The sequence below is a fragment of the Mycobacterium sp. 852002-51152_SCH6134967 genome, assembly GCF_001667105.1.
GTDB classification, from domain to species: domain Bacteria; phylum Actinomycetota; class Actinomycetes; order Mycobacteriales; family Mycobacteriaceae; genus Mycobacterium; species Mycobacterium neumannii_A.
On the sequence record NZ_LZIK01000011.1, the window covers coordinates 1 to 57,671 of the forward strand.

The 57,671-nt window shown below is 66.8% G+C and carries 56 protein-coding genes (1 of these 56 running past the window's edge); 24 read left to right on the forward strand and 32 right to left on the reverse strand.

The genetic code is table 11. From position 1 onward, the window contains the following. Positions 1-204: 204 nt before the first annotated feature. Positions 205-1,239, reverse strand: a complete 1,035-nt coding sequence (locus A5790_RS01835; protein WP_156656283.1) for an NADP-dependent oxidoreductase — start codon at positions 1,237-1,239, stop codon at positions 205-207. 69 nt (positions 1,240-1,308) lie between these two features. On the opposite strand from A5790_RS01835, the gene A5790_RS01840 reads away from it, so the two are divergent. Together A5790_RS01840 and A5790_RS01845 are read left to right on the forward strand one after the other, a co-directional pair. Next, the gene (locus A5790_RS01840) at positions 1,309-2,283 is read left to right on the forward strand and encodes a TIGR03885 family FMN-dependent LLM class oxidoreductase (RefSeq protein ID WP_066841012.1); all 975 of its coding nucleotides are present in this window, start codon (positions 1,309-1,311) and stop codon (positions 2,281-2,283) included. Continuing rightward, positions 2,280-3,956 carry an alpha-amylase family protein gene (locus A5790_RS01845; RefSeq protein WP_066841014.1) on the forward strand — a complete coding sequence of 559 codons (1,677 nt, stop codon included), beginning with the start codon at positions 2,280-2,282 and terminating at the stop codon, positions 3,954-3,956. The genes A5790_RS01840 and A5790_RS01845 overlap by 4 nt, the downstream gene beginning before the upstream one ends. Here the strand turns inward: A5790_RS01845 and A5790_RS01850 are convergent. Next, a complete protein-coding gene (locus tag A5790_RS01850) occupies positions 3,924-5,225 on the reverse strand; it encodes an MFS transporter (RefSeq protein WP_066841016.1) in 1,302 nt (433 codons plus the stop codon). The two genes, A5790_RS01845 and A5790_RS01850, sit on opposite strands and share 33 nt — an antisense overlap. 208 nt (positions 5,226-5,433) lie before the next feature. Further along, a complete protein-coding gene (locus tag A5790_RS01855; RefSeq protein WP_066841017.1) occupies positions 5,434-6,096 on the reverse strand; it encodes a M15 family metallopeptidase in 663 nt (220 codons plus the stop codon). 95 nt (positions 6,097-6,191) lie between these two features. On the opposite strand from A5790_RS01855, the gene A5790_RS01860 reads away from it, so the two are divergent. After that, positions 6,192-7,436 carry a cytochrome P450 gene (locus A5790_RS01860; protein ID WP_066841019.1) on the forward strand — a complete coding sequence of 415 codons (1,245 nt, stop codon included), beginning with the start codon at positions 6,192-6,194 and terminating at the stop codon, positions 7,434-7,436. Here the strand turns inward: A5790_RS01860 and A5790_RS01865 are convergent. Next, on the reverse strand, positions 7,393-8,856 hold the full coding sequence (locus A5790_RS01865; RefSeq protein ID WP_066841021.1) for a wax ester/triacylglycerol synthase family O-acyltransferase: 1,464 nt from the start codon (positions 8,854-8,856) through the stop codon (positions 7,393-7,395). The two genes, A5790_RS01860 and A5790_RS01865, sit on opposite strands and share 44 nt — an antisense overlap. 4 nt (positions 8,857-8,860) lie before the next feature. Next, on the reverse strand, positions 8,861-9,733 hold the full coding sequence (locus A5790_RS01870; protein WP_231987574.1) for an alpha/beta fold hydrolase: 873 nt from the start codon (positions 9,731-9,733) through the stop codon (positions 8,861-8,863). Positions 9,734-9,866: 133 nt separating this feature from the next. Between A5790_RS01870 and A5790_RS01875 the strand changes: the two genes are divergently transcribed. The 6 genes from A5790_RS01875 to A5790_RS01900 all read left to right on the forward strand — a co-directional run bounded on the left by A5790_RS01875 (position 9,867) and on the right by A5790_RS01900 (position 16,545). Then, entirely contained in the window at positions 9,867-10,988 is a 1,122-nt protein-coding gene (locus tag A5790_RS01875; protein WP_066841024.1) for an XdhC family protein, read from the forward strand. A 74-nt stretch (positions 10,989-11,062) separates the two neighbouring features. After that, positions 11,063-13,426 (forward strand): xanthine dehydrogenase family protein molybdopterin-binding subunit, encoded by a 2,364-nt coding sequence (locus A5790_RS01880; protein WP_066841026.1) that lies wholly within the window; start codon positions 11,063-11,065, stop codon positions 13,424-13,426. A gap of 13 nt (positions 13,427-13,439) precedes the next feature. After that, positions 13,440-14,147, forward strand: coding sequence for an SRPBCC family protein (locus tag A5790_RS01885; RefSeq protein ID WP_066841028.1), 708 nt, complete (start codon positions 13,440-13,442; stop codon positions 14,145-14,147). Then, a complete protein-coding gene (locus A5790_RS01890) occupies positions 14,144-15,019 on the forward strand; it encodes a xanthine dehydrogenase family protein subunit M (protein WP_066841030.1) in 876 nt (291 codons plus the stop codon). The genes A5790_RS01885 and A5790_RS01890 overlap by 4 nt, the downstream gene beginning before the upstream one ends. Then, positions 15,012-15,482, forward strand: coding sequence for a (2Fe-2S)-binding protein (locus A5790_RS01895; RefSeq protein ID WP_066841032.1), 471 nt, complete (start codon positions 15,012-15,014; stop codon positions 15,480-15,482). Before A5790_RS01890 ends, A5790_RS01895 begins: the two co-directional genes overlap by 8 nt. A 76-nt stretch (positions 15,483-15,558) precedes the next feature. Next, positions 15,559-16,545, forward strand: coding sequence for an NAD(P)-dependent oxidoreductase (locus tag A5790_RS01900; RefSeq protein ID WP_066841034.1), 987 nt, complete (start codon positions 15,559-15,561; stop codon positions 16,543-16,545). A gap of 46 nt (positions 16,546-16,591) precedes the next feature. On the opposite strand, the gene ctaD is transcribed toward A5790_RS01900, so the two are convergent. The 7 genes from ctaD to A5790_RS01935 form a co-directional block, all read right to left on the reverse strand. Beyond that, on the reverse strand, positions 16,592-18,280 hold the full coding sequence (gene ctaD / locus A5790_RS01905) for a cytochrome c oxidase subunit I (protein WP_066841241.1): 1,689 nt from the start codon (positions 18,278-18,280) through the stop codon (positions 16,592-16,594). Positions 18,281-18,456: 176 nt separating this feature from the next. Beyond that, positions 18,457-18,942 carry a GreA/GreB family elongation factor gene (locus A5790_RS01910; protein ID WP_066841036.1) on the reverse strand — a complete coding sequence of 162 codons (486 nt, stop codon included), beginning with the start codon at positions 18,940-18,942 and terminating at the stop codon, positions 18,457-18,459. A 20-nt stretch (positions 18,943-18,962) separates the two neighbouring features. Next, complete coding sequence (locus A5790_RS01915; RefSeq protein WP_066841243.1) at positions 18,963-19,451, reverse strand: GreA/GreB family elongation factor; 489 nt, start codon at positions 19,449-19,451, stop codon at positions 18,963-18,965. Positions 19,452-19,577: 126 nt separating this feature from the next. Beyond that, complete coding sequence (locus tag A5790_RS01920; protein ID WP_064419368.1) at positions 19,578-20,843, reverse strand: FAD-binding oxidoreductase; 1,266 nt, start codon at positions 20,841-20,843, stop codon at positions 19,578-19,580. Positions 20,844-20,993: 150 nt separating this feature from the next. Next, positions 20,994-22,520 carry a CdaR family transcriptional regulator gene (locus tag A5790_RS01925; protein ID WP_064419367.1) on the reverse strand — a complete coding sequence of 509 codons (1,527 nt, stop codon included), beginning with the start codon at positions 22,518-22,520 and terminating at the stop codon, positions 20,994-20,996. A 44-nt stretch (positions 22,521-22,564) separates the two neighbouring features. Continuing rightward, on the reverse strand, positions 22,565-23,401 hold the full coding sequence (locus A5790_RS01930) for an SDR family oxidoreductase (protein ID WP_064419366.1): 837 nt from the start codon (positions 23,399-23,401) through the stop codon (positions 22,565-22,567). 43 nt (positions 23,402-23,444) lie between these two features. Further along, entirely contained in the window at positions 23,445-24,377 is a 933-nt protein-coding gene (locus A5790_RS01935; RefSeq protein WP_066841038.1) for an enoyl-CoA hydratase, read from the reverse strand. Between the two features lie 331 nt (positions 24,378-24,708). Here A5790_RS01935 and A5790_RS01940 point away from each other — a divergent pair, with 331 nt between their 5' ends. From A5790_RS01940 to A5790_RS01950, 4 genes are all read left to right on the forward strand, one after another. Further along, entirely contained in the window at positions 24,709-24,987 is a 279-nt protein-coding gene (locus tag A5790_RS01940) for a hypothetical protein (protein ID WP_231984641.1), read from the forward strand. A gap of 98 nt (positions 24,988-25,085) precedes the next feature. Continuing rightward, a complete protein-coding gene (locus A5790_RS01945) occupies positions 25,086-25,442 on the forward strand; it encodes a hypothetical protein (RefSeq protein ID WP_064419363.1) in 357 nt (118 codons plus the stop codon). Positions 25,443-25,493: 51 nt separating this feature from the next. Beyond that, a complete protein-coding gene (locus A5790_RS25660; protein ID WP_090279904.1) occupies positions 25,494-25,658 on the forward strand; it encodes a hypothetical protein in 165 nt (54 codons plus the stop codon). Further along, positions 25,659-27,122 (forward strand): trehalose-6-phosphate synthase, encoded by a 1,464-nt coding sequence (locus tag A5790_RS01950; protein ID WP_066841041.1) that lies wholly within the window; start codon positions 25,659-25,661, stop codon positions 27,120-27,122. Between the two features lie 20 nt (positions 27,123-27,142). Here the strand turns inward: A5790_RS01950 and A5790_RS01955 are convergent, their stop codons facing one another. The 12 genes from A5790_RS01955 to A5790_RS02010 form a co-directional block, all read right to left on the reverse strand. Continuing rightward, positions 27,143-27,661: a hypothetical protein gene (locus A5790_RS01955; protein ID WP_064419361.1), complete on the reverse strand. Its 519-nt coding sequence runs from the start codon at positions 27,659-27,661 to the stop codon at positions 27,143-27,145. Next, on the reverse strand, positions 27,661-28,353 hold the full coding sequence (locus tag A5790_RS01960) for a hypothetical protein (protein ID WP_064419360.1): 693 nt from the start codon (positions 28,351-28,353) through the stop codon (positions 27,661-27,663). The genes A5790_RS01955 and A5790_RS01960 overlap by 1 nt, the downstream gene beginning before the upstream one ends. A 34-nt stretch (positions 28,354-28,387) precedes the next feature. Next, positions 28,388-30,133 (reverse strand): virulence factor Mce family protein, encoded by a 1,746-nt coding sequence (locus A5790_RS01965; protein ID WP_064419359.1) that lies wholly within the window; start codon positions 30,131-30,133, stop codon positions 28,388-28,390. Further along, positions 30,134-31,294 carry an MCE family protein gene (locus tag A5790_RS01970; protein WP_064419358.1) on the reverse strand — a complete coding sequence of 387 codons (1,161 nt, stop codon included), beginning with the start codon at positions 31,292-31,294 and terminating at the stop codon, positions 30,134-30,136. Next, positions 31,291-32,733, reverse strand: a complete 1,443-nt coding sequence (locus tag A5790_RS01975) for an MCE family protein (RefSeq protein ID WP_064419357.1) — start codon at positions 32,731-32,733, stop codon at positions 31,291-31,293. The genes A5790_RS01970 and A5790_RS01975 overlap by 4 nt, the downstream gene beginning before the upstream one ends. Then, on the reverse strand, positions 32,730-33,791 hold the full coding sequence (locus A5790_RS01980) for an MCE family protein (protein ID WP_066841043.1): 1,062 nt from the start codon (positions 33,789-33,791) through the stop codon (positions 32,730-32,732). The genes A5790_RS01975 and A5790_RS01980 overlap by 4 nt, the downstream gene beginning before the upstream one ends. Next, on the reverse strand, positions 33,781-34,818 hold the full coding sequence (locus A5790_RS01985; protein WP_064419410.1) for an MCE family protein: 1,038 nt from the start codon (positions 34,816-34,818) through the stop codon (positions 33,781-33,783). Before A5790_RS01985 ends, A5790_RS01980 begins: the two co-directional genes overlap by 11 nt. Before the next feature lie 55 nt (positions 34,819-34,873). Continuing rightward, a complete protein-coding gene (locus tag A5790_RS01990) occupies positions 34,874-36,076 on the reverse strand; it encodes an MCE family protein (RefSeq protein ID WP_064419355.1) in 1,203 nt (400 codons plus the stop codon). A 9-nt stretch (positions 36,077-36,085) separates the two neighbouring features. Beyond that, positions 36,086-36,928, reverse strand: a complete 843-nt coding sequence (locus A5790_RS01995) for an ABC transporter permease (RefSeq protein WP_066841046.1) — start codon at positions 36,926-36,928, stop codon at positions 36,086-36,088. Positions 36,929-36,977: 49 nt separating this feature from the next. Continuing rightward, positions 36,978-37,742 carry an ABC transporter permease gene (locus A5790_RS02000; protein ID WP_066841048.1) on the reverse strand — a complete coding sequence of 255 codons (765 nt, stop codon included), beginning with the start codon at positions 37,740-37,742 and terminating at the stop codon, positions 36,978-36,980. 269 nt (positions 37,743-38,011) lie between these two features. After that, positions 38,012-38,920 carry a 3-oxoacyl-ACP reductase gene (locus A5790_RS02005; protein WP_066841051.1) on the reverse strand — a complete coding sequence of 303 codons (909 nt, stop codon included), beginning with the start codon at positions 38,918-38,920 and terminating at the stop codon, positions 38,012-38,014. 45 nt (positions 38,921-38,965) lie between these two features. Continuing rightward, complete coding sequence (locus tag A5790_RS02010) at positions 38,966-39,157, reverse strand: ferredoxin (protein ID WP_064347982.1); 192 nt, start codon at positions 39,155-39,157, stop codon at positions 38,966-38,968. A 145-nt stretch (positions 39,158-39,302) separates the two neighbouring features. On the opposite strand from A5790_RS02010, the gene A5790_RS02015 reads away from it, so the two are divergent. From A5790_RS02015 to A5790_RS26090, 4 genes are all read left to right on the forward strand, one after another. Beyond that, positions 39,303-40,484 carry an acyl-CoA dehydrogenase family protein gene (locus tag A5790_RS02015; RefSeq protein ID WP_066841053.1) on the forward strand — a complete coding sequence of 394 codons (1,182 nt, stop codon included), beginning with the start codon at positions 39,303-39,305 and terminating at the stop codon, positions 40,482-40,484. A gap of 8 nt (positions 40,485-40,492) precedes the next feature. Beyond that, positions 40,493-41,590 (forward strand): acyl-CoA dehydrogenase family protein, encoded by a 1,098-nt coding sequence (locus A5790_RS02020; protein ID WP_066841055.1) that lies wholly within the window; start codon positions 40,493-40,495, stop codon positions 41,588-41,590. Between the two features lies 1 nt (position 41,591). Beyond that, the gene (gene fadD17 / locus A5790_RS02025; RefSeq protein ID WP_066841057.1) at positions 41,592-43,094 is read left to right on the forward strand and encodes a long-chain-fatty-acid--CoA ligase FadD17; all 1,503 of its coding nucleotides are present in this window, start codon (positions 41,592-41,594) and stop codon (positions 43,092-43,094) included. A gap of 294 nt (positions 43,095-43,388) precedes the next feature. After that, positions 43,389-43,529 carry an LpqN/LpqT family lipoprotein gene (locus A5790_RS26090; protein ID WP_231987575.1) on the forward strand — a complete coding sequence of 47 codons (141 nt, stop codon included), beginning with the start codon at positions 43,389-43,391 and terminating at the stop codon, positions 43,527-43,529. 4 nt (positions 43,530-43,533) lie between these two features. On the opposite strand, the gene A5790_RS02030 is transcribed toward A5790_RS26090, so the two are convergent. From A5790_RS02030 to A5790_RS02040, 3 genes are read right to left on the reverse strand one after another with little or no spacing between them, the layout of a single operon-like run. After that, positions 43,534-44,238 carry an alpha/beta fold hydrolase gene (locus tag A5790_RS02030; protein ID WP_066841059.1) on the reverse strand — a complete coding sequence of 235 codons (705 nt, stop codon included), beginning with the start codon at positions 44,236-44,238 and terminating at the stop codon, positions 43,534-43,536. Between the two features lie 51 nt (positions 44,239-44,289). Beyond that, on the reverse strand, positions 44,290-45,411 hold the full coding sequence (locus tag A5790_RS02035) for a nitronate monooxygenase family protein (RefSeq protein ID WP_066841061.1): 1,122 nt from the start codon (positions 45,409-45,411) through the stop codon (positions 44,290-44,292). 5 nt (positions 45,412-45,416) lie between these two features. Further along, complete coding sequence (locus A5790_RS02040) at positions 45,417-47,078, reverse strand: acyl-CoA synthetase (protein ID WP_066841063.1); 1,662 nt, start codon at positions 47,076-47,078, stop codon at positions 45,417-45,419. Between the two features lie 69 nt (positions 47,079-47,147). Here A5790_RS02040 and A5790_RS02045 point away from each other — a divergent pair, with 69 nt between their 5' ends. Continuing rightward, a complete protein-coding gene (locus tag A5790_RS02045) occupies positions 47,148-47,948 on the forward strand; it encodes a crotonase/enoyl-CoA hydratase family protein (RefSeq protein WP_066841065.1) in 801 nt (266 codons plus the stop codon). Positions 47,949-48,082: 134 nt separating this feature from the next. Here A5790_RS02045 and A5790_RS02050 read toward each other — a convergent pair whose 3' ends face one another. Genes A5790_RS02050 through A5790_RS02060 form a run of 3 tightly spaced genes read right to left on the reverse strand, consistent with a single transcriptional unit; the run spans position 48,083 to position 51,103 of the window. Beyond that, a complete protein-coding gene (locus A5790_RS02050) occupies positions 48,083-49,291 on the reverse strand; it encodes a cytochrome P450 (RefSeq protein ID WP_066841067.1) in 1,209 nt (402 codons plus the stop codon). Beyond that, positions 49,288-50,007, reverse strand: a complete 720-nt coding sequence (locus A5790_RS02055; RefSeq protein WP_066841070.1) for an acetoacetate decarboxylase family protein — start codon at positions 50,005-50,007, stop codon at positions 49,288-49,290. The genes A5790_RS02050 and A5790_RS02055 overlap by 4 nt, the downstream gene beginning before the upstream one ends. A gap of 55 nt (positions 50,008-50,062) precedes the next feature. Continuing rightward, on the reverse strand, positions 50,063-51,103 hold the full coding sequence (locus A5790_RS02060) for an LLM class F420-dependent oxidoreductase (RefSeq protein WP_064425076.1): 1,041 nt from the start codon (positions 51,101-51,103) through the stop codon (positions 50,063-50,065). A 58-nt stretch (positions 51,104-51,161) separates the two neighbouring features. On the opposite strand from A5790_RS02060, the gene A5790_RS02065 reads away from it, so the two are divergent. From A5790_RS02065 to A5790_RS02085, 5 genes are read left to right on the forward strand one after another with little or no spacing between them, the layout of a single operon-like run. After that, positions 51,162-52,166 (forward strand): Zn-ribbon domain-containing OB-fold protein, encoded by a 1,005-nt coding sequence (locus A5790_RS02065; protein ID WP_064419344.1) that lies wholly within the window; start codon positions 51,162-51,164, stop codon positions 52,164-52,166. 15 nt (positions 52,167-52,181) lie between these two features. Next, the gene (locus A5790_RS02070) at positions 52,182-53,249 is read left to right on the forward strand and encodes a thiolase domain-containing protein (protein ID WP_064399191.1); all 1,068 of its coding nucleotides are present in this window, start codon (positions 52,182-52,184) and stop codon (positions 53,247-53,249) included. After that, on the forward strand, positions 53,246-54,421 hold the full coding sequence (locus A5790_RS02075; protein WP_064399192.1) for a thiolase domain-containing protein: 1,176 nt from the start codon (positions 53,246-53,248) through the stop codon (positions 54,419-54,421). Before A5790_RS02070 ends, A5790_RS02075 begins: the two co-directional genes overlap by 4 nt. 11 nt (positions 54,422-54,432) lie before the next feature. Then, the gene (locus tag A5790_RS02080; protein WP_064399363.1) at positions 54,433-55,311 is read left to right on the forward strand and encodes a TIGR03619 family F420-dependent LLM class oxidoreductase; all 879 of its coding nucleotides are present in this window, start codon (positions 54,433-54,435) and stop codon (positions 55,309-55,311) included. Next, the gene (locus A5790_RS02085; RefSeq protein ID WP_064425075.1) at positions 55,308-55,724 is read left to right on the forward strand and encodes a nuclear transport factor 2 family protein; all 417 of its coding nucleotides are present in this window, start codon (positions 55,308-55,310) and stop codon (positions 55,722-55,724) included. The genes A5790_RS02080 and A5790_RS02085 overlap by 4 nt, the downstream gene beginning before the upstream one ends. Here A5790_RS02085 and A5790_RS02090 read toward each other — a convergent pair. Further along, entirely contained in the window at positions 55,721-56,713 is a 993-nt protein-coding gene (locus tag A5790_RS02090) for an MOSC domain-containing protein (protein ID WP_197506047.1), read from the reverse strand. The genes A5790_RS02085 and A5790_RS02090 overlap by 4 nt on opposite strands. 142 nt (positions 56,714-56,855) lie before the next feature. Here A5790_RS02090 and A5790_RS02095 point away from each other — a divergent pair, with 142 nt between their 5' ends. Then, a complete protein-coding gene (locus tag A5790_RS02095; RefSeq protein WP_066841072.1) occupies positions 56,856-57,479 on the forward strand; it encodes a hypothetical protein in 624 nt (207 codons plus the stop codon). Here A5790_RS02095 and A5790_RS02100 read toward each other — a convergent pair whose 3' ends face one another. Continuing rightward, positions 57,480-57,671: the end of a gamma carbonic anhydrase family protein gene (locus A5790_RS02100; protein WP_066841074.1), read on the reverse strand. The gene runs 339 nt beyond the window's last position; only the last 192 of its 531 coding nucleotides appear in the window; its start codon lies off the right edge, out of view; the stop codon is at positions 57,480-57,482. It lies immediately after the preceding gene.

Genomic DNA, 57,671 nt, shown 5'->3' on the forward strand with positions numbered 1-57,671 from the left:
GGGGGCGGAGGCGGGGGAGGTTGGGCCGCCGCAAGGGGAATCGATCCACCGAGCAGCGCCGCGAACGGCACCACCAGACTCAGCATCCGAGCGATTCGTCGAGCGCCCATGCCACCACCCCTCAGTGTGTCTCCACCAATTGCGGTGTCTCCACCAATTGCGACGTTCGTCATACCCGCTTTGATTCGCGACCAACCAACCGTTTCACGAGGCAAGTTTCCCGCTTCCCGGCTCGCTGATCTTGACCAACATCTTGCCGATGTTGGCACCGGTGAACAAGCCGTTCATGGCGTCGACGCAGGATTCGATGCCCTCGAAGATCGTCTGGCGGTGCACCAGTCGTCCCTCGTCCGCCCAGCGGCGCAGGGGCCCGAAAGCCTCGTCGAACCGCGCCCATTCGTCGAGCGCGTTGAATCCCTGCATCAGCGCGGTCTTCGACAACAGGTTGACGTAGTTGGCCGGGCCGGGATGTTCACCGGTCAGGTAGCTCGAGATGACACCGCACAACACCACCCGCGCCTTGTGCGCCAGGCGGCCGAGCACCGCGTCGAGGATCGGCCCGCCGACATTGTCGAAGTACACGTCGACGCCCTTGGGGCAGTGCTCCTTCAGCGCCGCGGGCAGGTTGGCCTCGCGGTAGTCGATGCACGCGTCGAACCCGAAATCCTCCACGACCGCGCGGCACTTGTCCGGTCCGCCGGCGATGCCGACCACCCGGGCCCCGGCGATCTTGGCGATCTGGCCCGCAACCGAACCGGTGGCACCCGCGGCCGCCGACACCACCACGGTCTCACCCGGCTGTGGCTTGCCGATCCCGACCATTCCGAAATAAGCCGTCGCGCCGGTCGGGCCGTACACCGACATCACCGCGAGTTGGTCGACGTCGGGACCGGGCACCGGCGTGGTGAAGATGTCGTCGCGGCTGATCACGTATTCCTGAAAACCCGTCAGCGTCGTCACCACATCGCCGACGGCGTACGCATCACATCGGGACGCCACGACCTCACCGATTCCTGCCGCGCGGATGACCTCCCCGAGCTGCACAGGGGGCAGATAGCCGGGCTGGTCGTTCAGCCAGGTGCGGGCGGCGGCGTCGATGCCGACGTAGGTCGTGCGCACCAACGCCTCACCGTCGGCTGGCTCGGGCGCAGGCGCGGTGATCAACTCGGTGTCGGCGGGCTGGACCAGCCCGACGGGCCTGCGGCGCAACACGATCTGGCGGTTCATCAGCTCGGCCACGAAGGCGAACCTACCGTCCATCGGCTGACGTTCACGTAAGAGCGGCGAAGAACGGGTACGCGGTGACCCATGACGGTCATCGGTTTCCACTGCTCGCACGAGCAGATCAGTCCGGCGCAATTGCTGTGCGACGTCCAGCGCGCCGAACAGGCGGGTTTCACCGCAGCCATGTCATCGGACCACTTCAGCCCGTGGAGTGAGCGACAAGGTGAGTCCGGTTTCGCGTGGGCCTTCCTCGGCGCGGCACTGGCCACGACGCAGCTGCCGTTCGGAGTGGTCAACGCGCCGGGGCAGCGGTACCACCCCGCGATCGTCGCCCAGGCCATCGCGACGCTCGCGCAGATGTTCCCGGGCCGGATCTGGGCGGCGCTCGGCTCGGGTGAGGCCTCAAACGAGCGGATCACCGGCGGCGAATGGCCGCGCAAAGAGGTGCGCGACCAGCGCCTCGTCGAGTGCGTCGACGTGATCAGACGGTTGCTGGGCGGTGACGAGGTCAGCCACCAAGGGCTGGTCCAGGTCAATCGCGCGCGGCTGTGGACCCGACCCGACAAGATCCCCGATCTCGTCGGCCCAGCCGTCACGCCGGAAACCGCCGCCCGACATGCCTCCTGGGCCGACGGGCTCGTCACCGTGAACCAGTCGAGGGAAGCGCTGGAGAAGGTCCTTCGGGCCTACCGCGACGCCGGCGGCCGCGGGCCCGCGCGGTTGCAGATTCACCTCAGCTGGGCCCCGTCGGAGGACGAGGCGCTCGCGATCGCCCACGACCAGTGGCGCAGCAACGTGTTCGATCCCCCGGTCTGCTGGGACACCGAGACGGTCGAGGCGTTCGACGTCATGGGCGAGAAGGTCACCCCCGAGCAGATGCACCAATCGGTCCGTATCTCAAGCGATCTGGGCAAGCATGTCGAGTGGCTGCAGCAGGATCTTGAGCAGGGCTGGGACGAGTTGTACCTGCACTTCGTCGGACAACAGCAGACCGCCTTCATCGACGCGTTCGGCGAACACGTGCTGCCCCGGCTCAATCCGACGGCGGTCTCCGCGTGAGGAAGATCGAGACCGGCGACCTGTGGTGGAAGAACGCCGTCTTCTACTGCGCCGACGTCGAGACCTTCTACGACTGGGACGGCGACGGCTGCGGCGACATCCGCGGCATGACCGAGCGCATCGAGTACCTCGCCGACCTGGGGGTGACGTGTCTGTGGCTCATGCCCTTCTACCCCACCGGCCGGGTGGACGACGGCTACGACATCGTCGACTTCTTCGGTGTCGACCCGCGACTGGGAACGCACGGTGACTTCGTCGAACTCGTACGCACCGCCAAGTCCTGCGGGATCCGGGTGATCGTTGACTGCGTCATGAACCACACCTCGGACCGCCACCCGTGGTTCAAGTCCGCCTGCCGCAGCACCGACGACCCGTATCGCGACTACTACGTGTGGAGCGCGACGAGACCCAAGTCGAGCAAGAAGGACGTCGTGTTCCCCGACAAGGAGGACAGCCTCTGGGAGCGCGACCCGAAGACCGACGAGTGGTACCTGCACCACTTCCTCAAACACCAGCCGGACCTGAACATCGCCAATCCGGTTGTGCAGGAGGAGATCTCGCGGGTGCTCGGCTTCTGGCTTGAGCTGGGGGTATCCGGTTTCCGGGTCGACGCCGTCCCGTTCCTCTTCGCCCGCGACGGCGCACCCGGCGATCCCGGAGTCTTCGACCCGTACGAGTACCTCGGCGACGTGCGCAACTTCGTCACCCGACGGGTCGGCGACGCGGTGCTGCTCGGCGAGGTGAACGTCGGCTATCCGGACCAGAAGTCGTTCTTCGGCGGCCCCGACGGAGACGGGCTCAACATGCAGTTCGACTTCATCGGCATGCAGAACGTCTACCTGTCCATGGCGCGCGGCGACGCCCGACCCATCGCCGAGGCACTGATGCAACGACCGCCGCTCGACATCACGAGCCAGTGGGCCAACTTCGTGCGCAATCACGATGAGCTGACCCTCGACAAACTGAGCGACGACGAGCGCCAGGAGATTTTCGACGCCTTCGGGCCCGACCCGGACATGCAGCTCTACGGCCGCGGCCTGCGCAGGCGGCTACCGGCCATGCTCGGCGGCGATGAGCGGCGGATGCGGATGGTCTACTCGCTGATGTTCTCGATGCCCGGCACCCCGGTCCTGTTCTACGGAGAGGAGATCGGCATGGCCGAGAACCTCGACGTCGAGGGACGCTTCGCGGTGCGCACTCCGATGCAGTGGACCAGCGGTGTCAACGGTGGCTTCTCCAAGGCGGCCAAGCGCAAGCTGCCCCGGCCCCAGCCCGACGGCATGTTCGGTCCCGATCGGGTCAACGCCGCCGACCAGCGCCACGACCACCAGTCGTTCTGGTGGTTCATGCGCAATCTGATCTACACGTACCGGTCGCAGCCGGAGATCGGATGGTCAACGCCCGAGATCCTGGACCAACCGAATCCCGCCGTGCTGGCCCACGTCTGCCGCGAGAAGTCGGGATGGGCGATGGTCGCGCTGCACAATTTCGGCGCCGAAGGCTGCCTCGTGCCGATCCGACTCGACGACGCGCCGGGCTGCAAGCTCGTCGACCTGCTCGACGATCTCACCGAACACGAGCTCGACGACAAGGGCCGCATCGAGATCGGCCTGGAACCCTACGGCTACCGGTGGCTGCGGCTAGTGCGCCCCGACGACCCGCCGATCATCTGAGTCGACGATCTCGCGGACGAACCTCCGACTCGCCAGGAGGTAACAGACGATCGCGGCCACTTGGAACGCCGGCACGATCAGCAGCGCCCGCCCCAGCGACATCGCACCGAGGTCGTCGGAGAGCGCGTCGCTGATGACGCCGGTGAGGAACGGGCCCGCCGACCCGACGATGGCGCCGAAGAACAGGAAGATCGCCGAAGCCGTCGCGCGCTGTTCGGCTCGGGCCAGTCGTTGGATGGCCGCGATGGACGGCGCCATGTACGCCGTGCCAACGACGTAGCTCAGCGAGATGAACCATATGCACAGCGTCCGGTCGCCCGCCGTGAACGCCAACGCCGAGAACGGGAGCATCGCAGCGGTCATCGCGGCCACCAGCCACAGCAGCCACCGCGGATCGGAGGCCGACAACCGGTCGGCGACCCGGCCGACGACCAGAAGGCCGAGGATGCCCGTGAGCCCGCTGGCGATGCCGTAGTGCACCCCGACCTCGCCCAACTCCATACCGCGGGTGCGGACCAGATACGCGGGAGCGAACGCCGTCAACGAGTAACCAGCCACCGAGATGCACGACGCTCCCACGACGACGCCCACGAAACTGCCTTTGCGCAGCAGATCCCAGGCCTTGGCGGGGACATCGATGTCGTCGACTCCGCTCGTGGCGGGCATCGACTGCCTGCGCCCGAGCGCGATGAGGACCAGCGGCGCGAACGCCACGCTGATCGCACCCATGACCACGAACGCCATCCGCCAGCCCAAGGTTTGCGCCAGGAGACCGCCGCCGATCAGGCTGGCCGCGCTGGCGAGCGGAATCGCGAGCGTGATCACCGCCAGCGGTGCGGCACGACGCTGCGGCGCGAAGTTGCGCGCCACATACGCGTGTGCGGCCGGTGTGCTGCCGGCCTCCCCGATCGCCACGCCCACGCGGGTGAGCGCCAGTTGGAAGCCTGACCGCACCGCACCGCCCAGCATCGTCATCGCGCCCCACAGCGTCAGGCACGTCGACACCACCAGCCCGAACGCACCGCGGTCGGCGATCCGGGCGATCAGCAGGCCGAGCACGGCGTACACGGCCAGGAAGCCGAACCCGTTGATCACGCCGAGCGCGGTATCGGACAGCTCCAGTTCCGCCCTGATCGGTTCGGCGAGGACCGCGGGCAGGAACCGGTCCGCGTAGTTCAGCGTCCCGACGAGCGCGAGCAGCGCGACCGCAGCCCAGGCTCGCCGCGTGCTGTGGGTGCCGCTGGCCGGGGCGAGCTCTGCAGTAGCCATGTCGTGGGGCAGCTTCCCAGACTTCGTCTCAACTACGGGATTAATTGGATTGCAAGAGGGTAAATAACCGGCATGCCCGAAGCCGATGAACTTACCGCGGTCGCGATCTGCGGCGGATGTGGTTACCCGACACTCGGGCCGAACCTGTGCTCGTACTGCCAAGCCATGACCGCCGATCCAGCCGCCGCCTGACGGACCTGGCCAGCAGCTAGTTCACGGGGACGTCGAGTATCGGGCGCTGCCGGTCCGCACCCGGCGCGTCGAAATGCCACCACTCGCCGCTGTACACGGTGAGCCCGCCCGCGGCCATCGCGTCGCGCAACCGCTTGCGGTTGGCCTGTGCCGCCGCGCTGACCCCGTCGGTGGCATACGCGTTGGCGCGCGCGGTGAACTCGTCGAAACCGGTGCCCATGTCGACGAGTGTGCCGTCACGAGCCAAGGTCACATCGACCGACAACGCCGCTTCATGGCTGCTCGCATAGGGCCCCGGCCGGGCCACCCATCCGGGATCGGAGACGGCCTCGAACATCCGCACCTGAACGTCGTGCGGCCGATAGCAATCCCAGAACACCAGCACCTCGCCGCGGGGGCGCAACGCGTCGGCGGCCGCGGCCAAGCCGGGCGCCATCGACTCGTCGACGAGGCAGCGGGCATCGGCCGGATACAGCTGCTCGCCGACGAAGTTGTCCGCCGTCGCGTACCGCAGGTCGGTCACCGCGTCGGGCACGACGGTGCGGACATCGACGAGCCCGGCCGCCCGCGCCGCATCGGACACCGGGGGCACGGGTGCATCTGGTGTCGCCGACGCCACGCCTGCCGCCGGCCACGCGAGGACGACGGCCAACGCCGGACCCGCCCAGGCATTACGCATATCGCCTCACTTCCGGACTGGAGTAGCCGCCTACGCTAGTCCCGCATCCCCGGCGCGGCCGAGCATCGAAGTGTCGTCACGCCGAGGAGGTCACCATGAGCGTCACCGTCAACGTGGACACGGACCGGCCAAGCCCGACGGTTCTCGACGCCGACCTGCCGACCCTCTCGTATGAGGACGCGACCGACGCATACGAAGCACACCGGCGGATCGCCGAGGCCCGCAGCGCGGGACCGGTCGCGATGGGCGCTCACGGGCCCGAGTTGTTGAGCTACGAGACGGTCCGGACGGCCCTGCGCGACCACCGCATGTGCGTGCCGCCGGGACTCGGTCTGGAGGCCCAGGGCATCACCTCCGGCCCGCTGTGGAATCGCGCCGTCACGACGCTCCTCAGCGTCAACGGTGAAACCCACTCGCGGCTTCGGCGCCTGGTCTGCAAGGCGTTCACGCCGCGCTCGGTGGGACGGCTGGAGACGACGATCACCACAGTCATCACGGATCTGGTGGATCCGCTGGTGGCGTCGGGACGGTGCGAGGTCGTGGAGGACATCGCACGTCCGTATCCGGTTCCGGTCATCGCCGAGCTGCTCGGCGCCCCGCGCGAGGATTGGAAGTTGTTCTCCGAGTGGGCCGATGACTTCTTCAAGCTGTTCGAATGGAACGCGGCCGAACACGCGCCGCTGATCCTGCAGGCGTGGGCCGAACTCGACGACTACATCGACGGGATGGTCGCGGAGCGCCGCACGACGCTCACCGACGACCTGATCTCGGAGTTGATCCGCGCCGAGGATGACGGGGACCGGTTGAGCATCGAGGAACTGCGCATGCTCGCGGCGGGAATCCTGATGGCGGGCACCGACACCACCCGCAACCAGCTCGCGGCCGCGGTGGACGTGCTGTGCGACCACCCCGATCAGTGGGAGCTGCTGGCCGAGCACCCCGAGCTCGCGATGAACGCCGTCGAGGAACTGATGCGGTTCTACCCGGTGGTGTTCGGTGCGATGCGGATGACGATCGAGGACGTCACCTACGGCGGCGTGACCATCCCGGCGGGCACCTTCGTGCTGATCAACACGGCAAGTGCGAACCGCGATCCGGCCGTGTACGACGACGCCGACCGTCTGGACATCACTCGGCAGGGTGCCGCGCCGATGCAGACCTTCGGCGCGGGCGCGCACTACTGCCTCGGCGCGAACCTGGCCCGTCGTGAACTGGCCGAGGCGCTGGTCGTGATGAGCAGCCGCGTGCGCAATCTGCGCCGCGCAGGCCCCGCGATGTGGAAGCCGCTGGTCGGCATCACCGGCCCTGCGACGCTTCCGATCGAGTTCGACGCACGCTGACCTGCGGCAGAGCTCCGGCCATCTCGGTGGTGGTCTGGCGAAGGCCGGCGGCCGCGCGGAGTTCGGCGAAGGCGGCGACGAACGCGTCCGTCGCGGTGTGGACGTCGTCGAACGCCAGGTCGTCGCAGAGCACCGAGACGTTGAGCTGGTCGACGTAGCTCCACACCGTCATGTTCATGGCCGAACCGGCGGCCAGTGGACCGACCGAGTAGATCTCGGTGACGACGGCTCCGGCGATCCGGCCGCGCTCGCGGGGCCCGGGCACGTTCGACACGATCAGGTTGAACAACTGGTTGGGCGCCTCGCGCCGCGACATCCATCGGAAGGTGGCGCGCGCCGCCGCGGGCGGTACGTACCGCAGCCCCTTGCCCACGGTGGCGGGGCCCAGCGACTCGTTGTCCTCCTTGGCCATCCGCGTGGCCGTGCGGATCAGGCGCAGCCTTTCCAACGGGTCGGCGATCTGCACCGGCAAAGACACCAGCATGGTGCTCAACTCGTTGCCGGTGATGCGGTCCGGCGAGGTGTCGGTCGCGGCGGGAACCGAGGCGATCAGCGCGTCGTCGGCGCTCCCGTCACGCGCGATGAGCAACGTGCGCAGTCCGCCGGCGGCGATCGCGAGCACCACGTCGTTGACGGTCGCCTCGAGCTGCTTGCTCATCACTCTGACCTCGTCGAGTGAGAGGGTGGCGGTCGCGAACGCGCGCCCGGCCGAGAGTTTGCGGTTGAGGAAGGTGGGGGGCGGTTTGAACCGTTCGGCGAGTTCGGGATGGCGACGGCGCGCACGCGCTCGCCGCTGCAGGCGGTAGGCGCCGACGACAACCTCTTTGAGAACGCCGGGCAGGCCCGCGAGTTGGCGGAGGTGGTCCCGTACCGCGAACGCGAGCAGGGCTGCTGCCGACACTGATTCGGAGTCGACTCCCGAACGGGGACCACCCGCGCCGGTGCCGGGCCATTCCATCGCACGGGCCATCAGGTTCGCCGACGCGACGCCGTCGGCCAACGCGTGATGCACCTTGCCGATCACCGCCACGCGGTTCTCGGCGAGACCTTCGGCGTAGTACAGCTCCCACAGCGGCCGGCTGCGATCCAGGGGCGTGCTCGCGATCTGACCGATCAGCGCGTCGAGTCCCACGCGCCCGTACGGGTCAGGAACGGCCACTTTCCGGACGTGGTAGCCGAAGTCGATGTCGGCGCCTTGCCGCCACACCGGCCGATGCAGGTGCAGCGGAACGTCGACGAGTTCGTACCGGAAGGGATCGAGGTCAGGAAGGCGCTCGCGGAACGTCTCGAGAAATGCGTCGAAGGTCGGCTCGCCCTCGAACTGCGAGGTGTCGACCACGGCGATCTTGAGCGTGTGCTGGTGCACGTTCGGCGTCTCGCTGGACAGCAGCAGCGAGTCCCAGCCGCTGAGACGCTTCACGTCGCTAGCCTTCGGCGGTCTTGTACCGCCCGATCGGCGGAAGGCGTCTGCTGACCAACTCGGCCGCGGTCACGAGCGCCTCGACGAATTTGTCGGAGGCGAACGTGCATCCGGCGTGGCCGGCGGCGACGTCGACGGTTTCGGCGTCGGGTATCCGGCTCGCCAGCCATCGCTGCCGTCGCACCCCGAACGCCCGGTCGCGCGTCGTCACCACCACCGCTGTGGGGACGTCGACCTCGTGGATCCATGTCGTCGAATCGAAGCGGATGACTTCGGCCAGGGCCCGGGTGATCGCACCGGGCGAGGTACTACGCACCTGGTTGAGCAGCCACTGGTGGTTCTGCAACGCGCCGGGGCCCACCATCGCGGCGGGTGAGAGTCGCCTAGCAGGCGGGCTCAGCGATTCGAGCAGCGCGGCGAACACGCCCGTCGCGATCCGCTCGTAGCTGGCCCGGTTGACCGCCGCCGCCGCGGCGCACAACACCAACCCGTCGACGCGTGCCCGATGGCGCTTCCAGACCAGTTGGGCCACAAGCGAACCCATCGAATACCCGACCGGCACGAAGGTCGGGATGCCCAGGGCATCGGCCAGGGCTGCGACATCGTCGGCGCAGTCCTCGAGCAGAAACCGGTGCGCCGTGATGCCCTGACCATGACCGCGCTGGTCGAACACGACCACGCGGCCGAATTCCTGCAGTGCATCCAGCGCGGGATACCACGTCATGACACCCGTGCATGCCACCGAATGCAACAACATGAAAACGGGGCCGTCGCACGGCCCCGAGTCGACGACGTACGTCGTACCGCGGCCAGGGAGCTCCACCATCCGGCCCTCAGGGACGTGGGCAGCCGACGCCAACGCGGGTAACGACGGCAACCGCGGAATGGACAGTGGTAGGGGCAGATTCCAGGCGATGCTTCCAACGATAGAGCGAACATTCCGTGCCGTCCGGCGTTCGCGCCCCTTCCCGCTGAGCACTTGCACAGCGTCTCGGGCTTAGACTGCGAGCGTGCGCGAGGTGCTCGAGGAGTTGCTGACCGTGTGGCGGTCCGGCGGCGCCGCCGGTGTGGCCACCGTCGTGCGCACGATCCGCTCGGCGCCGCGGCAGCCCGGCGCGACCATGGTGGTCAGCCCCGACGGTTCGGTCGCCGGCTCGGTGTCCGGTGGCTGCGTCGAGGCCGCCGTCTACGAACTGGTCAACGAGGTCGTTGCTTCGGGGCGCCCCGAGTTGCAGCGCTACGGCATCAGCGACGACGACGCATTCGCGGTGGGGCTGACGTGCGGCGGCATCATCGACATCTTCGCCGAGGCGGTGTCACGCGACAGCTTCCCGCAGTTGCAGGCGGTCGCCGACGACATCGCCGCACACCGTCCCACCGCCGTGGCCACCGTCATCGCGCACCCCGACGCCGACCGGATCGGGCGCCGCCTGGTCATCGGCACGGATTCGGTCGACGGATCGCTGGGTTCGGCGCGCGTCGACGCCGCCGTCACGGACGACGCGCGCGGGTTGCTCGCCGTCGGTCGCACGGGCGTGTTGTCGTACGGCCCCGACGGCCAGCGCCAGGAGACGGGCATGGAGGTGTTCGTCGCCAGCCACGCGCCGCCGCCGCGGATGCTGATCTTCGGGGCGATCGACTTCGCCGCCGCGCTCGCCCAGCAGGGCGCCCTGCTCGGATATCGCGTGACCGTGTGCGACGCCCGTCCCGTGTTCGCCACACCCGCCCGCTTTCCCGGTGCCGATGAGGTCGTGGTGGTGTGGCCCGACCGCTACCTCGCAGAGCAGGCGGAGCAGGGTGCCATCGACGCCCGCACCGCGATCTGCGTACTCACCCACGATCCGAAGTTCGACGTCCCCGTGCTCCAGGTCGCACTCGGCCTGCCCGAGGTCGGTTACATCGGGGTGATGGGATCGCGCCGCACGCACGACGACCGGTTGCGCCGGTTGCGCGAGTGCGGCCTCACCGACGCCGACCTGACCCGATTGGCCAGCCCGATCGGCCTGGACCTCGGCGCGCGCACACCCGAGGAGACCGCGGTGTCGATCGCGGCCGAAATCATCGCCCGCAGGTGGGGCGGCGGCGGCCGTCCGCTGAGCGACACGGCCGGACGCATCCACCATGAGGGATGAGACAACGCCTATGGAAATGTCGTTCTCGAATGCGATAACGTCACTCTTTACACGGCGAGGAGAAGGGTGACCCGGTGACTTCTGCTTCAGCGGAGAAGGTCGCGACCCGTTACGCAGGAACCCGAGTCGCGCGCGTCGAGGACAACCGGCTTCTCACCGGCCGAGGCACTTTCGTCGACGACGTCGTACGGCCCGGGATGCTGCACGCGTGCTTCGTGCGCAGCCCGTTCGCCAGGGCGAAGATCAACGGCATCGACGCGTCGGCCGCGCTGGCCATGCCGGGGGTGCACGCGGTGTTCACCGCCGACGACCTCAATCCCGACGTCAAGGAGGCCTGGCACGCGGTCGCGGGCAAGGACATCCCCGACACCCCGCGCCCGCCGCTGGCCGAAGGTGAGGTGAAGTTCGTCGGCGATCCGGTCGCGCTCGTCGTGGCCGACAGCCGCTATCTCGCCGAGGACGCAGTCGATCTCGTCGACGTCGACTACGAGCCATTGCCCGCGGTCGCCGACTTCACGAAAGCCGTCGGGTCGTCGGTGGTCGTGCATGAGGCCTACCCCGACAACGTCGCGGGCGGCATGGGCGGAGCGCCGCCCGACGAGGAGACGTTCGCCACCGCCGCCTGCGTCGCGTCGGCGAACGTCTATCAGCAGATCCACGCGCCGGTGCCTATCGAGTGCCGCGGCATGGTCGTGGAGTGGACGCCTGCGACCGAGGAATTGACCCTGTGGGCATCGACGCAGACGCCCCACGAGTTGCGCGCGTTCTGCGCGCGGCTGCTCGGCATTCCTGCGCACAACGTGCGAGTCATCATGCGCGACACCGGCGGTGGCTTCGGCCAGAAGGTCGTGCCGATGCGCGAGGACATGTGCATCATGCTGGCGGCTCGGAAGGTCCCGGCGACGTCGAACGCGCAATTGAGCTCCGCGGCACTGAAGTGGATCGAGGACCGCCGCGAGAACCTGATGTCGGCGGGTCAGGCGCGCCACGTCGACGGCACCGCGCGGATGGCCCTCGACGAAGAGGGCACCATCCTCGCCGTCGACATCGACTTCGCCTATGACGTCGGCGCCTACCCCACCCCGTACCCGGTGCTGACCACCGCCGCGGTCGGCATGTTCTTCCCCGGCCCGTACCGGGTGCCGAAGGCCAGCTTCAACTACAAGACCGTGTTCTCCAACACCGCCGGCCTGCACGCGTACCGCGGCCCCTGGCAGTACGAAACCCTGGCCCGCGAAGTGCTTTTCGACATCGCCGCGCGCAAGCTGGACATGGATCCCGTCGAACTGCGCAGGCGCAACATCCTGCGCGGCGATGAGATGCCCTACTTCAACCCCAACGGCATGCCCTACGACCACGTCGCGCCCGCCGACACCTTCGAGCAGGCGGTGAAGATCCTCGACCACGAGGGCTTCCGCAAGGAACAGGCCGATGCGCTGGCTGAGGGCCGCTACATCGGCCTGGGGTTCTCGGCCTACATCGAACCGACCGGCGCCGCGACCGGGCACCTGGGCACCGAGGGCTGCACCATCCGGATGGAGCCCACCGGCAAGATCAACGTCTACGTCAACGGCGGGTCGACCGGCAACAGCCTCGAGACCACCGTCGTGCAGTTGACCGCCGACGCGCTGGGCGCCGAGATCGCCGACGTGTCGACGATCCAGGGCGACACCGCGGTCACCCCGTACGGCGCGGGCACCCAGGGCAGCCGCAGCGGTCCGATGACTGCGGGTGCGGTCGCCGAGGCGGGAGCGCTGCTGCGCAAGCAGATCATCGCGATGGCCGCACCGCGCCTGGAGGTCGACGAGGCCGAGGTGGAGCTGACCGGCTCGCGCGCCGTGGTGTCCGGAAACCCGGACAAGAGCGTGACTTTCGCTGATCTCGCCTACCGGGCGTACTACGAGCCGCAGCAGTTGCCGCCCGGTGTCTCGTCGTCGTTGGAGGCGACCGCGCGGTTCGCCTCACCACCGGAGGCGATGATCCACTGGGCGAACGCCACCCATGCCTGCACGTGCGAGGTCGACATCGAGACCGGGCGGGTCACCCTCACCCGCTACATCGTCAGCGAGGACGTCGGCCCGATGATCAACCCCAACGTCGTCGAGGGTCAGATCGCCGGCGGCACCGTGCAGGGCATCGGCGGTGCGCTGCTCGAGGACATGGCCTACGACGACGACGGCAACCCGCTGTCGAGCACTTTCGTCGACTACCTGCTGCCGACGGCCACCGAGGTGCCCCCGATCGAGTACGGGCACGTGGAGATCCCCGGACCCGGCGTCGGCGGATACAAGGGCGTCGGCGAGGGCGGCGCGATCGGTTCGACACCTGCCGTCATCAACGCGATCAACGATGCCCTGGCACCGCTCGGTGTCACGCTGACCCGCCTACCCGCCAGCCCCGCCGCGATCGTCGAGGCCATCGAGAACGCCCAGAAGTAAGGAACGCAGCACAGTGGAACTCAACAACGAATTCCGGGTCGCCGTGCCGGTGGACACGGCATGGGAGGCACTCAACGACGTCGAACGCGTCGCGCCGTGCATTCCGGGTGCTCAGCTGTTGTCGGTCGACGGCGACGCCTTCACCGGCGCGGTGAAGGTCAAGGTCGGTCCGATCACGGTGTCCTACAAGGGGGATGCCTCGTTCGAGGAGCGCGACAAGACCGCTCGCCGCGTTGTCATCAAGGCGCAGGGTAAGGAGACCCGCGGCAGTGGTAACGCGGCCGCGCTCGTGACCGCGCAACTCAAGGACGAGGGTGACGCGACCAGCGTCACGATCACCACGGACTTGACCATCTCGGGGAAGGCCGCTCAGTTCGGCCGCGGCGTACTGGCCGACGTGTCGACGAACCTGATCGGACAATTCGCCAAGAACCTCGAATCGGATCTTCTCGGCGGCGCCGCGACGACCGCACCGACCACGGAGACGGCCGCGGTTGCGGCTCAGCCCGATGCCGGCGATTCCATCGACATGCTCAAAGTCGTTGCGCTGCCGATGGCCAAGCGGGCCGCACCCGTCGTGGCCGCCGTCGTCGGCGGCTTGGCGATGGGCTTCCTGATCGGGCGGCGCCGCAGGAAGAGCCCCACCGCCGTACTGGCCGACGACCTGCAGTCCGCCCTGCTGCGACTGCTGAGCGCGCCGACCGAGCGGCTGCGGCCGTGAAAGCCGCTCCGTTCACCTACCACCGCCCCGAATCGGTGAAGGAGGCGGTGGACATGCTCGCCGAATACGGCGAGGACGCGAAGATCCTTGCGGGTGGGCAGAGTCTGGTGCCGATGCTGGCGATGCGCCTGACGCACTTCGACAACCTCATCGACATCTCCCGCATCGACGAGCTTCGCAGCATCGACCTGGTCGACGGCGCGGTACGCGTCGCGGCGGGCACCCCTCACTCGTTCGTCGGAATGGATGACGAAGTGGCGGAATCGGTTCCGCTGCTGACGCTGGCCACCCCGCACATCGGCCACTTCCAGATCCGCACCAGGGGCACACTCGGCGGCGCCATCGCGCACGCCGATCCTGCGGCGGAGTACGCGGCGGTCGCGCTCGCGCTCGACGCGCAGATGGATGTCGTCTCGTCGACGGGATTCCGGCAGATCGCGGCGAAAGACTTCTTCACCGGTCTTTGGGAGACCTCGCTGGCGCCCGGGGAGATGTTGACCGCGGTGCACTTCCCCGTGTGGGGTGGGCGGTCGGGTTTCGCGCTGGAGGAATTCGCCCGCCGCCACGGTGATTTCGCGATCGCCGGCGCCGCGGTGGCGGTCGAACTCGACGACGATGACCGGGTGAGTCGTTGCGGCATCGGCTTGTTGGGTCTGGGCTCGACACCGCTGCGGGGCGGCGCCGCCGAAGAGGCCGTCACCGGTCGACCGGTCGACGAGATCAGCGCCGAAGAAGTCGGGCGGCTCGCACTGTCCGGGCTCGAGGACATCCCATCCGACCTGCAGGGGTCGGCCACCTACCGGGCCAAGGTCGGGGCGACGATGGTCGCCCGCGCCTGGTCCGGCGCCATCACGGAGGCACGCGATGCATGAGATGCCGGTCGAAGTGACGGTCAACGGGCGCACGTTCGCAGCGACCGTGGAACCGCGCCTGACACTCGCGGACTTCCTGCGTGAGAAGTGTGGCTTGACCGGGACACACCTCGGGTGCGAGCACGGCGCCTGTGGTGCCTGCACGGTGCTGCTCGACGGCGACGCGGTGCGCGCCTGCCTGATCTTCGCCGTGCAGGCCGAGGGTATGGAGGTCACCACCGTCGAGGGCATCGGCGGCGCCGACGGCGAACTGTCGCCGGTGCAAGCCGCCCTGCGCGAATGCCACGGGCTGCAGTGCGGTTTCTGCACCCCGGGCTTCGTCACCTCCATCACCGCGTTGCTGCGTGACAATCCCAAGCCCAGCGAAGAGGAGATCCGCGAGGGTTTGTCGGGCAACTTCTGCCGGTGCACGGGTTATCAGGGGATCGTCAACGCGGTACACCGTGCCGCCGAGATGACCTGAGGCCGCCCATGTCGTCGGCGGGCCGCCGCGCCGACTCCGATACGATCGGCACCTTCTTCGAGACCCGAGGAGAACCATGCTGATCGCCGTCACCGGGGGCACCGGCTACGTCGGCGCCCACTGCGTGCGTGCCCTGCTTTCTGCCGGCCACCGCGTGCGCCTGCTCATCGCACCCGACGCGGAAGGCGCGCCGGTCCTGGCCAAACTCGCCGAAATCGGTGACGTCGAGACCGTCAGCGGCGACATCCGGCAGACCGCCACCGTCGAGGGGCTCCTCGACGGCTGCGACGCGGTGCTGCACGGCGCCGGCGTCGTCGGCACCGACAAGCGCCGCAGCACGCTGATGTGGGAAGTGAACGCCCATGCCACCGAAGCGGTGCTGACGCGCGCCGTGGCAGGCGGGTTGGACCCCGTCGTGTTGGTCAGCAGCTACAGCGCGCTGTTCCCGCCACCCGACGGGGTGATCGGTCCCGATACGCCGACCGCGCCCGGTCGCAGTCCCTACGCGCAGACCAAGTCCTACGCCGATCGCGTGGCACGGCGGCTCCAGGAGCAGGGCGCGCCGGTCGTCATCACCTACCCGTCGAGTGTGGTGGGTCCGGCGTTCCACACCGCCGCGGGCGTCACCGAGCGTGGCTGGGCGCCCCTGGTCCGATGGGGCGTCGCGCCGCGACTGCGCGGAGGGATGCAGATGATCGATGTTCGCGATGTCGCCGACGTGCACGCCGCGTTGTTCGTTCCCGGCCGCGGACCACGCCGCTACGTGTGCGGTGGCGAGTTGATCGCGTTCGACGACATGATCTCGGCCCTGGAGAAGGGCACGAAGCGCCGATTCCGGCGAATTCCGATCAGCCAGGGCATGTTTCGGGGCCTCAGCATCGTCGGAGAGGCGCTGTCCGGCGTCGTCGACCTTGGCGACGGTCTCACCTATGAGGCGGCACTGTTGCTCACCGCCGCGACGCCGACCGACGACTCTGCCACCACCGGCGACCTCGGCGTGACGTGGCGGTCGCCGGTCGAGGCGATCATCGCGACTTTCGAACGGCAGCAATCGGTTCCGTAACTGGTTCGTTCCGTAACTGGTTCGGACCGGCTGAGCAGCCGACCGGTCAGCTGCGGTCGGGCTCTGTGCGGGGGCCGAAACCGGATGGCGATTCACCCGCCGTGGCGTGCCTACCGATATGCGACTCGGCGCGCATCCGGTCCACCATGTGGGGATAGTGCAGCTCGAAAGCCGGCCGCTCCGAACGGATCCGGGGCAGCTCGGTGAAGTTGTGCCGGGGCGGCGGACACGACGTCGCCCACTCCAGCGAGTTGCCATATCCCCACGGATCATCGACTGTGACCGGCTCGCCGTAGCGCCAGCTCTTGAACACGTTCCAGACGAACGGCAGCATCGAGATACCCAGGATGAACGCCCCGATCGTCGACACCACGTTGAGCGGTACGAACCCATCGGCCGGTAGGTAGTCGGCGTAGCGACGAGGCATGCCTTCGTTACCCAGCCAGTGCTGCACCAAGAACGTGGTGTGGAAACCGATGAACGTGAGCCAGAAGTGCAGCTTGCCCAACCGTTCGTCGAGCAGACGGCCGGTCATCTTCGGGAACCAGAAGTAGATCCCCGCATAGGTCGCGAACACGATGGTCCCGAACAACACGTAGTGGAAATGCGCGATCAAGAAGTAGGTGTCGGAGACGTGGAAGTCCAGCGGCGGGCTGGCCAGCATCACGCCGGTGAGTCCACCGAGGAGGAAGGTGAGCATGAACCCGATCGAGAACAGCATCGGTGTCTCGAAGGTCAACTGTCCCTTCCACATCGTGCCTATCCAGTTGAAGAACTTGATCCCGGTGGGCACGGCTATCAGATAGGTGGTGAAAGAGAAGAACGGCAACAGCACCGCGCCGGTGGCGTACATGTGGTGCGCCCACACCACGACGGACAACGCTGCGATGCCCAGGGTGGCGTAGATCAGGGTGGTGTAGCCGAAGATCGGCTTGCGGCTGAAGACGGGGAATATTTCGGTGACGATGCCGAAGAACGGCAGCGCCACGATGTACACCTCGGGGTGGCCGAAGAACCAGAACAAATGCTGGTAGAGGATTGGTCCGCCGTTGGCCGGGTCGTAGACGTGCGCGCCGAGGTGGCGGTCGGCGGCCAGTGCGAGCAGCGCGGCGGTCAGGATCGGGAAGGCCATCAGCACCAGAACCGACGTCACCAGGATGTTCCAGGTGAAGATCGGCATCCGGAACATCGTCATACCGGGTGCGCGCATGCACACCACGGTGGTGATCATGTTGACCCCGCCGAGGATGGTGCCCAGACCGGCAACGGCCAGGCCCATGATCCACAGGTCACCGCCGGCGCCCGGTGAATGCATGGCGTTGCTCAGCGGCGCATACGCCGTCCAGCCGAAGTCGGCGGCGCCACCGGGGGTGATGAAGCCCGCGATCGCGATGAGCCCGCCGAACAGGAACAGCCAGTACGAGAACGCGTTGAGCCGCGGAAACGCCACGTCGGGCGCGCCGATCTGCAGCGGCAGCACCAGGTTGGCGAACCCGAACACGATCGGCGTCGCATAGAACAGCAGCATGATCGTGCCGTGCATGGTGAACAGCTGGTTGTACTGCTCATTGGACAGGAACTGCAGCCCCGGCATCGCCAGCTCGCCCCTGATGAACAGGGCCATCAACCCGCCGATGAAGAAGAACACGAAGCAGGTGACCACGTACATGATGCCGATCAGCTTGTGATCGGTCGTGGTGATGAGCTTGTAGATCAGCGTGCCCTTCGGGCCCATTCGGGCCGGGAACGGGCGACGCACCTCCAGCTGAGGAACCGAGGTCACTTCGGCGGTCACGTAACGCTCCCTTCGGCGCGGGGCCAGGGGTCATGTACCCAAATCTCGTGACCTCGATCTTAGGTAGCGCCGAAGCGGATCGAAAGCCATTCAGCGAAGCGGCGCGGCCGGGCCGGTCAGCCGGCCGCGTTCACAGGTGTCCCGTCGTCGCTGTGCATGCCGTACGGCACCGCCGTCAGCATCGTGACCGACAGCTCGGTTCCGCTCGGTGTCCGGAAGCTGCGCTGCTCACCGGGGCGGGCACCGAGGATGGCGGCGCCCAGCGGCGACTGGGTGGAGTACACCTCGATGTCGCCGTGTTCGGCGCTGCGCACGCCGAGCAGGAACGTTTCGATCTCGGCGGTGTCGTCGAACCGCACCGTGACGACCATGCCCGGTTCGGCGATACCGTCGTCCGGCGGATCCTCACCGACGACAGCGTTGATGAGCATCTCGTGGATCTGCTGGATACGTGCTTGACGTGCCCGCTTGATCGCGCTCGCGTTCTCGTCGGCTTCTTCGTCGCCGACCGCGTTCGCGCACAGCTCGCGCAGTGTGGCGAGCTCTTCTTGCAACCGCTCGTAGGCCGCCCGCGAGATCCAGATCCGCTGCGCACTTGTCATTTTTCGGTCCTTCCGTGCAATCAAGCTGGGAGTCGGCCGGCTGCCGAGTCGATGGCGCCCTCGTAGGGCGTGGCTTCCAGGAGCGTCACTCGTAACTCCTTACCGGTGGGGGCCTCATACGTTCGCCGATCCCCCGGCCGTGCGCCGAGGATCGCGACGCCCAGCGGCGACCGCGGCGAGTAGACCTCGATCTCGGCGGGTTCGATACCGCGGATCCCGAGCAGGAACGTCTCGGTGTCACCGGTGTCGTCGTAGCGGATGGTCAAGACCATGCCCGGCTCAGCCACGCCATCGTCGGGCGGGTTCTCGCCAACGACGGCGTTCGCGAGCAGGTCTTCGATCCGGTGGATCCGGTTGGACCGCATTCGGTCCTCCGCCGTACGGGCGGCGTCATCGTCGGTGGCGTCGTCGGACACCTCGGGTCGATGTTTGGCCCTCAGCTCGGCCAGTTCGGCCTGCAGTTTGATGTAGGCACGGCGCGTCATCCAGACGCGGTCGGTGCTCGTCATGCTCGTCATGTTCGGTCCTTTCTCGAAGGGTGTTGCCGTCAGGGGCGGGCCACGGGCTGTGGCAGCGCCGCCCCTGACGACTCGCCGTGCCCCGCGAGGGGCAGAAAAGTCGTGTGCTTGCTCGGCCTATGCGACCGCGCGGCGGAGCGGATCGAAGGGCCGCAGCGCTTCGGGTTGCTTGCCGGTCGTGATCTGTTCGGCCAGGAGCCGGCCGGTGACCGGACCGTGAGCCAGTCCCCACATGCCGTGCCCGCCCGCCACGTAGACGTTGCGCGACATCTCACCGATCAGCGGTCTGCCGTCCGGGGTGATCGGCCGCGGACCCACCCAGATGTCGCTGCGTTCGGCCCACCTGACTCCCTCCAGGAGTGGGCTCGCCGAGTCGACGATCGCGCCGACGCGCTCGGGGATCGCCGGTTCGTGCGGATCGCGCAACTCCATCGTGCCTGCCACTCGCAGCGCACCCTTGTACGGCGTACACGCGATGCGTGCATCCGGCAGATAGATCGGTCCGGGGATGGGTCGATCCACCGGCACGGTGAACGAGTAACCGCGACCGGACTCTACGGGCACGCGCAGCCGGTGCCCCGCCAGCCGCGACATCCACGCGCCGGTGGCGATCACCGCGCTGTCGGCGGTCAGATGTTTGCCGCTGTAGGGCTGCACCACCACGCCGTTGCCGGAACTGAACACGCCCCGCACGTCATGGGTCAGGATGCTTCCGCCACGCTCCTCGACCGCACGGCCCAGGGCTTGCACGAAACGGCCAGGGTCGACGAAGCGCTGGCCGTTGATGTTGATGCCGGCGGTGATCGCGGGCGAAGCCAGGGGCACCTGCTCGCGCAACGCCTCACCGGACAAGCCGGTGACGAACAGCTCCTGCCCGGCGCGTTCGAGGGCACGCAGTTCGCGCATCGTCTTCTCGGCGTCGTCGGTGGTGCGGAAGATCGCGGTGATCGGGGCGTCGGTCACCGGGGCGTCCACCCCGTTCGAGATCAAGACGTCGAAAGCCTCGATGCATTCCTGGTTCAGCGGCACGTTGGCCGCCACCGCCTGGTTCCACACCGACGAACGAGAGTTCGCGGCGAACTGGATCAGAAACAGCCACAACGCACCGTCGATGGTCAAAGGGATGTGCAGGGGGGCGTTGCGGTCACGCAACGAGCGCAGGCCGTACCGCAGCGTCTTCGGCGAGTTCAACGGCAGCGTCAGCGCGGGCGCGACCCATCCGGCGTTGCCCCACGAGGCGCCTGCGGCGACCCCGCTGCGGTCCACGACGGTGACGTCGACACCGCGCTCCTGCAGGAACCACGCCGTGGACAAGCCGACGATGCCGGCGCCGACCACGATCGCAGACCGCGGTCCACCGTCAATCCGCTCGCCGCCGACCATTGCCATCCCTCCATCACTGAAAAAGTCTGTTCGTTGACTCCATGGTCGGCCGGACGAGTGCGTTCCGACTTGCCCGTGCAGGACAATCGGCCGGGTCGCCGTTGTGGCGATCCGACAATGACCTGGTCGGGCCGGTCCGATCGTGGCGGCTCAGTCGGTGTCGATCGCGGCGAGTTCGATCATCATGGCGAGGCGCTTGCGGGCGTCCTCCAGCGGCAGATCGGTGATCTCCCCCATTTTGCGCAGGCGGTACCGCACGGTGTTCTCGTGGACGCCCAGGCGCAGCCCTGCCTGGGCGGGATCACCCAGCGCCTCCAGATACGCCCGCAACGTCGGGATGTACTCGGAGGCGTGGTCCTGGTCGTGGCGGCGCAGTTCGGCGACCGGTCCCCTGTCTGGCGTACGTCCCGCGCGTGCGGCGGTCCGAAGACGCTGCAGCAGGATCTCGTCCCATGACTCGTCGTAGGCGGGCGGCACGGCGTCATTCGGCCCGACCTCGTGCAGCGCCAGGCATTCGTCGGCCTCCTGCCGTGCCGCTGGCAGGTCGACGGCCACGGCCGCCTTGCTGATGCCGGCCACCACCATCACCCGGTCCGGCAGCGCTGCCTTCAACGCGTCGACCCACTTGCGGGCGCCTGCGACCCGTTCGCCCGGCATCAACGTGTAGAGCGTGTTGCCCGCCAGCGCACTGCGACCCGGACGCGACCAACCGAAGCCGGCGGTCGCGCGTTCGAAGGCCAGCAGCAGCGCCGCATCCCGTTCACCGTCGATCGACGCCTGCACGGCGATGACCCGCGCCGGCCCCTGCGACAGCCCCAACCTGCTGGCCGACGCTGCGGCGTCGGCACTTCCGTCGAGTAGCCGCAGCACCAGATCGGATTCGACCTGCCGTTCGAGATCGGCACTGGCGCGCGAGCGCAACAGGTGAAGGGCGACGGTCCTGGCATTGTCGGTCAGCGCCGTTAGTTCGGGATCCACCAACGGCTTCGGGGACGAGACCCACACCGCACCCATCAGCTCTCGACCCGACCGCACCGCGACCACCGTGCGGCCCGACAGGCCCTGATCGGCGTTGGGCGCGACGAACATCGGATCGTCCGAGGACGTGAGATGGGTGAACACGCCTTGCGACGCGAAGTATTCACGCAACCACTCCGGCGCTTGCCGGTTCATGATCGTCGCGACGCGGGCGCGGTCGGCGTTCTCCTGCATCGTCGAGTACGCGAGCACGCGTGACAGCGGGTCCTCGATGGTCACCGCGCCGCCAGCCGACTCGGCCAAGCTGTCGGCAAGCGCGAACAAATCCGTTGGGCCGCGGCCGGATTCCGTTTCCCGGCCTTCCAGCACCAGCCCGTAGACGATGGCAGAGAGTTCGCTCCACGGCACCGCCGGATCGACGACCATCACCGCGACGCCCTCGACCATGCCGGCGAATGTCGTGTCGTTGTCGCCGTCTCGAAGCAACACCACCATCGCGCGCGCCGAAACCGCCCATCGCAGCGCCTCGTTGACCGTTCGCGCGCCGATCGCCAGCAGCACGTCACCGGTGATCGTGCGGCCCTCGGTGACCTCGTGCATCACCACGCTGCCCAATTCCGTCGAGCGCGGGATCGGGCAGAAGCGCAGGCGCACGCCGTAGCTCCCCAGCACGTTGACCAGTCGGTCCAAGGTGACCACGGGCCGACGTTACCGCGCTGTCAGGAGAGCGGGGGTTTCACTCGTCAGGTCGAGACGACTCCCCGCAGACCCTCCGCCCCAAAGAGCGGCTCGAGCATCGACGAGTAGTCGGGTCCACGCCGCACCAACTGACCGCCGTCGACGTTGATGACCTGACCGGTGATGAAGCTGGCGGCATCGCTGAGCAGGAAGAGCGAGGCATTGGCGATGTCCTCCACCTCACCGGGCCGCGGCAACGGCGTGCAGGCGGCGTAGTCGCCGCTGAGCTCCGGGGATTCGAGTACCGGTGCGACGAGCTCGGTGCGGATCAAGCCGGGGCGGATGCAGTTCACGCGCACCCAGGAGGCGCCGAGTTCGTCGGCGGCGAGCTGCATCATGTGGTCGATGCCCGCCTTGGAAACGCCGTATGCGCCGAACCAGCGGTGCGTGTTGCTCGCTGCGATCGACGAGATGCCGATGAACGATCCGCCGCCACCGCGCACCAGTTCGCGCGCCGAGTGCTTGAGCACGTACATGGTGCCGTTGATGTTCAAATCGACGGTGCGTCGCCACAGTTCGGAATCGATCTGGGTGATCGGCCCGATCGTCTCGCTGCCACCTGCACAGTGCACGACACCGTAGAGGCGGCCGGTCCACGCCGTGGTGGCCTCGACGACCCGTTCCACCTCGTCCTCGTTCGTCACGTCGGCCGGCTCGTAGAGCACGGAACCGGGGCCGCCCTGGGCCTTGATCTCGTCGGCCGCGCTGGACAGCCTGTCGGCGTTGCGGCCGACGAGCATCGCGTTACCGCCGGCGGCCACCACAGCGGCAGCCACACCCTTACCGATGCCGCTGCCGCCGCCCGTCACCAACACCGTCCGACCCGTCAGGGACAACTCCACCGCAAACCCCTTCGCTACCGCTAGAACAGGTTCTAGTTATACGTCACGGCACGTCACGGCGGGCGGGCTTCGGCGGGCCGAGTGTGCGCCAGTCCGGCACATTCGGCGGCAGCCCGACCGGGTAGCGGTTCTCGTTGTGCGCCGCCCAGTGCGCGTGTCCGAGTTCGTGAATGTGGAACGCGTGGCGCAGCGCCTCGGTGAAGCCCATCGCATCCGCGGCGGCGTTGACCGAATCCTTGATGAGCAACGCCGCCATCGTCGGGCGCTCGGCGATCCGGCGGGCGAATTCGAGTGTCTTGTCCTCAAGTTCATCGCGCGCGAAGATCTTCGACACCATGCCGAGGCGGTACGCCTCATCGGCGTCGATCGAATCACCGGTCAGCAGAAGCTCTTTGGCCTTCCGAGCGCCGAATTCCCATGGATGCGCGTAGTACTCGACGCCGGGCATTCCCATCCGCACGCCCACCACGTCGCTGAACTTGGCATCGTCGGCAGCGACGATCAGATCGCACGCCCAGATGAGCATGAGCCCGGCCGATATCGCATTTCCCTGCACCTGGGCGATCGTGATCTTCCGCAGATCCCGCCACCGGCGCGTGTTCTCGAAGAAGAAGTGCCACTCCTGCAGATACGTGCGCTCGGCGATCGCCGGCACGGTGGCGCCGTGCGATTGAAACGTCGGATGCTGAGCCGGGCCCGGCGTTCGCTCCAGCATCGCCTCTTCCGACCCGAGATCGTGGCCCGCCGAGAAGTTCTTGCCGCGCGCGGCCAGGATCACCACCCGCACATTGTCATCGGCTTCTGCGCGGCCGAACGCCTCGTCCAACTGCACCAACAATGTGCGGGACTGGGCGTTCTGCGCGTCCGGACGATTCAGCCAGATGCGGGCGATCTGGCCGTCGTCGAGGGTTTCGTACGTCACCTGTTGCGCTGCACCGCCTCCGGCATCGGCGCTCGTCAGATCAGGGCTCGCCATCGCGGATCACCTCGCTTGTAGTTCGACCACCTGCACATTACGGTGCGCCCCGCATCGCTTTATCGCCGGTGCCGCAGCAACCTGGCAGTCGATTCACAGATGCCATTCGCGCGTCCTTCGGTGCGGCGTATTCCGTTGCTGGGTAAGGCTGTCACGGCCCAACCGGCACTCGTGGCGCTAACCACCTTCGGCGGTTCGGGGCCTGCCAACGGTGCAAAGATGCACGAATCAACCGATCGGCTCCTAGAATCGCGGAATGGCGAATTATTCGGTCCCGCTCCGGAGACTCGTTCTCACCGGCGCTTTCATAGTCGCGGCCGCGGCAGGTCCCATGGCCGCACTGCATGTCGCGTCGGAACCGAGCGCTGCACTGGCTCAGGGCTGCCAGGGGGGTGAGGAGCAAGACCAATTCACCATGACGTGTGTGCCGTTCATGGTCCCGAACTCGCCGCCTCTTTTCCAAACCACCGCGGCGAACCCGGATGTCCCGGAGATTCAAGGTATCCCCTGCATCGGGCACAACGCCGGGGCCTGTCTGGGGTTGGCCGAGGACGAAGCCGCGGCCGGCCCACCCGCGCAGCCTCGCTCCACCATCAGCGCCAGCCCGTAGTCGGGCAGGTCGGCCATTTTGCGAAGCTGTGCAGAAAGCTTTCGGCTTCCATAGAATCCCTGCCAAGAGCACGGTTGATCACTACAGAAAGCGTGACAATGGCGAGCTTGAAGTCCCCTGTACAACGGCTGATCCTTGCCGGCGGCTTCGCGGTTGCGATCGCCGCGGCACCGGTGGTCTCCGTCTTCGCAACACCCACGGCCCCGGTTGCGCCGCAGGCTCAAGGCTGCTCGGGCGGGGAGGAACCGGACCAGTTCACCGGCAACTGCGTACCCCACACGGTGCCCAACGCCGGCTCGGTGTTCACCACACAACCCGGTAACCCCGACGTCCCCGAGGTCATGGGCATCCCGTGCATCGGCCACAACCAGGGCGGCTGCATCGGCCTGGCAGAGGAGGCCCAGGCGCAGACGGTGACACCGCCCCCGGCTCCCGTCTTCAGCCACAGCCCCTAGTCAAAGGGGTTAACCGACCGGCGCGGTCTCCCTTTCGCATACAGTTGTCGTATGCCTGCGAAATCAGATCCCGCTGAGCTCGGCGACGTCGAACCCCTCGCCGACAGCACCGCCCGCCAGGCGCGACGCGTCGTCGCCGCGTACGCGAAGGACGCCGACGAATGCCGGGTGTTCCTCTCGATGCTCGGCATTGGGCCCTCGAAACTCGAGGCGTAAGTGACTTCAGGGGACGGTCCACGGGCCGACTCCGGCAGCGCCGATTTCGTGGTGGTGGCCAACCGCCTGCCGATCGACATGGAGCGGCTACCTGACGGCAGCACCACCTGGAAGAGAAGTCCGGGCGGATTGGTCACGGCCCTGGAACCGTTGCTCCGCCGTCGGCGCGGGGCGTGGATCGGTTGGCCCGGTGTACCCGACGCCGACGACGAGCCGATCCAACAGGACGACATGACCCTGTGCCCGGTCAAGCTGTCCGCCGACGACGTCGCGAAGTATTACGAAGGCTTCTCGAACGCGACCCTGTGGCCGCTCTACCACGATGTGATCGTCAAGCCGATCTACCACCGGGAGTGGTGGGACACCTACGTGGTGGTGAACCGGCGCTTCGCGGAAGCCACCGCAAAACACGCCGCGCACGGCGCGACCGTGTGGATCCAGGACTACCAACTGCAGTTGGTGCCCACGATGCTGCGCATGCTGCGTCCGGACCTCACCATCGGGTTCTTTCTGCACATCCCGTTCCCGCCGGTCGAGTTGTTCATGCAGATGCCGTGGCGCACCGAGATCATCGAAGGCCTGCTCGGTGCGGATCTGGTCGGGTTTCATCTGCCCGGCGGTGCGCAGAACTTCCTCATCCTGGCCCGAAGGCTGGTCGGCGCCAACACTTCTCGAGCCACGATCGGGGTCCGGTCACGGTTCGGTGAGGTGAGTTTCGGCTTCCGCACGGTGAAGGTCGGCGCCTTCCCCATCTCGATCGACTCGACCTCGCTCGACCAGCAGGCACGGTCCCGGTCGATCCGCCAGCGCGCCAAGGAGATCCGCGCCGAGTTGGGCAACCCCCGCAAGATCCTTCTGGGTGTGGACCGTCTCGACTACACGAAGGGCATCGACGTCCGGCTCAGGGCGTTGTCGGAACTGCTCGCCGAGGGCCGGGCCAGCCGCGAGGACACCGTGCTCGTCCAGCTTGCGACACCCAGTCGGGAGCGGGTCGAGAGCTATATCGAGATGCGCCAGGACATCGAACGTCAGGTCGGCCACATCAACGGCGAATACGGTGAGGTCGGCCATCCGATCGTGCACTATCTACACCGCCCGGTGCCGCGCGAGGAGTTGATCGCGTTCTTCGTCGCGGCCGACGTCATGCTGGTGACCCCGCTGCGCGACGGCATGAACCTCGTCGCCAAGGAGTACGTGGCGTGTCGCAGCGATCTGGGCGGCGCGTTGGTTCTCAGCGAGTTCACCGGTGCGGCAGCGGAATTGCGTCAGGCCTACCTGGCCAATCCGCATCATCTCGAGGGTGTCAAGGACGCCATCGAGGCCGCGTTGAACCAAGCGCCGGAAGAGGGCAGGCGCCGCATGCGGGCGCTGCGCAGACAGGTGCTCGCACACGACGTCGACCGGTGGGCGCGGGCGTTCCTCGATGCGCTGGCTTCCACGGAGTCCGCCGACGGGCGGTCCTGAAGCCAGTTACCTGCTCCCGATTAAATCGGGGTGATGTACTGGATCAGCCACTTGCCGTCGACCTTTTGATAGTCGACCCGCAGGCGGCTGCCGTCGTAGATGGGTTCCTTGGACTTGTCGGTGACGGTGCGGTTCAAATACACCATCACCGAAGCCGATTCACGATGCGCGTCGAGCACGCCGACCCCGACGACGTGCGCTTGGCTGACCAACTGGCGTTCGCGCGCCTGCGGGATGATGTCCTTGTCCGCGCGATCGCGGAACTCCTGGCGGTAATCCGGGGTGAGCATCGGGTAGACCTCGTTGAGCGTGCGCTCCACGGTCTGGTAGTCGTAGCCGAACACCTTCGGGATCTGGCGCTCGGCCAACGGAGCCAACTCGCTGCGCGCGGCCAGCTCGCCGCGCTGCTCCACGCGGTTCCAGTAGAGCCAGCCACCGACACCGGCCGACGCCACGAACGCGACTGCCAACAGAACCGACAGCGCGCCGACGATCCGCGCGGTCCACGGCGACTTGGTGCTAGTTGACGGTGCGGGCATCAGTTCCCACCGTCGGGGTATTTCAGGTCGTAGGCCGTCATGTGCCCGTTGTCGTCCTCGTGCACGATGACCCGCAACCGATACGGTTGCGACGGCTGGTTGTTGCCGTCCAGGTCGGTCACGGTGACCCGCGCGGACACCAACACCGCGGCGTTGTTCGCGACCTCGTCGATCTTCTCCAAGGCCGCGCCGTTGATCACGGCTTCGGCGCTGGCGTTGGTGTCGCGGAACAGCATTTTGAGGTTCTCGGTGTTGTTGCCTTCGGTCATCATCGCGCGAAGCGGTCCGCTGGTGCTGTTGACGAACCGGTCGACGCTCTGGTCGATGGTGTCCTGCTCGTAGCTGAACATGTTCACCACCAGCTGCGAGGCCGTGTCGACGAAGCGCTGCTCGCGCGCCAGCGTCGCGTCGGTGTCGCGCTGCGCAGCGACCATCAACGCGCCCAGCCCCACCAGCACGGCCGTGGCGGCGGCGGCAGCAGCCAGGAAGACCGTCGCGACGAGCTTGCGGTTGGGTTGCCTGCGGGGCGGCGGGGCCGCCGGCTTCGTCAGCCGGACCGTGACCGGTTTGGGCGCCTCGACCCGAACGGCCGTCGCCGTGGACTCACCGCTCGCCGGGCCTGCCGCCCGCGATGCCCGCCGACGCCGCCCCGACCTCGACCTGGTCTGCGCCGGTGCCGTCTCGCTCGTCACTTCGCTCGAGCTCACCGAAGCCGAACCTCCGTCATTACGCCTGCCTTGGGGCCAACATCAGATCGACCCAGTTTTCTGCAGGCGCCAGTTTGTCAGTCGCGGCCGCGATGACGCCAGTTCCGCCCTCGGGGTCGACGAACTGCCCGTTCTGGTCGTATGTCGTGAAACGGGGACCGGTCGATCCCGTCGCCATCGGTGGCGCCTCCGCGGGCAGCGGCGGACCCGCCGGTGGCGGAGACCCAGGCGGCGCCGGAGGCGGCGGAACGATGCCTGCCGGCGGGGGCGGTGGTGTGCGGCCGTACGGCGGCACCACGTGGTCCGGCGGGCTGAAGAACGGCCACGCGGGCGGCAGGCTCGGCGGGACCTCGTTCGGCGGCACCGGGAGTGGGAACGGCGCATGCGGCGCGGGACCGGGACCCGGCGGAACGCCGGGCGGCAGCTGCACCGCCGGTGGGCCGGGGTCCGGGTCCACCTGCGGCGGGATGTAGGGGAACTTGTTGGGCGGCAGGATGTTGCGGCCGTCCTCGGGGGTGTCGTCCTCCATCACGTCCATCGGTGTTCCGAGCGGCACCGGCGGACCACGCCACGGGTTGTTGCCGATGGGGACGTAACCGCGCGGGTCGCGGCACAGCTGCACGGTCGGCGCACGCTTGCCAGGGAACTCCTGGCAGGGGTAGTTGCGCGCGCCGCGAACGACGGACGGATCGTTGTGCGGCGTCTTGCAGTACAGGTCCTTGGGCAGTTCGCGCAGCGTCTCGTCCGCCGGGCTGCGCATCTCGCTCGGTGGCACGAACCCAGTCAGGCACGGTGGCGGGTCTTGAAGGTGGATCTTGAAGTCGAGCTTGCCGCCTTCGTCTGCAGGCACGCCGCCGGCCACGGTCAGCAATGCTGCCACCAGCGCCGGGAAGACCACCAGTGAGTGCTCGAGCGACTTGCGGTATATGACGCCGATGCGGCCGAAGTTCGCCAGGTTGGCGGCCAGCACCGGGAACGACGGCCGGATACCGCTGAACAGCTCGTTGGCCTCGGCCGTCGCCCCGGGCACGGTCTGCAGCGTCGCGCGCAACTGCGGGTCGGCGTTGGCCACCTCGGTGGTGAAGCGCGCCAGCCCGTCGGCCAGCGAGCGAATGTCGTCGCCGCTGCGGATCTGCGCGTCGAGGAATGGACCGACCTGGTCGATGAGCTGATTCACCTGGCCGTAGTTGGCGTTGGCCTCGTCGACGAGCATCCGCGCCGACTGGATCATCCGCGCCAGTTCGGGTCCGGACCCGTTGAACGCCTTGAAGGTCTCGCGCAGCAGTTGCTGGATGCGGCTGTCCCCGACACTCGTGACGAGCGCCTGCGCCTCCTCCAGCAGACCCGCAATGTCTTGTCCGATCGCCGTGCGATCGACCCCGATGTTGGAGCCGTCGCGCAGCGTGGCGCTCGACGCGTCCGCGGGAGGCACCAGGTCGACGTACTGTTCGCCGACCGCGGACACGCTCTTGACCGTGGCGGTCACGTTCTCCGGTACGGGTGTGCCGCTGTTGAGGCGCATCTTGGCGACGACGCCGTCATCGGAGAGACCGACCGACTCGACCCGGCCGATCGTCACCCCGCGGTATGTGACGTTCGCGTTTTCGTACAGCCCGCCTGCGGCGACGAAATTCGCGGTCGCTCGGTAGGTGCCGATGCCGACCGCGGCCGGTAGCTGCAGATAGAAGATCGAGATCGCGCCCACCGTCAGCACGGTGACGATCGCGAAAATCGAAAGCTGGATATGAGTAAGGCGCGACAGCATCTAGGGCCCCTCCCCGTGCTGCGTCGCCGTGCCCGGCGGAATCTCGAACGGGTCAGCGGCCTGTCCGGAAAGGTTGGCCAACGAGCCGGTCATGAAATCGGGCGGGGTGATTACCTCGTGCATTCGCTTCATGTTCGGATCCAATCCCCACGACGTCGTGAAGACGGACTCACCGGTACGCCGCAGCGTCAGATCGAATGTGGTGTACACGTTGAGGTAGTCGCCACGCACTGCGTTCCTCAAGTACTTGTAGTGGAAGGGGAATGTCGGCAGGAATTCGAGGTCCTTGATCAGATAGTCCGCGTTGTCGTTGAAGGACTTCACCACCGGGTAGAGATCCTTGAAATCCGCCGCGAAGTCATCCTTGGTCTGCTCCAGGACACGGGACGCGATGGTGGCGAAGCTCCGCAGCGCCGTGAAGGCCTCGACGATGTTGGCGCGGTTGTCGTTGAGCACCTGCAACGCCGTGGGTAGGCGGTCGAGTGTCAGCCCGAGGTTGTCCTTGCTACGCGCGAGGATCCCGGCGAACCGGTCCAACCCCTCCATGGCGGCGATGATGTCGTTCGTTTGGCGGTCCAGCGAGCTGGTCAGTTCGGCGAGCCGCGGGATCAGGTCGACGAACGAGCCCTGCCGTCCGGCGATCGCGTTGTACGTCTCGTCCGTGATGTCTTGCAGCGCACCGAGATTGCCCTTGTTGACCACGACGCCGAGAGTGGACAGAACTTCCTCGGTGGTCGGATAGCGGCCGGTCCGGTCCAGCGGGATGTGCGAGCCGTTCTTGAGCTTCCCGACGCCGGGGCCGTCGGCGGGTGCGGCCAGTTCGATGTGTTGCGAACCGAGCAGCGAGGTCTGCGCCACCTTCGCGGTCGCGTTCTCGGGCAGGTTGACGTTCTCGTCCAGCGACAACTGGACCGCGGCGTAGTACGTACCGTCGGAACGCTGCACGGCTTCGATACCCGACACGCTTCCGACGGTGACGTCGTCGACCATCACCGGCGAGTTCTGCGGCAGCGTCGACACATCGGGCAGTTCCACGGTGATCTCGTAGGAACCGGGGCCGTGCCCGGCGGTGCCCGGCATGTTCAGGGAGTTGAGCCCGCCGAACGAGCAGCCGGCCAGAAGCACGGCCAGCGACGCTATCGCCACGATCTTGCGGATCACGGTGCACCTCCACCTGGCAGCGGGGCGGGCATCGGCCCGGGGGCGACGGGTTCGCCGGCCTCGGACGGGCTCTCCGCCGAACCTTGGGAGTCCGCGAGCGGAGCTTCAACGATCGGTCCACCGACATGCGCGGCGCCGGGAGCCACGTCGGGCGCAGGGGGCACCATGAGCGAACTGAGGTCCATATCCGCCGATATCTGCGGCGGTGTCACACCTGGGGCGCTATTCCACTGCAGATACGGAACCGGAGTTTCCGCTTTTGCCTCGGTGGCGGGAGAGTCATAGATGATCTGGCCCTTGTACGCGGTGATGCTGTTGATCGGGTGGAACAGCAGCGGTGGGAAGTTCATCGCGATACGCTTGAAAACCGGACCCATACGCTGCCGGCAGATCTCCGTGCGCTTGAAGTTGTCCGGTTTAGGGGCCGCCTCGAATGAGCCGCCGCAGATGAACTGCACCGGGTTGGCGAAATTCGGCAGCGTCAGCAGGCCGCCCACGGTGCCCTGGGCCGGGTTATAGATGTTGTAGAAGTTCGATAGCCCGTTTGGTGAAACGTGCAGGACTTGCTCGATGTCCTCGCTGCGCTCGGTCAGGATGCTCGTGAAGTCGGCCAGCTTGGTGACCTGGTCGATCAGCGCGCTGTTGCTCTCGTTGAGGAAGCCCCTCACGTCGCCCAGCGCCTGGTTCAACGTGGCGAGCGTGTTGTCCAGGCCCGCCGAACTGTCCGCGAGCACCTGCGATACCGACGCAACGTGGTTGGAGAACTGCACGATCTGCTCGTTGCTGTTCGACAGCGCATTGACCAGTACCTGCAGGTTGCGGATTGTGCCGAACAGGTCGGTGCGCGAGTCGCCGAGCCGGCCCGCGGTCTGCGAGAGCTCCCGCAGCGCCTTGCGGAACGTGTCCCCGTTTCCGTCGAAGGTGTCTGCGGCCTGGTTGACGACGACCGACAGCGGGCCCTGCATCGAACCGGGTTTGGGTCCGAGTTGCGCGCTCAGTGCGGTGAGCTGTTCTTTGACCTCGTCCCACTCGACCGGTACCGCGGTGCGGTCGAGTCCGATCTCCGCGCCGTCGGCCATCGCCGTGCCACCGGTGTAGGCCGGTGTGAGCTGAACGAACCTGGCCGACACCAGATTCGGTGCGATCACGAGCGCCTTGGCATCCGCCGGGACCTGGATCCCGTGATCCAGCGTCATCGTGACCTTCACGTCGCCGACCCGCGGCTCGATCGAGTCGACCCTGCCGACGGGGACCCCCACGATGCGGACCTCGTCGCCCGGATAGAGCCCGACCGCCGAGGTGAAGTACGCCGTCACCTTGTTACCGGACCGGGTCGGCCACACCAGGAACACCCCGACGGCGAGCGTGATCACCAGCAGGGCGGCCAGCGTCGGCCGCAACCAGCCGCTGCGGATCAAGGTCGAAGTCGCTTGCGTCACGGTGACTTCGGCCTGATGATCAGGCGCTCGGAGATGTACCCGCGCAGATAGTCGGCAAGGCTGTCCGGAAGCTTTCCCGGCTGGAAGTAGGAATCGAGCAGCACTTCAGCCAGGGGTGCGGGCGGCAGCCCATACAGGTTGACCTGGAAGCCCGGGCCGGCCCCGACCACCTCGCCGAGCGTCGTGGCGTACGGCGGCAGCCGCTTGAGCGCTTCGCTGATGTGTTCGCGCCGCTCGAGGAGGTTGTCGAGCACCAGGTTGAGCTTCTCCAGCGCGGGCCTGAACTCACGGCGGTTGTCGGCGACGAAACCGGAAAGCTGTTCTGACACATCGTCGATGCCGGCGATCAGATTGCTCAGCGCCTGGCGCCGTTCGTCGAGCGCGGCGAACAGCCGGTTGCCGTCGACGATCAGCTGGTTCACCTGTCCGGCGCGCCGCGCCAGCGTGTCGGAGACCCGCTTGGCGTGGCCGAGCAGCTGCGCGAGCGCCTCGTCACGTTTGTTCAGGCTGCGCGACAGGTTCGCCACCCCGTCCAGCGCACCCCGCAGATGCGGGGTGGCGTTGCGGAGCGAGTCGGTGATCGCCTGCAGCGCCTGCTCGAACCGCGGCTTGTCCAGCTCGCCCGCGGTCTGCCCGAGGTCCTGCAACGCCGTGGCCAACGTGTACGGAGTCGTGGTGCGCGCCAACGGAATGACCGTCGCCTCACCCGTTCCCTGCGGAGTCACCGCCAACGACTTCTCACCGAGCACCGTGTCGGTCTTGATCGCGACCATCGACTGGTCGCCCACCCTGATGTCACGGTCGACCGTGAACAGCACCTTGGCCGCGTCTCCTGCCAGCTCGACAACGGTGACCTTGCCGACCTTGATGCCCGACACGTTGACGTCGTTGCCAGGGATGATGCCGCCCGCGTCGCTGAAGTACGCCTCGTAGGGTTTGCCCTGCGGGAAGAACGGCAGGCTGCTGTAGCCGAACGACACCAGCACCAGGCATGCCACCAGGAAGATCCCGAAGATGCCCTTGCGCAACGGATTCGAATCACCGGCTCTACTCGACATTCGGCGCGCACCTCCCCTTCGACGGATCGGGCGGACCACCCAGCGGAATCAGGATGTCACTGCCCGCAGGACCGTTGACCTTCAATCGTGTCGAACAGTAGAAGATGTTGAAGAACGAACCGTAGGCGCCAAGAGCGTTGAGCCGCATATAGTTCTCGGCCAAGGGCTCGATCGTCTTGTTGACATCGGCCTTGCGCTCGTCGAGCCGCTGCGCCAGAGGTCGCACGTTCTCAATGACCCCCTGGACGGGCCTGCGTGACTTCCGCAGCATGTCGGTCAGATCATTCTCCGCCGACGCGAGCGGCTCGATGGCACCGGCGATCGGATCGCGGCCTTCGGCCAGACCCGTGATGAGCTGCTGCAGTTGGTCGACGCTGGCGTCGAACTGCGAACCCTTCTCGTCGACGGTCGCCAGCACGGTGTTCAGGTGGCCGATGACGTCACCGATGAGCTGGTCTCTAGCCGCCAGGTTCTGGGCGAACGCACTGGTGGTCGACAACAGGTTCGACAGCGCACCGCCCCCGCCCTGCAACAGCTCGATCACCGCGTTGCTGACCTCGTTGACCTTCTGACCGTCGAGACCCCTGAGCACCGGCCGAAGGCCGCCCAGCAGCGCGTCTAGATCGAGCGCGGGTTGGGTGTTCTCCTTGGGAATCGTGCTGCCGGCCGGCAACTTTCGCAGTTCGCCGGGCCCGGAGGCTATCTCGAGATACCGGTCCCCCACCAGGTTCTCGTAGCGGACCACCGCGCGCGTCGAGGTGTAGAGCTGGTAGCGCTTGTCGACATCGAAGGAGACATCGACCGTGTTGTCGGGGTTGAGCTTGACGTCACCGACGGTACCGACCGGGACACCGGCGATCCGAACGTCCTGGCCAGCCTTCAACCTGGAGGCGTCGGTGAAGGTCGCGTGATAGCCCTTCTCCGCGGTGAACCGGAATTCGCCGAAGACAACCACCAGCATCGCGGCCACCAGGAGCATGACCACGGTGAAGATGCTCACGCTGAGCAACGTCTTGTCGCCGCGCATCAGGGCCTCCGCTTCTTCGCGCAAGCGTCCCCCGCGCGCGGGCGGTACCCCCACATCAGAAGTCATCCCGTTCCGCGAACGCCCCGTTGAACAGCCACTGCAGCGTCGACGGCGCGTCGAACTGCAACTCGGTGTTCGGTTGGTACGGGACATAAGCATTGTCGGTCACCAGGAACGGCGTGCGATACCAGGACCCGCCGAATTGCTTGTTCGGGACTTCAGGGAGACCACGGCAGTTCGGGCCACCGGTGCCGTTCACGATCGGGAGGCTCTCGGGATACGTGTACGCCGGTGAACCGGGGAGAAAATTCGAGGCGACGAACAGACCCGGTCGGATTCCGCCGATAATGGGGGCGAACCGGTCCACCGCCTGGGCAGTGCCCTTCAGCAGGCAACCGAACATCGGTGAGTACTCACCGACCACCTTTAGTGGCACACGGAGTCGTTGGATCGCCGCGATGTAGTCGTCTTCGGCGGGTTGGAGGGTGGCGGTGCCGTTGTTGGCGAGGCCGGTCGCGGCCAACAGCGTCGCGTTGAGATTGTCCTTCTCGTCGACGATCGTGTCGCTGATCGCGGGTGCGTTGTCGATGATCCGAGCCAGATCCGGACCGGCATCGCCGTAGATGTTGGCCACCACCGCGGTCTTGCGCAGGTCCTCCTGCAGCGTGGGCAGCTTCGGATTGAGTTGCTGCAGGTAGTAATTCAGCCCGGCGAGCAACGCGCCGACATCGTCACCGTTGCCGCGCATGCCTTCTGCCACCGCGCTCAGCGTGGCGTTCAGGTTGATCGGGTCGATCTTGTTGAGCACGTCGCTCAACGTCTGAAACAGCGTGTTGACCTCGAGCTGCACATCCTTGGCGGCCACGGTCGCGCCGGCCTTCAGCTGCTGACCCGACGGCTGCGCCGGCGGCAGGAACTCGACGGACTTAGCGCCGAAAACCGTCGTGCTGCCGATGCGCACATTGGCGTTGGAGGGGATGTAGCGCATCTCGGTGCGGTTGATGGCCAACGTCAGCTTGGCTTCGTCGCCGGCGTACTCGATCGACTCGACCTTGCCGATCTGCACGCCCCGGTACTTGACCTTGGCGTCGCGCTCCATCACCAGACCCGCGCGGGGAGCAGTGACGCTCACGGTGTCCACCGGCGTGAAGGCCGCCGTGTAGGCCAGGTAGGTGAACACCGTCGCCGCGATCAGGATCGCGGCGAGGATCGCCGCGGCGATCCTCACGTGGCTGCGCTTGGCCTCGGTATCAGACATCGTCCCCGCCTACCCGGAGAGGTTGAAGTTGCCGGACGCGCCGTAGACGGCGAGTGAGATGAACAGGGTGATGGTGACGACGACGATCAGTGAGGTCCGCACGGCCTGGCCGACCGCGATGCCGACACCGACCGGACCGCCCGATGCGTTGTAGCCGTAGTAGGTGTGCACCAGCATGACCGCGATGGCCATGACTATTGCCTGAAGGAAGGACCACAGCAGGTCCGTCGGCACCAGGAAGGTGTTGAAGTAGTGGTCGTAGAGGCCCGAGGACTGCTTGTTGATGAACACGGTGGTGAATCGGGCGGCGAAGAACGCGGCGAGCACCGACAGTGAGTAGAGCGGGATGATCGCGACCATGCCCGCCATCAGCCGGGTGGACACCAGGTAGGACACCGAGTGCACGGCCATCGACTCGACCGCGTCGATCTCCTCGGAGACCCGCATGGCGCCCAGTTGAGCGGTGGTGCCCGCGCCGATCGTCGCCGCCAGCGCGATGCCCGCGATCACCGGGGCGACGATGCGCACGTTGAGGAAGGCCGACAGGAAGCCGGTCAACGCCTCGATGCCGATATTGCCCAGTGAGCTGTAGCCCTGAACGGCGATGACGCCGCCGGAGGCCAGGGTCAGGAAGGCGGCGACGCCGACCGTGCCGCCGATCATCACCAGCGCGCCGGTGCCCATCGTCATCTCGGCGATGTTGCGGACCGTCTCCTTGCGGTACCGCCGGACTGCGTTGGGCAGATAGCGCATCGTCTCGCCGTAGAACAGCGCCTGCTCGCCGATGTTGTCGACGATCTTGGGCACACCGCTGAAGAAGCGCCGGAAGCGAACCGTGACGTCGTAGCTCATGATCGTCTCTTTTTCGCGAAAGCGTCCCCCGCGAGCGGGCGGTATCCCATCACCGCTCCAGCACTCTCACGCCGATCGCCGTCATCACCACGTTGATCACGAACAGGCAGATGAACGCATAGACGACGGTTTCGTTGACCGCGGTGCCCACGCCCTTGGGGCCGCCCTTGACGGTCAGCCCGCGATAGCAGCCCACCAGTCCGGCCACCACCCCGAACAACAGGGCCTTGATCTCCGCCATGATGAGCTCACCGAGGCCCGTCAACACCGTCAACCCGTTGATGAACGCGCCGGGGTTCACGCCCTGCAGGAAGACCGAGAACACATAACCGCCGGACAGGCCGATCAGGCAGACCAGGCCGTTGAGCAGCAGCGCCACGAACGTCGAGGCAAGCACCCGCGGCACCACCAGCCGCTGGATCGGGTCGATGCCCAGCACCCGCATGGCGTCGATCTCCTCGCGGATGGTGCGCGCGCCCAGGTCCGCGCAGATCGCGGTCGCACCGGCGCCCGCCACCACCAGCACGGTCACCACCGGCCCGAGCTGGGTGATGGTGCCGAAGGCGGTGCCCGCGCCGGACAGGTCGGCCGCGCCGATCTCGCGCAGAAGAATGTTGAGGGTGAACGCGACCAGCACCGTGAACGGAATAGCCACCAGCAGCGTCGGAACCAGCGAAACCCGCGCGATCATCCAGGTCTGGTCGAGGAACTCACGGAACTGAAACGGCCGCCGGAACGTCTTGGCGAACGTGTCAAACGACATCTCGACGAACCCGCCCACGGCCCGTGCCGGTGCCGCGAGCTGTTCGATCAACCTTTGCTCCGTTCTCGGGGGAAGGGATGTTCGGCGCGTCGTCTTCGTGGCGAAGAGGTGAAATACGTTGTCACGGCGGACTTCCCACCCCTTGGCTCAGCGTTGCTCTCGGTGAGCCGGATCATACTAACTAGAACACGTTCGCAGTGTCAAAGCCCCGAAAATGTAGTCACAAATGTGATTTTTGTGCTGGTCAAGGCAAGTGTGACCCAGCTCATTCTAGAACGTGTTCTAGTCGAGCTCGGCGGTAACGAACGAGACCGTCAGTCTTACTGATTCATTAGCGCGGTGGCCGAGAAACACTTCTGCGGATCGCGTCCAGCAAAGTACTCCTGAAGGGTTTCGGACAGCTTCGAGGGGTCCCAGGCGTCGGCTTCGGCGCTGAATTGTGCCTCGACCGTCGGCGCTGCCACCAGTGTCACGGTAGGACCGTAGACGATGAACAGCTGACCGTTGACCCCTTCGGCCGCCGGGGAGGCCAGGAAGCGCACCAGGTTCACGACGTGGTCGGGCGACAACGGGTCGATCTGGCCCTCGGTCAGCTCGGGCGCTTCGCCGAACACGTCCGCGGTCATCGCGGTGCGTGCGCGGGGAGCTATGGCGTTGGCCCGCACGCCGTAGCGTTCCAGCGCACGGGCCATCGACAGCGTCAACGCGGTGATCCCGGCCTTGGCGGCGCCGTAGTTGGCCTGCCCGACCGGTCCCACCAGCCCGGCTTCCGACGAGGTGTTGATGACCCTGCCGTAGACCTGGCCGTTGTTTTCCTTTGCTTTCGCGCGCCAGTAGGTGGCCGCGTTGCGGGTCAACAGGAAGTGCCCGCGCAGATGCACGGCGATCACCGCGTCCCAGTCCTCGTCGGACATGTTGAACAGCATGCGGTCGCGGGTGATGCCCGCGTTGTTGACGACGATGCCCAGGCCGCCGAGTCCGTCGGCCGTTTCGACCAGTTCGTCGGCGGTCGAGCGCTCGCTGATGTCGCCGGCCACCGCGACGCCCTTGGCGCCCGCCGCGGCGATCTCGTCGAGCACATCGGACTTGTCGAGCGCGGGGGCGATGTCGTTCACGACGACGGTCGCGCCGGCCCTGGCAAGGCCAATGGCCTCCGCGCGTCCCAGCCCTGCCGCCGCGCCGGTTACCACCGCCACGCGGCCGGACAGGTCGTTGGGGTCTGTACTCATGCCACTCCTCGGATGCCCGCGTGCGTCGTCAAATTATGAATACCTCTAGTCTCGGCGGAGCAGTGCCGCTCTCGGGCACTCCGCGATGGACTGCTCGGCCAGATCCTCCTGGTCGGCGGGTACCGGATCGAGCTTGACCACCGCGTAATCGTCGTCGTCGAGATCGAACAGGTCGGGCGCGATTCCCACGCACACGGCGTTGCCTTCGCACCGGTCCCGGTCCACTTCCACCCTCATCACAACCTCCTCGCGGTCAAAGCTGCTCCGAGCCCAGTGTGGCACCGGCCTGGACCCCAAGACTAGAACGTGTTACAACCGGGAGGGAATCGGGGCTGGCTCCCGGTATGCCACTTCGTGCCTCTAGAGAAGTTAGGACAAGGCGATGCGGATCGGCTACACCCCAGAGCAGGACGAGCTGCGCCGCGAGCTGCGGTCCTACTTCACCAAGTTGATGACGCCCGAGCGCGCCGAGGCGCTGGCATCCAACGACGGCGAGATGGGACGCGGCAACGTCTACCGCGAGACCGTCGCGCAGATGGGCAAGGACGGCTGGCTGACGCTGTCCTGGCCCAAGGAGTTCGGCGGCCAGGAGCGCCCTCCCATCGACGGGTTGATCTTCAACGACGAGGCCGCGATCGCGAACGTCCCGGTACCGTTCCTGACGATCAACAGCGTCGCGCCGACGATCATGCACTTCGGCACCGAGGAGCAGAAGAAGTTTTACCTCCCCAAGATCGCCGCGGGCGATCTGCACTTCTCGATCGGCTACTCGGAACCGGGCGCAGGAACCGACTTGGCGTCGCTGCGCACCACCGCGGTCCGCGACGGCGACGACTACGTCATCAACGGCCAGAAGATGTGGACGAGCCTGATCGCCTACGCCGACTACGTGTGGCTGGCCGCGCGCACCAATCCCGAGGCCAAGAAGCACCGCGGAATCTCGATGCTGATCGTCCCCACCACGGCCGAGGGGTTCTCCTGGACGCCGGTGCACACCATGGCCGGTGTCGACACCAGCGCCACCTATTACCAGGACGTCCGGGTGCCGGCGACCAACCTGGTCGGCGAGGAGAACGCCGGCTGGAAGTTGGTGACCAACCAGCTCAACCATGAGCGGGTCGCACTGGTGTCGGCGCAACCGATCTTTCTGGCGCTCAACGGGGTTCGCGAGTGGGCGCAAAACACCAAGGATGTGCACGGCAACCGGCTGATCGACTCGGAGTGGGTCCAGCTCAACCTGGCCCGGGTGCACGCCAAGGCCGAGGTGCTAAAGCTGATCAACTGGGAACTGGCCTCCGCCGATGACGCCGCGCCCTCCCCTGCCGACGCGTCGGCGGCCAAGGTGTACGGCACCGAGCTGGCCACCGAGGCCTACCGCCTGCTGATGGAGGTGCTGGGCACCGCGGCCACGCTGCGCCCCGGCACACCGGGCGCCCTGCTGCGCGGGCGGATCGAACGGATGCACCGCAGCTGCCTGATCCTGACGTTCGGCGGCGGCACCAACGAGATTCAGCGCGACATCATCGGCATGGTCGCGCTCGGCCTGCCCCGAGTGAACCGATAGGACCCGACATGGACTTCAAGACAACCGAAGCGTCGGAGGATCTCGGCGGGCTGGTCCGCACGATCGTCGACTCCGTCGTGACCCCCGAGCGCCAGCGCGAACTGGACGGCCTCGACCAACGGTTCGACAAGACCCTGTGGGGGAAGCTGATCGAGGCCGACGTGCTCTCTGCTGCCGCTCCGGAGTCGGTGGGCGGCGGCGGATTCGGGGCGCTCGAACAGGTGGCGATCCTGGTCGCGCTCGGCAGGCAGTTGTCCGCGGTGCCATACCTCGAGTCGGTCGTGCTGGGCGCCGGCGCGCTGGCCAGGTTCGCCCCGGAGGCACTGCAGAAGGAGTGGGCGGTGCCTGCGATCAAGGGCGACAAGGTGCTCACCGTCGCGCTCGACGGCGAGATGGGTCAGGGCCCGGTGCAGGCGCAGTCGTCCGGTGCGGGCTACCGGCTCACCGGATCGCGCACCCAGGTCCCCTACGGGCCGGTCGCCGACGCGTTCCTGATCCCGGCTGAAACAGACTCGGGCCTCAAGGTTTTCCTGGTCGCGGCGACCGACCCCGGCGTGACGGTCGAGTCGTTGAGCACCACCGGTCACGGCAGCGTCGCCCACGTGGAGCTGCAGGGCACCGAGGTCGATGCCGGCCGGGTCGTCGGCGACAGTGACGCCGCGGCGTGGCTGACCGTGCGGGCCGCGCTGGGCCGCAGCGCTTTTCAGCTCGGAGTGCTCGAACGCGCGCTGGAGCTCACCGCGGAGTACGCCCGCGAACGCGAGCAGTTCGACCGGCCGATCGGCAGCTTCCAGGCGGTGTCGTCGCGACTGGCCGACGGCTACATCGACGTCAAGGCACTACGGTTGACCCTCACCCAGGCCGCATGGCGGCTCTCCGAGGATCTGCCCGCCGACGTCGACGTCAGCACCGCCGCGTTCTGGGCCGCCGACGCCGGCCACCGCGTCGCCCACACCACGGTGCACGTGCACGGCGGCGTCGGGATCGACATCGACCACCCCGTGCATCGGTATTTCCTGGCGGCCAAGCAAACCGAGTTCGCCGTGGGCGGCGCGACGGGGCAACTGCTGCGCATCGGTCGGGAGCTGGCCGATACGCCCGCGTGAGGTGAACAGGCTGCCCACGGTCGCCGAACTGCTGGCGCCGCTGGTCGACGTCGACGATCGCGGAGTGCTTTTCGAGGAGACCTTCACCCCCTGGCGCGAGCACCTGCGGTACGCCGCGGCCGTCGCCGCCGCGTTGCGGGCCCGTCTCGATCCGGACCGGCCCCCTCACGTCGGGGTGCTGCTGCAGAACACGCCGTTCTTCTCGGCGGTCCTGGCCGCCGCGGGGCTGACCGGGATCGTGCCGGTCGGACTCAACCCCGTCCGCCGGGGGGCGGCGCTGCAGCGCGACATTGCCCATGCCGATTGTCAACTCGTGCTTGCTGATTCGGGATCGCAAGACGTGATCGACGGTATCGACCACATCGATGTCGACTCGCCGGGATGGGCGGCCGAGGTGGCGGCGTTCGCCGACGAGCCGGTCGTCGTGCGCGAGGCCGTACCCACAGACCTGTTCATGCTGATCTACACATCGGGCACGAGCGGTGACCCGAAGGCCGTCAAGTGCAGCCACGGCAAGGTGGCGGTCGCCGGTGTGACGATGACGCAGCGCTTCGATCTCGGACCCAGCGACGTCTGCTACGTGTCGATGCCGTTGTTTCACTCCAACGCGGTGCTGGTCGGCTGGGCGGTGGCGCTGGCGTCGCAGAGTTCGTTGGCGTTGCGCCGCAAGTTCTCCGCCTCGCAGTTCCTCCCCGACGTCCGTCGCTTCGGTGCGACGTACGCGAACTACGTCGGCAAGCCGCTGTCGTATGTTCTCGCCACACCCGAGCGCCCCGACGACGCGGACAATCCGTTGCGAGCGGTGTACGGCAACGAAGGTGCGCCCGCCGATGTCGAGCGGTTCGCGACGCGGTTCGGCACGGTGGTGATGGACGGCTTCGGCTCCACCGAGGGTGGTATCGCGATCGCCCGAACCCCCGACACCCCGCCCGGTTCGCTGGGTCCGCTCCCGCCGGGGACCGAGATCGTCGATGTCGACACCGGCGAGCCGTGCCCGCCCGGTGTGACCGGTGAGCTCGTCAACGTCTCGGACGCAGGTCGTTTCGAGGGCTATTACAACGATCCGGAGGCCGACGCCGAGCGGATGCGCGGCGGGGTGTACCACAGCGGCGACTTGGCCTACCGCGACGAGAACGGCTTCGCCTACTTCGCGGGCCGCCTCGGCGACTGGATGCGCGTTGACGGCGAAAACCTCGGTGCGGCACCGATCGAGCGGGTACTGCTGCGGCATCCCAACGTCGTGGAGGTCGCGGTCTACGGGATACCCGCGCCGGACGTCGGCGACCAGGTGATGGCCGCGCTGACCCTCACCGAAGGTGCGACCTTCGATGTCGATGCGTTCCGTGAATTCCTCAGCGAGCAGCCAGATCTCGGACCCAAGCAATGGCCCTCGTTCGTACGGGTCAGCACTGCGCTGCCGCGCACAGAGACGTTCAAGGTGATCAAACGCCAGCTGGCGGCCGAGGGCACCGACTGCACCGATGGGGTGTATCGGATCCGCTGACCGATCTCCTGCGCTGCAGGAACGCACATCGACTTAGGAGTTTCTATGAGCTCGACGGCCATCAGCGCGACTGCGGTGGTGGCTGCCGCTCTGGGCTTGATCCTTTTGTTTGCAGCTCCGACACCAAGACCGACGCGGCGGCCACGTCGCAGACCACGTCGAGGACGAGCGTCGTACCGCGCGAACAGCCGGCGCCGGGCATGAATCCGACGATCGCCAGCTACATTGCGGGAACAACATCCAGGAGACACAGGTTCGGCGGGGCGGCCCGGTTCGCCCGTCATCGACCTGCCGGTGCCCGTGACGAATTCGCAGATCCCCGGCCAGGACGGCCTCTTCGTGCTGCAACTCAACGCCGACGGACTCGAGGACCAGGCCGAGGTTGTCGCGAGGGCAACCGAAATCATCGACGAGCAGACCACGATCGGCTTCTAAGCGGTCACACCGCCAACTGGTCAAGAACACCAGCTAGTTCCGCCGGGCGGGACAGAAGCGGTGAATGGTCGCCCGGCAGTTCGAAGGTCTCGGCGTTCAACCTGTCACGCGCAATGCGCCTGGACCACTGAGGATTCACCATGCGGTCTTCCGTACACACCACATACGCCGAAGGAACGGAAGGGTAAGCGCTCAGCGGACACGGTAACTCGTAGGGATCGGTGGCTTGCGGTCTCAATCGTTCGAAAGCCCAACTGGCCGAGGCGTCGTCGCAATCGCCGAACATGTGGTACCGCGCCAACCTCCTGTCGACCCACCTGCGCCGACGTTGCGAGTCCAGCTCGCCGAGTCCCTGCAGATACCCGGAAACCGTCATGTCCGTTTCATCGATGAGTTGTTGTCGGAAGCTTTGTCCCGGAATCGGCACGACGCCGCACACGTAAACGACGCTACGCACCGGTCGGCGCTCGGCCACAAGGGGAATCGTCAGGCCGCCTAGAGAGTGTCCGACCACGACGAGATCCCTCCCCGGCACGCCACCCACCGCGGCACAAACGACGTTTGCATAGTCGTCGAATGTCGCCGAGGGATCCTCACACGGCAGGTCCATGACAACGACGTCGTGGCCCGACGATTCCAGCTCCGGGGTCAACTTCTCCCAGCACCACGAACCGTGCCATGCGCCGTGTACCAAAGCGAACGTCGCCATAGACCACCCCGGTGGCTGATCTTACGAGGGTACGCAGAAGACGGAGGCCGTTTAACCGCCGCGGATGCCGTCGAGCCGGCGCGTGGCCTCCTCGAAACCGGCCACCAATTCGGCGATGATGTCGGCGACCGGGCGGATCTCGTTCATCCGCCCCACGATCTGGCCCACCGGCATCGCCACGGTGTCGGGGTTGTCCGACTCGTTCATGCGTTGATGCGCCTCGCTGACGAGGATGTTCTGCAGCGGCATCGGCAACGGCTCGGGGGCTTCGGGCGTATCCCAGGCGTCGGTCCATTTCGTCTTGAGTAGACGGGCGGGCTTACCGGTGTAAATCCGCCGGCGCACGGTGTCGGCCGACGTCGCCCGCAGCAGCCCCTCCTGGATCGTCGAGATGCCTCCGGGCTTGCGGTGGCCGAGGTCGTACTCGGCCGCCGTCAGAAACGCCGAACCCATCCACACCCCGGAAGCACCCAGCGCGAGGGCAGCGGCCACCTGCCTGCCGGTGCCGATACCGCCGGCGGCCAACACCGGGGCCTTCCCGCCAAGCGCGTCAACGATTTCCGGCCACAGCACCATCGAGCCGATCTCACCGGTGTGGCCGCCGGCCTCGTGGCCCTGCGCCACAACGATGTCGACACCGTTGTCCACATGGCGCTGAGCGTGTTTGGCGCTGCCGGCCAGCGCGGCGACCGGAACTCCCGCGGCGTGTGCCTGGTCGATGACGTCCTTCGGTGGTGAGCCGAGCGCGTTGGCGATCAGCTTGATCGGATGCTTGAGCGCCACCTCGACGTGCGAGCGCGCCACGGAGTGCAGCCACCCGAGCACTCCCTCATTACGGTCCCCATCCTCCGGCAGCGGCGGAACTCCGAGATCGGCGAGCGTCTTGTCGACGAAGTCGCGATGGCTCTGCGGGATCAGCTTGTTGATGTCGACCGCCGTCCCCTCCTGGGGCACTTTGGCGGGCATCACCACGTCGACGCCGTAGGGCTTGCCGTCGGTGTTGGAGTCCATCCAGCAGAGCACGTCTTCGAGATCGTCGGCCGAGTTGAATCGTACGCAGCCCAGCACACCGAGACCGCCCGCCTTGCTGACCGCGGCGGCGACCTTCTCCGACGGCGTGAAGACGAAGATCGGGTACTCGATGCCGAACCGATCGCACAGCTCAGTGCGCATTCCCGTCACGACGCCGACCCCACATGGTTGGCGTGCACCTCGTCGGCGGGGCGCTCTTCGGTGACGTCCTTGGCCCACCGGTAGTCCGGCTTACCGGCCGGTGTGCGATGGATGTCGTCGACCCACCAGATCTTGCGCGGCACCTTGTATCCCGCGATCTCCCGGCGGATGAACGTGTCGAGTTCCGCCAGCGTCGGGTTGGTGCCCGGGCGGCGGTGCACGACGGCGGCGACGCACTGGCCGTAGCGCTCGTCGGGCACCCCGACCACGAGCGCGTCGAACACGTCGGGATGACCCTTGAGCGCGGCCTCGACCTCTTCGGGGTAGATCTTCTCGCCGCCGCTGTTGATCGACTGCGAGCCTCGCCCGAGCATCGTGACGGTGCCGTCCGCCTCGACCTCGGCGTAGTCACCCGGGATGGCGTAGCGAATCCCGTTGAACGTCTTGAACGTTTCGGCCGTCTTCTTCTCATCCTTGTAGTACCCGACGGGAATGTTGCCCTTCTTAGCGATCAATCCGCGCACACCCGAACCGGGCTTTACCTCGTTGCCGTTCTCGTCCAGAACGACGGTGCGGTGATCGATCGTGACCCGCGGCCCGCCGGTGTGCGACTGCCCCTTAGCCACAATGCTGGTGCCGCCGAACCCGGTCTCCGAGGAACCGATCGAATCGGTGATCACCCGGTTGGGCAGCAGTTCGAGGAACTTCTCCTTGATGCTGGTCGAAAACAACGCGGCTGTGCTCGCGAGCAGGAACAGCGCCGACAGGTCGGGCTCTCGACCGGCGTCGTGCAGTTTGGTCAACGCGTCTAGCAGCGGGCGGGCCATCGCGTCGCCGGTGAAGAACAGCAGGTTCACCTTGTGCTTCTCGATGGTCTGCCAGACCTCGTCGGCGTCGAATTCCGGTGCCAAAACCGTGGTTTGACCGGAGAACAGCGACATCCAGGTCGCCGACTGGGTGGCGCCGTGGATCATCGGCGGAATCGGGTAGCGGATCATCGGCGGGTTCTCTGCGGCCGCCTTCGCCAGGTCGTACTCGTCCTTGACGAACTCGCCGGTCGCGAAGTCGGTGCCGCCGAACAACACCCGGTAGATGTCCTCGTGGCGCCACATCACGCCCTTGGGGAAACCGGTGGTGCCGCCGGTATAGAGCAGGTAGATGTCGTCCTCGCTGCGCGGGCCGAAATCGCGCTCCGGCGAGGCCTGTTCGAGGGCGGTGTAGAACTCGACGCCGCCGTAACGCTCGAAGTCCCCATCTTCTGGGTCGCTGCCATCCTCCACCACAAGTACGGTCTTCACGGCAGGGGTCTCGGGCAGCACGTTCGCGACGCGATCGGAGTAGCGGCGCTCGTGCACCAGCGCGACCATGTCGGAGTTCTCGAACAGGTACTTCAGTTCGCCCTCGACGTAGCGGAAGTTGACGTTGACCAGGATGGCGCCGGCCTTGACGATGCCGAGCATCGCAACGACGATCTCGTTGCGGTTGCGGCAGTACAGGCCGACCTTGTCGTCCTTCTTGACGCCCTGGTCGATGAGATAGTGGGCCAACCGGTTGGCCTGCTCCTCCAACTGGGCGTACGTCAACTGGTCGTCGCCGCAGATGAGGGCGACACGGTCTGGCACGGCGTCGATGGCGTGCTCGGCGAGATCGGCAATGTTCAGGGCCACGAGACCTAAACTAGAACGTGTTACATTTCCAGACAAGTCTGTGGCATCGACGCTGGAAGGCAAACCCCCGTGAGTGATCCCCAGAAGGGCCCCGACGCCCTCATTGAGCAGCGCGGACACACCCTGATCCTGACGCTGAACCGGCCCGAGGCACGCAATGCGCTCTCGACCGAGATGCTCTCGATCATGGTGGACGCCTGGGACCGCGTCGACAACGATCCCGAGATCCGCACCTGCATCCTGACCGGCGCCGGCGGCTACTTCTGCGCGGGTATGGACCTCAAGGCTGCGACGGCCAAGCCGCCGGGCGACTCGTTCTCCGACGGCAGTTACGACCCGTCGCGCATCGACGCGCTGCTGAAGGGCCGCCGGTTGACGAAACCGCTGATCGCCGCCGTCGAGGGCCCGGCCATCGCGGGCGGCACCGAGATCCTGCAGGGCACCGACATCCGTATCGCGGGTGAGAGCGCCAAGTTCGGTATCTCCGAGGCGAAGTGGAGCCTGTATCCGATGGGCGGCTCGGCGGTGCGTCTGGTGCGCCAGATTCCGTACACCATCGCGTGCGATCTGCTGTTGACCGGACGGCACATCACCGCCGCCGAGGCCAAGGAGTACGGACTGATCGGCTATGTGGTGCCCGACGGCACCGCGCTGGACAAGGCGCTCGAGATCGCCGAGGTGATCAACAACAACGGGCCGCTGGCCGTGCAGGCGATCCTCAAGACCATCCGCGAGACCGAGGGCATGCACGAGAACGAGGCGTTCAAGCCCGACACCGCCAACGGCATCCCGGTGTTCCTGAGCGAAGACGCCAAGGAGGGCCCGCGGGCGTTCAAGGAGAAACGCGCCCCGAACTTCCAGATGAAGTAGTGGTCGCCTGACGGCGTCATCGCCCGGCTCCCGCGCGTTAGCGTCCCCGTTTGTGAAACCTGCGACATTTTCGGGCAGATTCCGTCGGCAGTTTCACAAACGGCGCCCTAACCGCGGCCTGTCCGGCAAGCGTGTCAGCCGAGCATTTTCGCCGTCGGCGTGAACGCCACCGGCATCCGCTCCAGCCCCGACACGAAATTGGCGGGGCGTAACGGCAACTCGTCGCCGGAGGCCAGCCGCAGGTCGGGCAGTCGCTGCAGCAGTTTGGTCTGCATGATCGACAGCTCAAGCCGCGCGAGCTGGTTACCGAGGCAGAAGTGGGTGCCGAAGCCGAACGCCAAGTGGTTGTTCGGATAGCGCTCGATATCGAAAGACTCAGGACGCTCAAAAACCGCTTCGTCGAAGTTGGCCGACTCGAACAGCAGGATCATCTTCTCGCCCTCTTTGAGGGCCGTGCCGTGGAACTCGGTGTCGGCGGTGAGCGTCCGCGCCATGTTCTTCACCGGCGCCGTCCACCGCAGCATCTCCTCGATCGCGTTGGGCAGCAACGACAGATCGGCCGCAAGCCGCCGGTGTTGGTCGGGATGCAACAGCAACTGCCGCGTGCCGCCGGACAGCGTGTGCCGAGTGGTCTCGTCGCCGCCGATCAGCAGCAACAGCACCTCGGTGACGATCTGATGGTCTTCGAGCTTGCTGCCCTCGACCTCGGCGTGCACCAGCACACTGACCAGGTCGTCGGTGGGCTCGTCCTTGCGCGCGGCGATCATGCCCATCATGTATTCGCTGTACGCGGCGAAGGCGTCCATGGTGACCTGGAATTCCTCGGGGTCCGCGGTGCTGCTGAGGGCACCCACCAGATCGTCGGACCACTTGAGGAACATCTCGCGCTCGTCGGGACGGACGCCGAGCATGTCGCCGATGACGGCCATCGGCAGCGGCGCCGCGATGTCCCAGACGAAGTCGCACTCGCCGCGCTCACACACGTTGTCGATCAGCGTGTCGCACAGGTTCTCGATCGAGCCCTCGAGGTCCTTGACCCGCTTACGCGTGAAGCCGGAGTTGACGAGCTTGCGTCGCAGCAGATGCTGCGGATCGTCCATCTCGATCATCATCTCGACACCCGGCTGGTCGGGTCGGATACCGCCGGCGTTGGAGAACAGTTCGGGGTTGCGCTCGGCCTCGATCACGGCGGCATAGGTTGCCGCAGCAGCCAATCCGTTGCGGTCGCGGAAGACCGGCTCGTTCTCGCGCATCCACTTGTAGACCGACCGCGAGTCGCCGGCGTAGAAGGCGCCGTCGGTCAGGTCGACATCGGGTTTGGTCTGCGGCGCCGTAACGGTCACGATCGAAGCTCCTCTGCATCCGCGAACGACATCTCCACGTTCCCAGCCGAACCGGAGAACAAAGCGCGTTTGGGAAAGCCTAGCGAGGCCAGCTCCTTCGCATAGGGATGTTCGCCGAGCCGGACCCTGGCTCCGCCCGGCCGGTAGCGCACGTCGCTCAGCTTCATCTCGCCGACGGTCCGGCGCACCACGCCGTCGCGACAGGAGTACGTGGGGTGAGCCTGCGGCTTGGCGGTGAACTTGCCCGGAACCGGTAGGCCGGGGCGGAAATCCATGCCGACCGCGAACTGGCCGTCGATGGTGACATCGAACGAGTAGGTGTGCCGGTCACGAATCGTGAACTCCGACATCACCTTCGGATAACCCCAGATCTTGGTTCCCGCCTCCAGCGTGAACGCCTGATCGACCGGCAGGTGGTGGATGAACGCACCCGCGGACTGCAGAGCCCGCGGACCCGTCGCATCCGATCCCGGCGGGTTCACCATCACGTTGGTGCCGTACTCGTAGTACTGGCCGAGGTCGCCATCCTCGTAGCGCATCAGCATCAGCACCGCGATCGCTCGGCCCGGCAGGAACCGGCAGACCTTCAGACCGCTGTAGTCGATCAATTGTTGAGCGGCGTCGGCGTCCACCGAAAACATCGCCATGTGCTGATGCGCCTTGCGGATTTTCACCGGCATGGTGAGCACCGTGCCTGCGATGGTGTGCTGGGTCATCGCGTCAATCTAGAACGCCGGGTAGACAACTAGCAAGGAAGTGTCTACTCGAGGTCTACACAAGCGCGGCGAGATCCCGAATCTGCTCGGGCGAACGCGCGCCGACGACCATCATCGTCACGCCCGCCGCCTCCCACGCCTTGATCTGTTCCTGCACATAACCGAGGTCGCCGACGATCGCCGAGTCGTCGACCAACTCGTCGGGGATGATCTTGGCCGCTCGCTCTTTGCCGTCATTTTGTCCGCTGCGGAACAGCTTGGTCACGTCCTCGACGACCTCCGCATAACCCATCCGGCGGTAGACGTCGGCGTGGAAGTTGGTGTCCTCGGCGCCCATCCCGCCCATGTAAAGCGCCAGATGCGGCTTCATCAGTTCCATGATCTCGGCGCGGTCATCGGTGACGACCACCTGCGCCGTCGCGCAGATCTCGAAGTCCTCGCGGCTGCGGCGCGCGCCGGGGCGGGCGAAGCCCTCGTCGAGCCACTCGTTGTACATGTCGGCGATGCGCGGTGAGTAAAAGATCGGCAGCCAGCCATCGCAGATCTCCGCGGCCAGTGCGACGTTCTTCGGCCCTTCGGCGCCCAGCATCACCGGAATGTCGGCACGCAGCGGATGGGTGATCGGTTTGAGGTTCTTGCCAAGACCCGTCGTGCCCTCACCGCTCAACGGCAGCGGATAGTGCGGGCCGTCGCTGCGCACTGGCGCTTCGCGAGCCCACACCTGACGCAGGATGTCGACGTACTCACGGGTGCGCGCCAACGGCTTCGGGAAGCGCTGGCCGTACCAACCCTCGACGACCTGCGGTCCAGACACCCCGAGCCCCAGGATGTGCCGTCCGCCCGAGAGGTGGTCGAGCGTCAGCGCCGCCATCGCGCACGCGGTCGGAGTGCGCGCCGACAACTGGATGACCGACGTGCCCAACCGCATGCGCTTGGTCTCGCGGCCCCACCACGCCAGCGGTGTGTAGGCGTCCGAGCCCCAGGCTTCGGCGGTGAACACCGTGTCGAAGCCGGCCTCCTCGGCGGCGGCGACCAGTTCGGCGTGGTTCTCAGGCGGTTGCGCGCCCCAATACCCCAATTGCAGTCCGAGCTTCATTTGCAGACCTCATAACGGTGTCTTGAAACCATTGTTAGAACCTGTTCTACTCGATGCCGTGACCACCAGCCAAAGCAGCCCGGTGCAGATCGATCCGCATGAGCGGCCGCTTTCCGCGCCGCTGAAGCTCTCATTCGACTACACCCGTTCAGTCGGACCACTCCTGTCCCAGTTCTTCACCGCCCTGCGCGAGCGACGCATCGTCGGAGTGCGCGGTTCGGATGGGCGGGTGCACGTGCCGCCTGCCGAGTTCGATCCCGTGACCTACGAGCGATTGACGGAAATCGTACCGGTGGCCGGTGTCGGGACCGTGGTTTCGTGGACCTGGCAGCCGGCCCCGCTCCAGGGTCAGCCTCTCGACCGGCCGTTCGCGTGGGCCCTGATCAAACTGGACGGCGCCGACACCCCGTTGCTGCACGCGGTCGATGCCGAGTCGTCCGACGCGATCAGCACCGGCGCGCGGGTGCACGCGCACTGGGTCGACCAACCCGTCGGCGCCATCACCGACATCGCGTACTTCGCCCTCGGCGACGAGGCGGAACCGGAGGGTCAGCCCGACGACCGCGACCCGGTGACGGTGCAGGTGTCGCCGTCGTCGATCGAGATCCAGCACACCGCATCGTTGCCCGAAAGCACATTCCTGCGGGCGCTCGAGGAGGGCAAGCTGCTCGGGGCGCGCTCGAAGCACGGCCGTGACGGCAAGCCAGGCAAGGTGTACTTCCCACCCAGAGAGGCCGACCCCGCCACCGGTCTCGCGCTCGACGAGTTCCTCGAACTCTCGGACAAGGGCACCGTCACCACGTTCGCCGTGATCAACATCCCGTTCGCCGGGCAGCGCATCAAACCGCCCTACGTCGCCGCCTACGTGCTGCTCGACGGCGCCGACATTCCCTTCCTGCACTTGGTGACCGAGATCGAGGCGTCGGAGGTCCGGATGGGCATGCGCGTGGAAGCGGTCTGGAAACCGCGCGAGGAGTGGGGCCTGGGCATCGACAACATCGACCACTTCCGGCCGACGGGTGAGCCCGACGCCGACTACGACTCCTACAAGCACCACCTGTAAAGGGGCTTTCATTTCATGACTTCGGACAACGGGGTAGCGGTCGTCGGCTTCGCGCACGCACCACATGTACGGCGCACCGACGGGACCACCAACGGCGTCGAAATGCTGATGCCGTGCTTCCATCAGCTCTACGACGAGCTCGGCCTGAAGCAGACCGATATCGGGTTCTGGTGCTCGGGTTCGTCGGATTATCTTGCGGGCCGGGCTTTCTCATTCATCTCCGCGATCGACTCGATCGGTGCGGTGCCGCCGATCAACGAGTCGCACGTCGAGATGGACGCGGCGTGGGCGCTCTATGAGGCCTACATCAAGATCCTCACCGGTGAGGTGGACACCGCGCTGGTGTACGGCTTCGGCAAGTCCAGCGCGGGTGTGCTGCGCCGGGTGCTGGCGCTGCAGACCGACCCGTACAGCGTGGCCCCGCTGTGGCCGGACGCGGTGTCGATGGCCGGCCTGCAGGCGCGGTTCGGACTGGACGCCGGCAAGTGGACCGCCGAGCAGATGGCGCAGGTGGCGCTGGACGCGATGACGGCCGCCGGCCGCACCGACAGCGAGAAGCCGGCCAAATCGATCGATGAACTCCTGGAACGTCCGTACTTCGCGGATCCGTTGCGCCGCCACGACATCGCGCCGATCACCGACGGCGCGTCGGCGATCGTGCTCGCCGCCGGTGACCGGGCACGTGAGCTCCGTGAGAACCCCGCGTGGATCACCGGGATCGAACATCGCATCGAGACGCCAATACTGGGCGCCCGTGATCTGACCACCTCGCCGTCGACGGCAGCGTCCGCACAGGCAGCCACCGGCGGTGACGCGGGATCCATCGAAGTGGCCGAGATCTACGCGCCGTTCAGCCACCAGCACCTGATCCTCACCGAGGCGATCGGCTTGGGCGGCAAGACGAAGGTCAACCCGTCGGGTGGAGCGTTGTCCGCCAACCCGATGTTCTCCGCGGGCCTCGAGCGCATCGGGTTCGCCGCACAACACATCTTCACCGGCTCCGCGCAGCGGGTGTTGGCGCATGCCACGAGCGGGCCTGCGCTGCAACAGAATCTGGTCGCGGTCCTGGAAGGACGGTCATGAGCAAGCAACTGGCTGCGGTACTGGGCACCGGACAGACGAAATACGTCGCCAAGCGCCAGGACGTGTCGATGAACGGCCTGGTGCGCGAAGCCATCGACAAGGCGCTGGCCGACGCGGGCGCGACGATGGACGACATCGACGCGGTGGTGGTCGGCAAGGCGCCGGACTTCTTCGAGGGCGTGATGATGCCCGAACTGTTCATGGCCGATGCCGTCGGTGCGACGAACAAGCCGTTGATCCGCGTGCACACCGCCGGTTCGGTGGGCGGTTCGACCGCGGTGGTGGCCGCCAGCCTCGTGCAGTCCGGCAAATACCGGCGCGTGCTGGCGATGGCGTGGGAGAAGCAGTCCGAGTCGAACGCCATGTGGGCGTTGAGCATTCCGGTGCCGTTCACCAAACCCGTCGGCGCGGGCGCAGGCGGTTACTTCGCCCCACACGTGCGCGCCTACATCCGCCGCTCCGGCGCACCTAACCACATCGGTGCGATGGTCGCGGTCAAGGACCGGCTCAACGGCGCCAAGAACCCGTTGGCCCATCTGCATCAGCCCGACATCACGCTGGAGAAGGTGATGTCATCGCAGATGCTGTGGGACCCCATCCGATTCGACGAGACGTGCCCGTCCTCCGACGGCGCCTGCGCACTGGTGATCGGCAATGAGGAGATTGCCGACCAGCGTCTGGCCGACGGCAACCCGGTCGCCTGGATCCACGCGACCGCGCTTCGCACCGAACCACTGGCGTACTCGGGTCGCGATCAGGTCAATCCGCAAGCGGGCCGCGACGCGGCCAAGGCGTTGTGGGAATCCGCGGGCATCACGAGCCCGATCGACGAGATCGACGTCGCCGAGATCTATGTGCCTTTCTCCTGGTTCGAGCCGATGTGGCTCGAGAACCTCGGCTTCGCAGCGGAGGGAGAGGGCTGGAAGCTGACCGAGGCCGGGGAGACCGCGATCGGCGGACGCATCCCGCTCAACGCCTCTGGCGGTGTGCTGTCCTCCAATCCCATTGGCGCGTCGGGCATGATCCGGTTCGCCGAGGCGGCGATCCAGGTGATGGGCAAGGCCGGTGAGCACCAGGTCGAGGGCGCCCGCAAGGCGCTCGGTCACGCCTACGGCGGCGGATCGCAGTACTACTCGATGTGGGTGGTTTCCAGCGACAAGCCGGCAGCGTGACCGTGACCCGGATGCAGTACACGTGCGCGGTGCCGATGTGCCCGATCGATCAGCTCGTCGACATCGCCAGGACCGCCGAGGAGGTTGGCTTCACCTCGATCGCGTTGCCGGACTCCATCTTCTATATGGAGAAGCAATCGGCGGACTACCCCTACACCCCGGATGGCTCGCGGATGTGGGACGAGAACACCCCGTGGGTGGACCCGCTGATCGCCGCCGGCGCGATGGGTGCGGTGACGTCGACGCTGCGCTTCTACACCAACGTGATGAAGTTGGGCTCACGCAACCCGCTGCTACTCGCCCGCCAGGTCGGGTCGGTGGCCAACCTGACGAACAACCGGTTCGGGTTCGGTGTTGGGATCGGTTGGGCACCTGAGGAGTTCGAGTGGTGCGGCCAGCCGTACGCCAAGCGCGGCAAGCGGGTCGACGAGATGATCGAGGTCATCAAACTCGTGCTGGCCGGCGGCATGGTCGAGTTCCACGGCGAGTTCTACGACTTCGACAAGCTGCAGATGAGCCCGGCGCCCACCGCAGCGGTCCCGTTCTACGTCGGCGGCCACACCGACGTCGCGCTCAAGCGCGCGGCGCGTGTCGGCGACGGGTGGACCAGCGCGATGATGACCGGTGAGCAGCTGGCCGAGACGATCGCCAAGCTCAAGGCGCTGCTTGCCGAATACGGCCGCGCCGACGCACCGTTCGAGTTTCAAGCGGTGTGCATCGACAAGTTCGGCGTCGACGGCCACCGTGAACTCGCCGAATCCGGCGTCACCGACAACATCGTGATGCCCTGGGTGTTCGAAGGATTGGGCTTCGACGCACCGCTCAAGGACAAACAGGATTCGATGAAGCGCTTCGCCGACACCTACATCCACTCGGGCTGGCAGCAGTGACCGTCACCAACCCCGACGCACCGGTCCACCTGGCGGGCAAGCGATCCCGCGAGGCGGCGATCGCCCACGACAAGCAGGCATGGCTGGACAACTTCGCCGAGGACGCCGTTGTCGAGGACCCGATCGGACCGTCGCATTTCGACCCGGAGGGCCAAGGCCACCGCGGCAAGGAAGCCATCGCCGCGTTCTACGATAAGGCGATCGCGCCCAGCGAGTTGCGTTTCGACTTTGTCGAGACGTTCCAGTGCGGCAACGAGGAAGCCAACGTCGGGCGCATCGTGATCCAGTCCGCGGGCTACGAGGTGACGGCCGAGGGCGTGTTCACCTACCGCGTCGACGACGAGGGCAAACTGGTCGCGCTGCGCGCCTATTGGGAGCTGGACCGCGCCACCGCCAGCGCGCGCAAGCTCTAACGGAAGATCCGGTCGGCGGCTGCGGTGGCCAGACCGAGCGTGAAGCGCTTGGCCCTCATCGTGGTTTCGTCGAGCAGCTTCCTCGGACGTGACGGGGAGACCGTCCGGACGTCGACGGCGTCGCCCACCCGAACCATGCCGGGCCGCGGGACCGTGCAGTAGACACCGAGGCACCGCTGGGCGCGGCCGGCCACGGCGCGGGTGATCCTGCGGTCCACCTCGAGTCCCGGCTGCGCTCGGCTGGGCACGACGCAGCGAACGGTCTGCGAGATGACGTCGAGGCCCACATCACCGATCCTGGCTTCGGCGCCCACCCAGCTCGATTCGGGGAGGTCCCCTTCCGGGTCGTCGAGCGTTATCAGCACATTGGGCCGGAACCGCCGCACGTCGACGTCGTCACCGATCTCGTCAGCGATGGCAGCCACGCTGGTGGCGGTCAGGATGTGCACCGGAGCGAGATCGACGAACATGCCGGGCGGCGTCGAATAGCGGCCGAGCTTCAACAGCTCGCCCATTGGGAACTTCGCCAGGTCGGGAAGCTTCTCGCCCTCGTTGACCCCGAAGTCGGCGCGTAACTGGGCCGAGGCCACGGCGTCCTTCCGGTTGTGCAGCCGCATGCGGTGCAGGCTCGTGTCCTCGGCGGGCGGCAGCGCGGTGAGCCGGACGTCGCGGTCCACCAGTTCGGAGAGCTTGGTGTGCACCGCGGGGTCGCGGCTCGACAGAACAGTGCCGTCGGGGAAGGTGATCTCCACCTCGGGCACGTTTCCGGGGCCCGCGTCCGGTGGCAGCGGGTCGGCGTAGCGAGCCGTTGCGGTCAGCAGCAGCGGAATGCGTCGCGCCGAAGCCGTGATGTCGCGTTCGAGGTCACGAACCGCCCACAGCCGGTCGCCGAGCACTCCGCGCGGACCGATATGGGTCTCGTCCACCTTGACCCCGCCCAGCGACTTGACCGGGTGGCGCCACAGTTGGGCAACTTGGCCGATGGTCATGGCGCCACCGTACCGCCCGCAGTACGCGTAACCAGCGTCGATGGTCAGGTCGGTACGTTGAGTTATTGATCTCTGTCCCGACTCTCGAGCACGAAGTCCGATCGCATTGCCTGAGAACCGCCGTCTTACCCGTCTGAAGTCGATGTCTGCGGCCGCCACGGCGGCGCTGATCTGCGCTGCCGCCGTCGGCTGCGACCCGGCTGCCACAGGTCCGGACACGGGCACCCCGACCTCGACCACGTCGCCAGCCGACTCTCCGGCGCCTGACGCCCCCACGACCAGCGGCACCGACAAGCCGGACACGACCGTCGACTACAGCCGCCTTTTGCTACAGGCGTCCGATCTCAGCGACGACGAGGACACCTTCACCGTCCAGTCGACGAACCCGGCCCCCGGCGGTCTGCCCGGCGCGAGCGCCCTTTTCGTCAACCAGGACGACACGCGTGCGATCGCCAACACGGTCGTGATCTACCCGGATGCCGAAACCGCGACCCGAACACTGCGCGAGGCCATACCCCAGCTCAACCAGGTGGTCGCCGACGCGACACCGCGACCGGCTCCGGTGGGCGCAGACGGCATCATCGCCGTCGGCGAGTCGGTCGACCGCAGCAAGGCAGTAACGATGCTGCTGTTCACGCGGGGTCCGGCGCTGGTGCGACTGGAATTTCAGAGCGCACTCGGCGACGCCACCACCGACGAATTCGTGATCAACGTCGGCAGGATGCAGGACATCGCACTGCGCACCGGCCTGCCGGAGCCGCGGTAGTCACTCCTCGACGGCGTGCAGACCCGTCGAGTACCGGCGAGCCAACTCCTGGTACGCACCGGGATTGGTGTTCACCCACATCTCCGCGCCGGTTCCTGCGATCGGGCCGCGCACCTTCGCGGGCGCCCCTGTCACCAGCACCTCGTCGGGGATCTTCGTGCCGCCGACGACGAGCGAGTGGGCCGCGATCAT

Coding starts and splice junctions, on each gene's coding strand:
- A5790_RS01840 (WP_066841012.1), top strand. CDS start 1,309: ATGACGGTCATCGGTTTCCACTGCTCGCACGAGCAGATCAGTCCGGCG.
- A5790_RS01850 (WP_066841016.1), bottom strand. CDS start 5,225: ATGGCTACTGCAGAGCTCGCCCCGGCCAGCGGCACCCACAGCACGCGG.
- A5790_RS01855 (WP_066841017.1), bottom strand. CDS start 6,096: ATGCGTAATGCCTGGGCGGGTCCGGCGTTGGCCGTCGTCCTCGCGTGG.
- A5790_RS01860 (WP_066841019.1), top strand. CDS start 6,192: ATGAGCGTCACCGTCAACGTGGACACGGACCGGCCAAGCCCGACGGTT.
- A5790_RS01895 (WP_066841032.1), top strand. CDS start 15,012: ATGCATGAGATGCCGGTCGAAGTGACGGTCAACGGGCGCACGTTCGCA.
- A5790_RS01900 (WP_066841034.1), top strand. CDS start 15,559: ATGCTGATCGCCGTCACCGGGGGCACCGGCTACGTCGGCGCCCACTGC.
- ctaD (WP_066841241.1), bottom strand. CDS start 18,280: ATGGGCCCGAAGGGCACGCTGATCTACAAGCTCATCACCACGACCGAT.
- A5790_RS01910 (WP_066841036.1), bottom strand. CDS start 18,942: ATGACAAGTGCGCAGCGGATCTGGATCTCGCGGGCGGCCTACGAGCGG.
- A5790_RS01915 (WP_066841243.1), bottom strand. CDS start 19,451: ATGACGAGCACCGACCGCGTCTGGATGACGCGCCGTGCCTACATCAAA.
- A5790_RS01920 (WP_064419368.1), bottom strand. CDS start 20,843: ATGGTCGGCGGCGAGCGGATTGACGGTGGACCGCGGTCTGCGATCGTG.
- A5790_RS01935 (WP_066841038.1), bottom strand. CDS start 24,377: ATGGCGAGCCCTGATCTGACGAGCGCCGATGCCGGAGGCGGTGCAGCG.
- A5790_RS01940 (WP_231984641.1), top strand. CDS start 24,709: ATGGCCGCACTGCATGTCGCGTCGGAACCGAGCGCTGCACTGGCTCAG.
- A5790_RS01945 (WP_064419363.1), top strand. CDS start 25,086: ATGGCGAGCTTGAAGTCCCCTGTACAACGGCTGATCCTTGCCGGCGGC.
- A5790_RS25660 (WP_090279904.1), top strand. CDS start 25,494: ATGCCTGCGAAATCAGATCCCGCTGAGCTCGGCGACGTCGAACCCCTC.
- A5790_RS01955 (WP_064419361.1), bottom strand. CDS start 27,661: ATGCCCGCACCGTCAACTAGCACCAAGTCGCCGTGGACCGCGCGGATC.
- A5790_RS01965 (WP_064419359.1), bottom strand. CDS start 30,133: ATGCTGTCGCGCCTTACTCATATCCAGCTTTCGATTTTCGCGATCGTC.
- A5790_RS01980 (WP_066841043.1), bottom strand. CDS start 33,791: ATGTCGAGTAGAGCCGGTGATTCGAATCCGTTGCGCAAGGGCATCTTC.
- A5790_RS01985 (WP_064419410.1), bottom strand. CDS start 34,818: ATGCGCGGCGACAAGACGTTGCTCAGCGTGAGCATCTTCACCGTGGTC.
- A5790_RS01990 (WP_064419355.1), bottom strand. CDS start 36,076: ATGTCTGATACCGAGGCCAAGCGCAGCCACGTGAGGATCGCCGCGGCG.
- A5790_RS01995 (WP_066841046.1), bottom strand. CDS start 36,928: ATGAGCTACGACGTCACGGTTCGCTTCCGGCGCTTCTTCAGCGGTGTG.
- A5790_RS02005 (WP_066841051.1), bottom strand. CDS start 38,920: ATGAGTACAGACCCCAACGACCTGTCCGGCCGCGTGGCGGTGGTAACC.
- A5790_RS02010 (WP_064347982.1), bottom strand. CDS start 39,157: ATGAGGGTGGAAGTGGACCGGGACCGGTGCGAAGGCAACGCCGTGTGC.
- A5790_RS02015 (WP_066841053.1), top strand. CDS start 39,303: ATGCGGATCGGCTACACCCCAGAGCAGGACGAGCTGCGCCGCGAGCTG.
- A5790_RS02020 (WP_066841055.1), top strand. CDS start 40,493: ATGGACTTCAAGACAACCGAAGCGTCGGAGGATCTCGGCGGGCTGGTC.
- A5790_RS02030 (WP_066841059.1), bottom strand. CDS start 44,238: ATGGCGACGTTCGCTTTGGTACACGGCGCATGGCACGGTTCGTGGTGC.
- A5790_RS02035 (WP_066841061.1), bottom strand. CDS start 45,411: ATGCGCACTGAGCTGTGCGATCGGTTCGGCATCGAGTACCCGATCTTC.
- A5790_RS02055 (WP_066841070.1), bottom strand. CDS start 50,007: ATGACCCAGCACACCATCGCAGGCACGGTGCTCACCATGCCGGTGAAA.
- A5790_RS02060 (WP_064425076.1), bottom strand. CDS start 51,103: ATGAAGCTCGGACTGCAATTGGGGTATTGGGGCGCGCAACCGCCTGAG.
- A5790_RS02070 (WP_064399191.1), top strand. CDS start 52,182: ATGACTTCGGACAACGGGGTAGCGGTCGTCGGCTTCGCGCACGCACCA.
- A5790_RS02075 (WP_064399192.1), top strand. CDS start 53,246: ATGAGCAAGCAACTGGCTGCGGTACTGGGCACCGGACAGACGAAATAC.
- A5790_RS02080 (WP_064399363.1), top strand. CDS start 54,433: ATGCAGTACACGTGCGCGGTGCCGATGTGCCCGATCGATCAGCTCGTC.
- A5790_RS02090 (WP_197506047.1), bottom strand. CDS start 56,713: ATGACCATCGGCCAAGTTGCCCAACTGTGGCGCCACCCGGTCAAGTCG.
- A5790_RS02095 (WP_066841072.1), top strand. CDS start 56,856: ATGTCTGCGGCCGCCACGGCGGCGCTGATCTGCGCTGCCGCCGTCGGC.